We start from the raw sequence: 56636 nt of genomic DNA on the forward strand, positions 1-56636 counted from the left end.
CGCCCCCGGTGGCCAGGTACAGCACCAGATTGACGAGCGTCCATGTCGCCAGCAGCAGGACCGCGAACTTGTATCCCAGGGCCTCCGACCGCGTCCTGATCGACTTCTCCATCTCGTCCATGATCGGCTCCTTTCGGCCACAAAGTAAAGAACTCTTAACATTTCGCAGTATGCCGCCTCCGCGGCAGAATGTCAAGAGTTCTTTACTTTTTGCGATGACGGCAGCCTACTTCACCACGAAGTCGCCCGGCATGCGCGGGGCCGTGCGGGGATAGGACACGGCGGGGCAGCCCAGCAACAGGCACATCTGCAGGGGGCGCTCGTCCGCCCCAAGGAACGCGCGCACGGCGGGGAGCTCCTCGGAGGCGCGGCAGAGGTAGCCGTTGAACAGGACGCCGAGGCCCTGCGCGGCCGCCATGAGCTCTATGTTCTGAGCCGCCAGGCCCGCGTCGTCGGCGCGCTCGGCAGCCACGTACACGACAGCCGGTGCGTTGCGGAACAGGAAGTCCTGCCTGCCCGCGCACGCGTCGCGCAAAAACGGCTTGTAGAGCTTCACCCAACGCGGCTTCTCGTCTGCCGGCAGCGCAAGCAGCTCCTCGATGCCGTCCCACACGAGCCGTTTGAGCTCGGCGAGGCCGTCCTGCACTACGACGAAGCGGCAGCCTTGCGCATTCTTCGCCGTGGCCGTGTAGCGACCTGCCTGCAGCACGAACTCGAGCTCTTGGCGTCCCACCGGCTCCGGCTTGAACGAACGGACGCTGCGGCGCGACTTGATGGCGCGCAGGAGGTCGGCGGCGTCGATCGTCTCGCCCGCCGGCGCAGACGGCTCCACGTCGGCCATGTCGTAACCCGGAATGGACACCGCCGCCGTCGGGCAGACGGCCACGCAGTGCCCGCACAGGATGCAGCGGCCTTTCACGCGCGCCGTCCCATCCTCAACCAGCAGGTTCGACCCCACGCAGTCGGCAACGCACCGCCCGCACCCGATGCAGCGCTCGGCATCTATTTCGATCAGCATGAACATCCTCCTTGAAAACGGAAGCGCCCGACACGGGCGCTTCCCCACTGTCCCACGCCCCCTCTTTGGCGCGGGGGCGGCGTGCGGCCGGCTAACGCAAGCCGCGCCGATTCGCCAAGGACGCGTCAGGCCATCGGCGCGGCGCAGGACGCGCGCATCCCGAAGCCTTCCTCCGCGCCCGAAGGGCAAGTGGAGCTAGGACTGAAGAAAGGATTGGAAGCGGGCGTCGTAGGGGGTGCAACGCGGAATGCCTGGTGCAGGACAACTGGCACAGGATTGGGATGCGGGATGCACGACACGCATCCCAATCCTTCGCCGCGCCACTTCGCACTTACTCCGGCAGGTTCGCCAACCCCGCGCGCACGCTGTCCGCAGACGCGCGCAGCGCCGCGAGCTCCTCGTCGTCGAGGTCGAACTCCACGACCTCCTCCACGCCGTCGCGGCCCAAGCGCACGGGCACGTTCATGTAGAGGTCGTCGATGCCGTACTGGCCGTCGATGTGCGCGCACACGCTCATGATCTCGTGCGTGTCGCCCAGGATGGCCTCCACCATCTTGGCGATGGACGCGCCGGGCGCGTAGTAGGCGCTGCCGGTCTTGAGGTGCGCCACGACTTCGGCGCCGCCCTTCACGCAGCGCTGCACGACCTCGGCCACGGCCGCCTCGTCCATGAGCTCGGTGATGGGGGTGCCGTCCACCGTGGTGAAGCGCGGCCAGCACACCATGCCCTCGCCGTGCGCGCCCACGGCCCACGCCTCCACGGCCGCCGGCTCGCAGCCGAGCTTCTCGCACACCGCGAACGACAGGCGCGAGGAGTCCAGCACACCGCCCATGCCCATGAGGCGCTCCGCCGGCAGGCCGCTCTCGCGGAACGCCAGCGTGGTCATGACGTCGAGCGGGTTCGTCACGCAAATGAACACCGCGTTCGGGGACGCCTCCTTGGCCTGGCCGATCACCGACTTCATGATGCCGGCGTTCACGCCGAGCAGGTCCTCGCGGGTCATGCCGGGCTTGCGGGCGATGCCGGCGGTGATGACCACCACGTCGGAGTCGCGCGTGTCGGCGTAGTCGTTGGTGCCGGTCACGTGCACGGTGAACTTCTCCACACTGCGCATGTGCATCATGTCGAGCGCCTTGCCCTGGGGCAGGCCCTCGGCCACGTCGATGAGCACGACGTCGGCCAGGTTCTTGGACGCGATGATGTGGGCGGCGGTGGCACCGACGTTTCCGGCGCCGACGATGGTTACCTTGGGCATGTGATTGCTCTCCTTCGAAGTCAGGTTCTGCGCCCCGCATTGTAGCGCCCCACGCGCCAAGCTGCGACGACGAGTCCCGCATCTCCAGCGAAACGGCACGTCGCAGTTGGTGACGGTTGGCGACGCGGAGCCGCGCTGCACACTTTTCACCAGATTTCTGCACTCCGGCACTTGAGACCTCGCCGCAAGGAAACGCGATCAGGGGAAACGGTCATCGCTGATAGCCTGTTCGGCTTCACGGGTCGGAAAACCCGCCTTCCGACGTAAAAAACTGGTGAAAAGTGTGCAGTAAGAGCCCGAAGCCGTTGCCCGGCCGACCGGTCGATGCGTAGGTACGGGACAGCGCAGCCGCGGGGCTGCGCTGTCGAGGTAGGTCAGGGCCGACCAGACGATCGATCGGGAATTGGTCGCTAGGCTTTGTCGGAGGAAACCTTCTTGGCGGCCGGCTTCTTCGCGGGAGCCTTCTTCGCCGCGGGTTTCTTGGCGGGCGCCTTCTTGGCCGGGGCCTTCTTCGCGCCGCCCTTCGCGCCCGACGCGCCCTTCTTCTCCTCGTCCTGCTCCTTGCCGGGGCAGTCGAAGTTGGGGCAGAGCTTCCACGGGCCGCGCGCGGTGGTCACGATCACCATCGGCGCGCCGCAGTGCTCGCACACCTCTCCCGTGGCCGTGAGCGCGCCGTACTGCGGCAGCGGATAGCCCACCCCGCACTCCTCGTAGTTCTCGCAGTGGATGAAGCGCTTCAGCGTGCGCGGGTTCTTCTGCGCCACGAGGTTCGCCTGCTTGCCCTTCTCCTTGCACACGGGGCACTCGCCCACGATCACGTCCGGCTCCTTGTTGGTGGCGCAGTTCGGGTCGATGCAGATGGTGCGCGGCTTGGCTCGGAACGCCGTCACCTTCACCTGGGGCATGCCGCAGGTGGGGCACGGCTCGGGCACGGCCTCCACCTTGCCCTTGGGCAGCGGGTAGGTGACGTCGCAGTCAGGCCAGCCGGCGCAGCCGATGAACATGCCGCGCGTCTTCTGGCTCGCGCGTAGCTGCAGGTCCTTGCCGCACTTGGGGCACGGGCCCACGTAGGCGTCGGCGGCCACGGCGTCGGCGAGCGCGTCCTTCACCTCCTCGGAGTGCGGCAGGAGGCTGGCCAGCTGGTCGGCCAGGAGGTCGCGGCTCGTGTCCACCACCTTCACGCGCGTGGTGCGGCCCTCGGCGATGTTGTCCATCTCCTCTTCCAGCTCGGCCGTCATCTCGGGATGCGTGATGTGCGGCGCGAACTTGTCGAGCGCGTCGCACACGGCCATGCCCAGCTGCGAGGGCTCGATGGGGTCGTTCACGATGTACTTCACCGCGTACAGGCGCTCGATGATGGAGTGGCGCGTGGACTTCGTGCCCAGGCCCAGCTTCTCCATCTCCTGGATGAGCTTGCCCTGGCTGTAGCGCGCGGGCGGCTCGGTCTGCTTCTTCGTGCAGGTGGCGCCGTTGAACGCGATCGTCTCGCCCTCCGCGAGCGCGGGCAGCTGCTCGTCTTTCTTCAGGCCGTAGGGGTAGATGGCGCGGAAGCCCGGACGCACCAGCACGTCGCCCTTGGCCACGAACGGCTCGCCGTTCACGTCGAGCGATACCTTCGTGCCCTCGACGACGGCCGCCTCGGAGAGCGTGGCCAGGAAGCGCCGCGCGATGAGGTTGTACAGCTTGTAGTCGGCCGGCGCGAGGTCGTCGGGCGTGGCCTTGGCCGTGGGGTAGATGGGCGGGTGGTCCGTCGTCTCCTTCTTGCCGCGCGTGGCCTTGAGCTCGCCCTTCGCCAGCAGCTCCTTGCAGTACGGCGCGTAGGCGGGGTTGCCGGAGATGGCCTTCACCGTGTCGGCGAGGTCGAGCGACGAGGGGTACACGGTGTTGTCCACGCGGGGGTAGGAGATATAGCCGTCCATGTAGAGGCTCTCGGCGATGCGCATGGTGCGCGCGGGCGAGAGGCCTTCGGCTGACGCGGCGGCCATGAGCGAGGTCGTGTTGAACGGCGCAGGCGGTTGGACCGTGCGCTTCTTCTTCTCGACGCCCGACACGCGGGCGGTGGTCGCGCCCTCCACGTGCGCCATGACGGCGCTCGCCTCGGCCTCCGCCTTGAAGCGGGCCGTGGCGTGCGGAGCCTCGAACGCGTCGGGGTCGGCGCCGAACGCGCCGCGGATCACCCAGTAGTCCTCGGGCACGAACGCCAGGCGCTCGCGCTCCTTCGCCACGATGAGGGCGAGCGTGGGCGTCTGCACGCGGCCCGACGAGCGCACGTTGCCGTAGCCGGCGAACTTCACGAGCGTCAGGTAGCGCGTGAGCACCGCGCCCCAGATGAGGTCGATGTCCTGGCGCGACGCGCCGGCGGACGCCAGGTTCACGTCCAGCTCCACCAGGTTGTCGAACGCGTGCGTGATCTCCTCTTTCGTGAACGCCGAGTACCGCGCGCGCTGCACGGGCGCGTCGGGGTTCACCTCCTGGATGCAGGAGAGCGCGTCGCTTCCGATGAGCTCGCCCTCGCGGTCGAAGTCGGTGGCGATGATGATGGAGTCCGCCTTCTTCGCCAGGTTCTTCAGCGAGCGGATGATCTCCTTCTCCTTGGGGAGCTTCTTGATGGGCGCATACACCAGGTACGGCAGCGCGTCCATCTTCCAGGTCTTGAGCTCCACGCCGTCCTCGGTGAAGGGCTTCTTCTTTTTAAAGGGGGGCTTGGGCAGCGTCGCGGGCAGCTGCGCCGGGAAGGTCTCGCCTTCCTCCGTGACGCCCTGCCAGCCGCCGCGCTTCTTGTACACCATGGTCGGGGTGAAGTCGGGCTCCAGGATGTGGCCGCGCAGGCCGATGGTCACCCACTCCTCGCCGTCCACGTCGAAGCGGTACACCGGCGTGGAATACACCTTGTCCGCCTTGGGTTTCTTGACGCCGAGCAAGTCGGCGATCTTCTGAGCCGCGTCGTTCTTCTCGGTTACCACCAGCTTCACGCGGTTCCTCCTCTTCTTCCGGCCGCCTCCCGCGGCCTGATCGCGTTCACACGATGCCCCATTCGTTTATTAACGTGTGCGGGGATGGCGCGCTTGGGCGCGCAGCAGACGCTAGCATACACGATTTGCGGCGTTTGCGGCGAAAAATACGCACTTGAAGCGAGCGCGGAACCGGCGGGCCGCACCGCGGCGGAGGTGGCGCGGCGGTAGGACGCTCACACGAAGCCGATGCGCAGCTTCTTGCCGAGGCCCTTTGCCACCTGCTGCAACGTCTTGAGCGTGGGGTTTGCGTTGCCGGACTCGAGGCGCGCGAACGCGCTCTGCCTCATGCCGCAGCGCTCGGCCAGCTCGCGCTGGGTGAGGTTCTGCTCGGCGCGCGCCATCGTGATGGCGCTGATGATGTCGTACACCGGCTCCAGGCGCTCGTACTCGGCGGCGTACTCGGGGTCCTGCATGTACCTCTGATGGCTCCTGTCCAGATCATCCATTGACAAACCTCTCTTCCCAATCGGCCTTGAAGGCAAGCGCGCGGGCGAGTTCCCTGCGAGGCGTCTTCCGCGTCTTCTTCACGAACCCGTTCGTTACGACGATGCGGCTACCCGAGAAGAAGAAGTAGAACGACCGCGCAATGTCGTCGCCCTGCCTGCTGCGAAGCTCGGACAGCCCCTCCCCCATGCACTTCGATTGTGGCTCGCGCAGCTTATGGGCCTCCTCGCGCAAAGCACCGAGGTCGCGGTGAACCTTCGCGTTCAGCTTCGGGGGAAGCGACTCAAGGAACTCGTCCATGGGTACCGTTCCGTTCAACTTACGATAGAAAACAACCTCGAAGTCTTCCATTCCTCCCCCTTTGCGGGGTGCAAACAGTATATAACATATATGTTATATACACAAGCATCCGCCCATCTCATACCAGCAGGCTTCCGCCGATCATAGCGCCGCGACCTTGCATGGCAGTCGTCGGCCGACCGCTGCGAAACCGCAAAAACCTCGCGCGCCTCAAGCGTGTCGGCCGTGCGCTTATTGCGCGGCGACCGCCTGTTCCTTGCCGAATCCTTGCACGATTGCCGCATGAACCTAGCAGTTTTTCGCTTCGCACGAAAACCCCTGATGACGCATTGCCTGCCCTGGAATGAAGCCGAACCGCTTCGGGAAATGCGATGGGGATTTCGTTACCGCGCGTTGGAGAAGCTGCGGGCGTTTCGTGAACCGGGCGATTCTCGGGTAGGCTATCCTTCGGGTAGGCCGCCGAACCACGACACCCACCGCCGCGCGCATCGACCACGAAACGCACCAGCGGCGGAACCGCCCGCAGCCGCGCGACCGCGCAGCAGCGCCGCACGGCGCACCGCACGCCGCGCAGGCCATCCAAACTGCAAGGAGGCACCTCATGAAGAAAGTCCTCGGAGCGCTTCTCGCCCTGCTCGCCGTCGTCGTGCTCGTCGGCGTGGGCGTCGTCGTGTTCTCGAACACCTCGCTCGGCCCCGTGAGCGATGCGGCGCAGGGCGCCAAGGCGGCCGTCGCGAACGCCGCCATGGACGCAACCGACCTCAAGGGCCAGGTAAAGAACGCCATCGACGAGCGCAAGGACGACATAGCCGCCGCAACCGGCCTCACGGCCGACCAGGTGGACGCGCTCGTGGCCGAGCTGGACATCGACGGCTGGCAGGCCGCCGCGTTGCCTGCGGACGCCGTGGAGACCGGCACCGTGGACGGGTCGTACGCCGGCATCGACGGCACCATCACCACCTACGACGACCCGGGCTACGTCACCGTCTCGGCCTATGGCCAGAACGTCACCCTCGCCGTCCCCGAGAGCGCGCAGGCGTACCTGCCGTACCTGGCACTCGCGCAGTAGATGCCTCTGGGTGCCCGCGAGACAGGGGCGAGACAGGGGGACGGGGATGATGTCTCATTCCCAGGAGGTTCGCAAGGCCGTACCGCGTCGGGGAATGAGACATCATCCCCGTCCCCCTGTCTCGCCCCTACGCCGTGCGCGCCTCCTTCAGGCGGCGCTGGTAGGCGCGCACGATCTGCGAGAGCGTGAAGCACACGACGAAGTAGATGAGCGCCATGATGCCGAAGATGGCGAATATCTGCACCGTTGAGTTGTAGCTGTTCATGAGTATCATGCCGCGCCCCATGAGCTCCTGCAGCGCCATGGCGCCCCAGAGGTAGCTCGTGTCCTTGATGGTGGTCACGAACTGCGACAGCAGCGCGGGCACCATGTTGCGCAGCGCCTGCGGCAAGATGATCAGCAGGTACGTCTGCACGGTGGAGAAGCCCTGCGACTTCGCGGCCTCGTACTGGCCGAACGGCACGCTCGCCAGGCCGCCGCGCACGATTTCGGCTACGCTCGCGCTCGTGAACAGCGTGAACGCCAACACGGCTGCGCCGATGGGCGGCAGCTGCGCCACGAAGAACGTGAACATGATCCACAGGAGCAGCGGGGTGTTCTTGAATATCTCGATGTAGACCGTGGCCACGCCGCGCAGCACGCGGCTGCTCGACGTGCGCATGACCGAGATGACGGTGCCGAGCACCACCGAGCACAGGATGGCCAGCGCGGATATCAGCAGCGTCATACCCAGGCCCTGCAGCAGGAATCGTATGTTCACCCAGGTGAAAAGGGCGGTTATCTCGCTCATTTGCCCTCCCCTCGCTTGTCCTTGCCAAGGCCCTCGAGGCCCTCGCGCCGCAGGCGCTCCATGCGCGCGGCGGCATCGTCGGCCGCGCGCGCAGCCATGCCGGCAAGCGCCTCCATGTCCACGTCCTCGGGCACGACCGTTTCCGGCCCGCTGGACTCCCTTGCCTCCTCGTCGCCGCTGCGGCGTTCGCGGCGAGCTTGGCGCGCGGCCGCATCCTCGCTCTCGGCGTCGAAGTCGGCCTCGTCGTGCGGCGCGCGCACGTGGGCGGGCCGCTCTGCCGGCGCGTCCAGCTCGCCGGGCACGTAGTCGTTGTCGAGGAAGGCCTCCGCTCCCAGCTCGGCCTCGTCGTGCGCGTCGGCACGTTGGCGATGCACCGTGCGTCCGCCCTCCGCGCCGGCAGCCTCGACGGGAGCGCGTTGCGCATCGGCCTCCAACGCGGCGCCGCCGTCGACGCGCTTGCGCACGTCGCGGGTGATGCGGTCGCTCGTGGCCGTCTCGGCCCGCGAGGCCAAGGCCTCGTCGGCCTCCGGCGAGCGCCTCGCTCCCAGGTCGCGCACGCCCTCGGCCACGGCATCCGGCGACGCGGGCGCGGCGGCGCCGGCCTCGGCCTTGCCGGCAACCGTGCTCTCCACCCCGCGGCGGGCGGCCGCGCGGCGCTCCAGGCGGCGGTGAGCCTTCACGCGTCCGGCCTTCGTGCGCATCACGCGCGCTGCGCAGGCCTCGTCGTCGCCGCATTCCTCGGCTATCTCCTGCGCTATCTCGCGGCCTATCTCGTCGGCGATCTCGGCGGCCACACGGCCGGTGTACGCCTGCTCCATCGGCCCGCGCTCGCCCGGGCCGTCCGCCTCGTCCCCCAGCACGTGCAGCGGGTGGCGCGGAGAGGGGGCCTGGCGGGCCGGGGCTATGTCCACCGTCTCGAACATGGTGCCCACGCCGCCGGCAAGCGCGTCGGCCGCCGCGCGCCCGGTGATGTCGTGCGTGCCCGGCGTGACCTCGAGCGCGTCCTCGGCCAGCTCCTCGGTCGCGTCGCCCGTGGACAGATGCCGGTGCGCGCGGGTGCGGCGCTCGAGGTACAGCGCCAGGCGCGACAGCGGGAAGCAGATGACGAAGTACAGCAGCGCCGCCACCATGTACACGGGGCCGTAGTAGCTCGTGGCGCCGGCGAACGAGTTCGAGAAGTACATGAGCTCGCCGCCCGCGATAAGCGCCAGCACCGAGGTGTTCTTCACGAGGTTCGCCGCCTGCACGGCCAAAGGCGGCATGATGATGCGGATGGCCTGGGGCAGTATGATCACGAACATCGACTGCCAGTACGAGAAGCCCTGGCTCTTCGCCGCCTCGAACTGCCCGCGATGAATGGAGCCGATGCCGCTGCGCACCACCTCGGAGATATAGCCGCCGTGGTAGATGCCGATGGCCAGAACCCCGATCCAGAACGCGGCGAGGGAGAACCCCAGCAGCGGGAAGATGGCGTAGAACACGAACACCTGCAGAAGCAGCGGCACGTTCTGCACCACCTCCACGTACACGCGGGTCACCCAGCGCAAAGGCGCGATGCGCGACACCGACAGCACGCCGAACACGATGCCGAGCGCCAGCGCGATGACGAGCGCGAGCACGGAGATGCCCACCGTGGTGCCGAACGCGGCCAGGATGTCGGGCCAGCGCTGGAAGAGCGCCTCCCACTTGTAGGGCGCGAAGATGTCAAGCATCCTGCCCACCGTCCTTCCCGTCTCCGGCGGGCGCGTCGTCCACGAGCCCCCAGCGCTCCTGGAGCGAGCGCAGCGTGCCGTCGTCGGACATGGCGCCGATGGCGGCATCGATCTGGTCGGCTAGCTGGGTGTTCGACTTCTTCGTGGCCACGCCGTACTCCTGCGGCGCGAACTGCGCGTCCAGCAGCATGGTGGAGTCGTCCACGTAGCCGTTCAGGATGGAGCGGTCCACCGAGAAGGCGTCGACGCGCCCGGTGACGAGCGCGATCTTGATCTCGGGATACGTCGAGTACTCGGCGAACTTCATATGGATGCCGATCTCGTCGCCGGCGGCCGTCAGTTTGTCGCGCGTCGTGGCCGACAGCGCCACGCCCACGGTCTTCCCGTCGAGGTCCGCCAGGTCGGTTATGCCGGAGGACTTCTTCACCAGCACGCCGATGTGGTCGGTATAGTACGGGCGCGAGAAGTTGTAGCTTTTCTTGCGCGCCTCGGTGATGGTGAACGTGGCCAGCGTCGCGTCGAGCGTGCCGTTGTCGAGCATCGCTCCGCGCGTGGTGACGTTCACCCCGGTCACCTGGAGCGCGTTCGGGTCGCCCTTGATGCGCTTGGCCAGCTCGCGCGCGATGTCCACCTCCATGCCCTCGATGTTGCCCGTCTCGGGGTTCTGGAAGCCGAAGCCCGGCACGTCGATCTTCGTGCCCACGCGCAGCACGTCTCCGTCGGGCGCGCAGCCCGCGAGGGCGATCGGACCGCCGGCCAGCGCGAGGCCGGCCGCGGCCAGCGCCGACGTGCGGATGAAGGTTCGTCTCGTGATCATGGGCGGCCTCACAGGATCTTCGACAGGAAGCTCTTGACGCGAGCGTTGTCCGTCTCGTCGAACATATAGTGCGGGGTGCCCTGGTCGACGATCAGGCCGTTCTCCATGAACACCACCGTGTCGGCCGCCTCGCGCGCCAGGCCCATCTCGTGGGTGACCATGACGATGGTCATGCTGGTCTCGGCGAGCGACTTGATCACGTCGAGCACCTCCTGCACCATCTCGGGGTCGAGCGCGCTCGTGGGCTCGTCCAAGAGCATGATCTTGGGATGCATGTTGAGGGCGCGGGCGATGGCCACGCGCTGCTGCTGGCCGCCGGAGAGCTGGTCGGGGTACTTGTCCACCTTGTCGGACAGGCCCACGCGGTCCAGGTAGGCGCGCCCGTCGCGCTCGGCCTGATCGCGCGGCACCTTCAGCACCTTGATGGGGGCCAGCGTCACGTTCTCGAGCACCGTCTTGTGCGGGTAGAGGTTGTAGCTCTGGAACACCATGGCCACGTCGCGGGCGAGCGCGCGGGCGTTCACATGCCGGTCGGACAGGTCCATGCCCTCAACCGTGATGGAGCCGAAATCCGGCGTCTCCAGCCCGTTGATGCAGCGGATGAGCACGCTCTTGCCCGAGCCCGAGGGACCGATGACCACCACCTTCTGCCCCTCGTCGACCTCCAGCGACACGCCCCGGAGCGCCTCGACCGTGCCGAAGTTCTTGCGTATGTCCTTGACCGATATCGCGCTTCCCACCGTCGGAGCCTCCCGTTTCACGCGTGAAAGGCCGCGATCGTCAGTGCGCCGCGGTCTTGCAAGATTTCATGACGAAGTGCATCGACCAGTCTAGCATGCACGTCATCGCCCCAGATGGCAGGGAGGTTACGGGAGGCTGACGATAGCGAAATCGACGGAGATGGAAGCGAAACCGGCACACGCGGGGAGACACGGGGACGGGGATGACGTCTCATTCCGCGGGGCGACGCGCGGCCCGGTGCTCCGCCCCTGACGAGACGTCATCCCCGTCCCCGTGTCTCGCCCCTCCCCGCGTCTCGCCCCTCCCCGCTTAGCGTGCGAACATCAGCCGCTCGCTGTTGAACATGCGCTGCAGCACGAGCACGCCGGCCCCCGTGTAGGCCAGGTTGCCCAGCACGCACGCGGCCACGTTCAGAGGCTGGAAGTCGAACGTGAAGATGCCGATCATGCACTGCACCGAGTTGTAGAGCGGCACGAGGTAGAACCAGAGCTCCTCCTTCGCACCGCCGCCGAACATGCCGAGGATGCCCACGAGCATGACCACGATCATGAGCGGCGTCAGGTACATGCCCGCCTCCTTCGTGGTCTTGGCCAGGGCCGACACCACGGTGATGAGCATGACCACGAGCAGCGTGGTGGACACCACCACCAGCACCAGCAGCAGGTAGTCCGCCGGGCCGTACACGTTCATGTCCACCGCGCCCTGCATGATGCCGGGCAGCCCCGCGAAGATGCCCAGCATGCTGGACGCGGCGATGGCCAGGCCGATGAGCGTGACGGCCAGCACCTTGCCGAGCGCGATATCGCGTCGCTTGATGGGCGTGGACAGGAGCGTGGCCATGGTGCCGCGCTCCTTCTCGCCGGCCACCGACTCCGCCGCGATGTTCATGCAGCTGGTGAACAGCAGGATGAGCAGCAGCATGGGCACGATGGACACCACGAGCGAACCGGCTATGTCGCGTTCCGCGGCCACGTTGTAGGCACCCTGCCCCGCGTTCACATCGAAACGGTTCGCCAGCGACGACTCGTAGGCGTCGAGCAGGCCGGTGAGGGTCGCATACGCCTGCGACGAGTTGGGGTCGGTGGAGTCAAAGTAGACCTCCACCTGCGGAGCCGGCTCGCCCGATGCCGGGTCGTAGGCTGCCACGGCCTCGTCGAACCCGGCGGGGAACACGGCGAACGCCTGCACGCTGCCCTGACCGATGCGCTCCCGCATCTCCTCGGCCCCGGGCAGGGCCTCCTCGCCCACCATGTCGATGCCGCCCTCGGGCGCCAGCGCCCCGATGCTCGCCGGCTCGTTCACCACGGCCACCACGGGGCGCTTGCCCTCGTCGGGCGAGAACAGGGAGCCCATGGCGTCGCCCATGACGGTCCACATGAGGAAGATGAGCAGGCCGGGCAGCACGATGGAGACGATAGCCGACGCCTTGTTGCTGAAGAACCTCGCCAGCTCCTTCTTGGCTATCGTGAGCACGTTGCTTCTCATGAGGCCTCCCCCGCGCTCGCGGCGTACAGGTCGAAGAACGCGTCCTCGAGGGAGCGCCCTCCCGTGAGCTCCGGCAGGGTGCCGCCGGCCGCCATGCGCCCGCCGATAATGATGCCGGCACGGTCGCACACCTTCTCCACCAGGCTGAATATGTGCGTGGACAAGAGGATGGTCTTGCCCTGGCCCTTCAGCTCCACCAAGAAGTCGGTCACGACCTTCGCCGTGAGCACGTCGAGGCCGTTCGTGGGCTCGTCGAAGATGATGACGTCGGGGTCGTGCACGAGCGACACCGCAAGCGACGTCTTCTGCTTCATGCCGGTGGACAGGTCGGCCACTTTCGTCTGCGCGAAACGGTCGATGCCGAAGCGCCCGAACAACGCCCTTTTGCGCGCGTCGCGCACGGCCGGCTCCACGTGGTGCAGCTCGGAGAAGAAGTCGAAGAGGTAGTCCGGCGAGAACGTATCCTCCAGCTTGAGCTCGCTCGTCAGGAACCCGATGATGCCGCGCACCCTCATGGGGTCGTCCACCACCGAGACGCCCTCCACGAACGCGCTGCCCTCGTCCGGTTTCACAAGCGCCGCCAGCATGCGCAGCGTGGTGGTCTTGCCGGCGCCGTTCGGGCCCAAGAGGCCGTAGATCTCGCCGCACCGCACCTCGAACGAGAGGCCGTCGACGGCCGTCTTCGTCCTCGCGTCGGTGCGCTCGAGCTTGCGCTGCTTGGCGGAGAGCCTGAAGGTCTTCCGCAGGTTCGTAACGGTGATGGCTGGTTCCATCGGCAAGCCTTTCGGTGTCGCATCGGGAGACGGAGGCGGGAAGGGCGACGTCTCCTCCCGCAAGGCAGCACGAAGGCGCCTCGCACCGTGGAGCGAAAGCACCCCGCCCCCATCTCGCCCTCGCATCCGGATCAGTATAGCAGTCGAGGGGAAGGGATCGGCCAGCAACCCCGCAGGCTCCTTTTCATCTTAACCCGGTTCCGGGCCGGAAAGAAAACCCGGCAAAGCCTGGTCCAAGCTCTAGTGGGGCGAGCGTATTTCGACCGCCGCCGCGGCCGCCCCCTGGGCGGCCGCGGCGGGCGGCTCCCGACCGGTCTGCTATACTGGCCGCATAGGGAGGCTGTCAAGAAGGGCGGGATGGGCATGAAAGGTCGTAGGGCGGTATCGGTACTCGCATCGCTGCTGGTCGCAGCAGCCCTTGCCTGCGGAATACCGGGAGCCGGAGTCGGCGCCCTCGCCTCCGCGAACGCCGCCGAGGGCGGCCGCACGACGATACGCGTGGCCTGGCCCGACCAACCGGGCCTCACCGAAACCGCGGAGGACGGCACGCACTCGGGGTACACGTACGACTACCTCCAGCAGATCGCCCAGTACACCGGCTGGGACTACGAGTACGTTCATGTGGAAGGCGACCTCAACGAGCAGCTCACCATGCTGCTCGACATGGTGGCGAACGGCGAGGTCGACATCATCGGGGCCATGAACTACTCCGACCAGCTCGCCGAGCAGTACGATTTCGCCATCAACGCCTACGGGTCGGCGCACACGGCGCTGTTCGCCTCGAACGAGAACGAGGATCTGTCCTTCACCAACATCTACACGAAAGACAAGCTTCGTGCGGCGTTCAACGGGCCCTCCCCCAAAACGCGCGCCGCAGTGCAGACGTTCTGCGATATGAACGGCATCGAGCTCGAAGCCGTGACCTACGAGAGCGCGGACGAGTTTCTCAAGGCTCTGGAATCGGGCGATGTCGACGTCCTCACGGGCGTGGACATCAATCTCATCGGGGGCGCTCATGTCGTGGCCACGCTCACGCAGACGCCCTTCTACTTCGCCGCCACGAAGGGGAGCCCGGACGTAGTCGCCGCCCTCAACGAGGCCATCGTCCAGACGCGGAAGGCCGAGCCCACGCTCGAGCAGGATCTGTACGACAAGTACTTCAACAGCTACGAGGATTCCACCGGCCTTTCGAGGGACATGCGGGAGTACGCATCGCGCAAGGGCTCCGTCCGAATAGGCTACCTTCCCGGCGCCGCGCCCGTCCAGGATGTCGACGAGAAGACCGGGCAGCTCGTCGGGGCGTCGCAGGCCGTGATCGACTTCATCGCCGACTACACGGGACTCTCGGTAGAGCTCGTCCCCCTGACGGGGAACAGCAGCTGGGTCGACGACATGGCCCGCCTCGACCTCGATGCGGTGGCGGGCGTCCTCCACAACTTCGACTTCGCGCAGCGGCATGGACTGTCCTTGAGCACATCCTATCTCACGTCGCGGCGGTGGACGGTGGTCCGCGACGGCTTGGACGTCGCCGACCTATCGACAAAGCGGATCGCCGTGACGAAGGACGCCTACGTCCCCGAAATCGGGGACGCCGTCGTGTGCAACACGCTGCAGGACTGCATCGAGGCCGTCGACTCCGGCAGGGCCGACTATACGTACACCGACGGCTACTCGGCCCCCTACTACGCCAACGAGAACCGCTACCGCAACATCACCTCGCTCGCCAACTCGGACCAGGCAAACGACACCTGCTTCGCGTTCGCGCCGTCGAGCGACCTGGAGCTTATCCGCATGTTCAACGAGGCGGTGCGCGAGATGCCCCGCGGCGCCGTGAACGAGAGCATCTACGACGCCGTGCGGGAGGAAGACGAGCCGACCCTCGCCCGTTTCGTCGAGGCGTACGCCAAGGAGCTCGCCCTCGTCGGACTGGGCGTGATGCTGGTCGTCGTGGCGCTGTCGGTACTCTACGTGCGCAACAGCTCGAAGGCGCTCAAGATCATCCGCGCCGAGAAGGACCGCCTCAAGGCGGTGGCCGACCGGGACGGCCTGACGAACCTGCTCGCCATGGGCGCCTTCCGCAAGGCCGTGGAGACGCTGGCCTCGCGCGGCGAGGTGGGCGGGTTCGCGGTGATCGACGTGGACGACTTCAAGGGCGTGAACGACACTTATGGCCACCAGACCGGCGACAAGGCGCTGCGCACGCTGGCGGACGAGCTGCGCAAGACGTTCGGCGAAGACGACCTGATCTGCCGCTTCGGGGGCGACGAGTTCGCCGTGTGCCTCGTCGGCCCCGTGGATGCCGCACGGCTCGAGGAGCGCTGCGCAAAGCTCGTGCGCTCGGCAGCCGCCGCATCGCGCGCGGCGGGCTGCCCCTACACCGTGAGCGTCGGAGCGGTGAAGGCCGCGGGCAGCGAGCGCTACCAGGACCTATACGACCGCGCCGACCAGGTTATGTACCAGGCCAAGCGCTCCGGCAAGGGACGCTCGGTCGTGGCGTAGCAGGAGCATTCGGGCAGCCGTGCCGTCAGGCAGCCGACACCGCCGTGCCAGGATCGCCCTCCTCGCCCTTCCGGGCGTCGGCGGCACCCGCCGCCTCGGCCTCCTCGCGCTCCAGCACGCGCTGCATGGCCGCGATGGCGCATTCGATCTGGCCGTCGTCGGGCTCGTTAGTGGTGAGGTACTGCATCTGCATGCCGGGCCACAGCACCACCTTCACCAGCGGGTTCTCGGGGTGGCTGCCCGCCCAGCGCACGGTGATCTCGTAGGAGATGCCGGCGATGACCGGCATGAGCAGGATGCGCACGAGTATGACCAGCGCGAGCTTCGGCGCGCCGTCGGGCACGCCCCAGGCCGCGATGAGCCCGTTGATGGGCGTGACCGTGTACACCAGGATGGCGATGATCATGACCATGATGAGGAACGCCGTGCCGCAGCGCACGTGCAGGCGCGGGAAGCTGCGCGCGTTCTCGGGGGTGAGGGGCAGGCCGTGCTCGTAGCAGTGGATGGTCTTGTGCTCGGCGCCGTGATAGCCGAACATGCGCTTGATCTCGGCCATGCGCCCGATGAGCCACAGGTAGAACACGAACACCGCCACGCGAAGGAGGCCGTCCACGACGTTCCAGAGCACGGTGTTCTGGTCGTACTCCCCCACGATGAGGTTCGTGACGAAGGCGGGCGCCACGATGAACAGCACCACGCCCAGCACGAGCCCGAGCACCATGGACACCGCCATGGCCCCCTTGCCGAACTCCGCCTCCTCGTCGAGGAAGGACTTCTTCTCGGGCTCCGCGGCGCAGGGGCGTCCGCCGTCCAAGGCATCGGCATCGCCGCTGCCCTCAGCGTCAGGCCCGCCGACAACCTCGAGCGACGTCTGCGCCCCGAGGGCGTCCATCATCGTGCCCGGCCGCCCGAAGTCGTCCTTCCAAGAAAAGCCCTTCCCCTCATCGGCGAGGGAGCCGCCCGTGCCCCCTTCGACGTCCGATACCGCAGCATCCGCATCGGAAGGCTCGCCGCCAGCATGCACCCCCTCGACCGCCTCGGAGCGGAGGGAGCGGGAGGGGCCTGGGGCGAGTTCCGCACGAGCCGGACAGCCCAGCGGGCTGTCCGTGCGAGCAGGACTGCCCGAGCCACAGGCCCCTCCCGTTCCCTCCGCGGTCTCGCAGGTAGGAGCGGCCGCCTCGCCAGAATCATCTTCCGCAAACGCATGCTCCGCCGCGATCTCGAGCGCCTTGAACCCCAGCACGAGCGACTCGACGAGCGCCCTGCAGCCGCGCACGAGCGGCCAGTGCAGCCAGCCGTTCTTCGCGCGCCCGCTCGCCAGGTCATGCTCCTCCACGTAGATTCCGCCCGCCGGCTCGCGCACGGCCACCGACCAGTTGTACTTGCCGCGCATCATGATGCCCTCGATGAGGGCCTGCCCGCCCACGTGCGTCTTGCGCGCGCCGTCCTCGGAGAATGCGCGCGAGAGGTCGCTCTTCTCTTCGCCCATGCTAGCCCCTCTTCACGCGCGGATACGGGTTTCCGCAGGTCATCTTCCCCTCGGGGCAGGTGCCGCCCACACAGGGGGCGCCGGCGTCCAGGAAGATGAACGGCGCCGTGGGACGCGCCAGCTCAAGCATGCGGTGCGCCATGTCGCGGATCTCCCACTGGGCGCGGTTGCAGCAGCGCAGGGAGAAGAAGTGCAGCAGCTCGCGCACGTTCATGGTGATGACGATCTTCGTCTCGGCCGCGTTCGGCAAGAGGTAGCGCGCATCCTCGGCCGGCACGCCCGCATCCAGCAGCTTCCCGTACGCCTCGACGGCGGCGGCGATGGCCTGGTCGAACACCGAGCTCGCCTCCTCGCTCGCCGCGACGCTCTCGGGCTTCACCGTGGCCACGCCGTCCGCGAACCTCACATAGCGCTGGCTCTGCTGGTTGAAGCTGGCAATACGGTGCCGCACCAGCTGGTGCGTGAGCGCGCGCGACACGCCGTCCACCGCGAAGGTGTAGCTGGCGTGCTCGAGCGTGGAGAAGTGGCCGCTGCCCATGATGGTGGAGAGCACGCTGCGCACGCGCTCCTCGGGCATGGTCTCCATGAGCTCGGCGGCGCCCACGGGCGCGTAGCACAGGCGCGCCGCCGTGGCTATGGCGCGCTCGGGGTCGGGAGTGTGGTACAGAAGTTCGACGTGCATGGGTCGGATACTCCTCAATTCGGGATAATTTTGACGATACGGCTCGTTTCGGCGCTGTCTTTCGCTAGTATGGTAACCGATGCCGAGAACCCGCGATGCGAAAGGCTTCCCTATGGTCGAAAACTCCATCCACGAAACGCCCGACGGCTCCCACCCCGACAAGCCCGCAACCACCTTCACGCCGCTGCTCACCACGCACGACTGGAACGAGGAATGGAAGGAGCTGCAGAAGGCCCGCCGCGCCGCGGACGACGCCTCGCACTGGGACAAGCGCGCGGCCACGTTCGGCTCGAAGGACGCCCCCAACCCCTACGTAGAGCGGTTCCTGGACCTGGCGGGCATCCGACCGGGCGAGTCGGTGCTCGACATGGGCTGCGGGACCGGAGCGCTGTCGGTGCCGCTGGGCGCGGCAGGACACCCCGTGGTGGCCGCCGACTTCTCGCAGGGCATGCTGGGCGTCTTGGAGGGCGAGCTCGCTGAGCGCGGCATCGTGTCCGTTACGCCCAAGCTCATGAGCTGGGAGGACGACTGGGCCGCCCACGGCGTGCTCCCCGGCTCGGCCGACGTGGCCGTGGCCTCGCGCTCCATAGCCACCGCCGACCTGAAGGACTCGCTCATGCGCCTGACCGACGCGGCGCGCCGTCGCGTGTGCATCACGCTGCCCACCGGCGGCTCACCGCGGACCGACGAGCGCGTGCTCACCGCCCTCGGCCTGCAGAACCAGCTGGGCCGCGACTACCTCTACGCGTTCGCCATCCTTGCAGAGGAGGGCCTGAAGCCCGAGGTGTCCTACATAGAGAGCGCGCGCCCCGACACGTTCGACACGCCCGAGGAGGCCTACGAGACGTTCTCACGCATGGTGGACGACACCGTGGGATCCCTCGTCACCACCGCGGAGCGGGACGCCGCCCTCGCGCGCCTGCGCCCCTGGCTCGCCGACAACCTCGTGGAGAACCCCCGCGCCGGCCAGCCCGGCCGGAAGGGCGAGCCCGAGAAGCGCCTCGCCCTGCGCGAGCCCCGCAAAGTCACCTGGGCGTTCATCGCCTGGGACAAGTAGCGGAAACCTGCTCAGGAAAATCGCCGACCAGCCGCACGGCTTCCCCATCGGGCAGAAAGCAATGCGGCGAGCGAACGGTGCGCTCGCCGCATTGCCTCAACAGCGCCCTCCGCGCGGGCGATCCGCAATACGTCTCTGCAGGGGGTTCCTTACAGCTCCACCCGCTCGAACATATCCTTTCCCACACCGCACACGGGGCACACGAAATCGTCGGGCAGCTCCTCGACGTACTCCATATGGCCGCACACGGTGCAGCGCCAGGCTATCTTCGGCTGACCCGGTTCGGCGGCGGCCGCCTCGGCAGAGGCGTCGGCCGGCAGGGGGGCGCCTACGGCGTCGGGCAGGAAGCTCGAGGCCTTCGGCGGGGTCTTGCCGCCCTTCACCTGGTGGTAGTAGGCATAGGTCATGGGCTCGCAGGAAAGCAGCTTCTCAGCCTCCTCCACCTCGCCCACGAACAGGACATGCGTGCCCAGGTCGATCTCCTGCACCACGCGCGCCGAGTAGTGCGCGCACGCATGCTCGGCCACGTAGGGCAGGCCGGCGGCGTCGAAGGCGTGCTCGCAGGCGGCGAACTTGTCCAAGTCGTCACTGCAGTGGAAGCCGAACGTGCCGATGAGCTCCATGGGCGCATCCTGTGCCAGGCACGTGGCCGAGAAGCGGCCCGCAGCGCGGATGACGCCGGTGGTGGCGTTCCCCTTGTTCAGCGCCACGCTCACCTGCAGCGGCGACGAGGTTACCTGCTGGAACGTGTTGGCCACGCAGCCGGCCGCGCGGTCTGCGTCCTTCGACGAGATCACATAGAGCCCGTAGCTCAGGCTGAAGAACGCGGTTTGATCGATCATGGTGCGCCTTTCCGCCGCGGCGCGCTCGCGCCCGGCTTGCGATAAGACCTTCGGATGCCTCTCTGAAACCTAATGATACTAGTTATCGATAAGGGAAGCAAGGCCGAACGCGCGGCGGACGGCCTTGCGCGCCCCGTCGCCGGGCGCGAGCGCCTCGCAGCCGCCCCATGCCGCGGCGAAGCGCTCCTCGGCGCGATCGCGCAGCCGCGCGCGCACCACGACGAGCGCATGCGCGCACCCGGGGACCGGCCCCCGTTCCACCAGGTCCAGCGCGGCGGTCAGCCCGCATCCGCGCTCCAGCTCCAAGCGCCCGAGCTCGTCCACCACGAGCAGCCAAGGGCGCGCGGCAGCCACGGTTCTCCACGCCGCAGGAATGCATGCGTTTTCCCCTGCCGCGGGCGCAGCCGCGCCTCCCTCGCCTTCCTTACGAACAAATGTTTCACGTGAAACATGTGCCGCTTCCTCGAACGGCCGTCCATCCGGCGACCGTTTTTCGGAATACGGAAAATTCACGGCAGCGTCGGACGCCCGTTGTCCGGAGCACGTGGAAACCGCAGCGCCATCGGGCGTCCGCCGTTCGGGGAAGGTCGATTTCGCCAGCATCTCGAAGTGCGCGTTAACGCGCGCGAGAGATTCCCCGGATATCTCCCATGCCAGCTGCGCCGCCGCGCTCTGGCTGGCCGGGTTCAGCTGGCCGTCGCGCTCGGCGAGGTCGCGGCGACGGGCGAAGCGCAGGCGCTCGCCCTGGGGCAGCAGCACGTTGTCGATGCCCAGCTTCTCGTAGGCCCCCTCTCCCGATCCGAGCGGATGCGGGCCGCCATCGTCCCCGTCCTCGCGCGGGCGCCACACGCCGGGCGCCAGCACGCCGCGGCTCTCCACGCCGTCGGCCGCCAGCTCGGCAACCAGACGCTCGAGCCAGCGCGTCTTGCCCGACTGCACGTCCCCCGTCAAGATGAACAGCATCGCATCCCCTTCCTCGCGCCGCCCTCGCCCTGCATTTATTTCTCCTTGACTCTGTATTATACTCTATTGAAGATATGGATAGGGCCGCCGTGAACGGCCCCGAAGGAGGCGCCATCCGGCGGCTCCGCACGAGAGAGAGGAACGGTACGACCATGGGATGCCCCGAGAAAGACTGCTGCGCGAACAACCCCGGCAACGACGTTATCAGCTTCCCCGGCACGCACGGCCACGACACGCCGTGGAAGTTCTACAACCACCTGATAGGGCACGTTCCCGAGGACCTGGTCGTCCGCGACTACTGTTTGGGCACGCACTGGTCCTACGTGGAGGCGGACTGCGGCATGGGCATCAGCTTCACCTGCAAGGGTGGCGCCAAGCGCAAGCACACGATGGACCTGCGCGGCCTGCCGCTGCGCACCGTGGCGGAGCTGACGAAGTCGTGGTGCTTCGAGGAGGCCACGCTCGGCGTGGCGGCCCTCAACGCCTACTACGCGCAGAAGCCCCTGCTCGACCCGCTGGGCGCCGTGTACGATCCGCCCGTAGAGCGCTCCGAGCGCGGCTCGCGCGGAGGCGTGCCGCCGCGCGACGCCTTCGAGCAGTACCGCCCGCGCATCGAGGCCGCCGGGGCGGCCCGCGGCGGGGACGGCCGAGCCCGCGTCACCGTGGTCGGCCATTTCCCGCACGTCGACCGCATCGCCGAGTACGCCGACCTCACCGTGCTTGAGCGCAACTGCACGCAGGCCCTCGACACGCCCGACCCCGCCTGCGAGTACGTGCTGCCGAAAAGCGACTACACGTTCATCACCGGCGTCACCATCATCAACAAGACGGCCCCGCGCCTGCTCGACCTCACGAGGAACGGCACCACCGTCATGGTGGGCCCGAGCGTGGTCATGTCGCCGTTCCTGTTCGACTGGGGCGTGGAGATGCTGGCCGGCAGCGTGGTGGCCGACCCCGACAAGGCCCGCTTCGCCGTCCAGAACGGAGCCGGCCAGTTCTTCGGCGAGGCGCTGCAGATGATGTCCATCACCCGGCCAGGGGCGTAGGCGGGGCCCGCGCGCTCCCAGCGCGGGCGTACCGGCCTTGCAGGCCGCCCATCGGCGAACCCTCCCGCCGGACAAAGGAAAGTTCGTTCATTATTTCAAACGAATGCTCCGACTCCCCCTTTGACGCATAGTCGATGATCGCGGTCGTACCGCATGCGCAAAGCGCTTTGCTCGCGCATGCGGCGACTCAATATATGATCGAAAGGGTAATGGACAAAAAGGCTCGGTAATCTATAGATTCTGGGCGGGAATCAAGGAGTGGTGAATGCGGCGTTTGCGAAACACCTGGTAGCAAGCCCGGTGTTTTAACTATCTTTTATCCAGAATAACGAAAACTGCCCCTTTTTGTCCACGGCACCGCGTACCCCGCGCGTTAGGCAGCTGTTTCGAGGGCCACTGCGCGCGAAGGTCGGCAGATTGCGCTAATCACTGATTGTGCGTCAAAGGGGCAGTAAGAGCGGGTGTTTTGAATATAGCGCCCCTTTCGCATCGACCCCCTTCCCGCCATTTTCCATCGTCTTCCAATTCCCGATTTATATATTCCCAATTGATAATATTCATTTTTTAGGATATATTGGTTATGGTATTATTCTTATTTCAGTCTATAGGGGGCGGGGACGATCGGGGCTCTTGAGCATACCTTCAGGGGAGACGAGGGCGCCTCTGATGCTGGAAGCATCAGAGGCGCCGAGGGGGTACCCCCTCGGCGCGCGGACGAAACCGCCCGCCACGCCACGTGCGACGCATCTCGCGAAACCTCCCGCGACGATGCCCACGCAGCCCGATGCGCCTCGCGCAACCAGCGGCGGCGCGCGGCCATCGTCCTCGTGGCGCTCGGCGTGCTCGTGGTCGCGTCCACGCTCGCCTCGCTCATGCTCGGCCGCTTTCCCATCACGCCGGCCGAGGCCGGGGGCATGCTGGCGAACCTGGTAGTGCCCATCGAGCCGTTCTGGACCGCCCAGCAGGAAACGCTGTTCTTCCAGGTGCGCCTGCCGCGCATCGCGCTCGCGCTGCTCGTGGGCTGCTCGCTCGCGGCCGCCGGCGCGGCGTTCCAGGGCACGTTCCAGAACCCGCTCGTGTCACCGGACATCCTGGGCGCCTCGCAGGGCGCGGCGTTCGGCGCGGCCGTGGCCATCCTCCTGGGACTCGGGGCCTTCGGCATCTCCGCGTTCGCGTTCGCGGCGGCCATCGTCACCGTGATGCTGGTGCTCTTGGTAAGCAGCCGCGCCAAGGGCAACCACATGATGGTGGTGGTGCTGGCCGGCGTGATGATGAGCTCGCTTCTGCAGGCGGCCGTGTCCTACACCAAGCTCATCGCCGACCCCACCGATCAGCTGGCGGCCATCACCTACTGGCTCATGGGCAGCCTCACCGGCGCGAAGCCCGCCGACCTGGCCATGGCCGCAGCGCCCATGGCAGCCGGCCTCCTGGTCCTGTTCGCCCTCCGGTGGCGCATCAACATCCTCACCATGGGCGACGACGAGGCGTCCACCATGGGCGTGAACGCGCAGCGCGTGCGCATCGTGGTCATCTTCGCGGCCACCCTCGTGACGGCCGCCAGCGTGGCGGTCACGGGCATGATCGGCTGGGTGGGCCTCGTCATCCCCCATTTCGCCCGCATGGTCATCGGCTGCGACTACCGCAAGCTCCTGCCGGCCAGCATGCTCATGGGCGCCAGCTTCCTGCTCGTCGTGGACGATGTGGCGCGCCTTGCCACCACCTCCGAGATACCCATCGGCATCCTCACCGCCTTTATCGGCGCGCCGTTCTTCCTGTACCTCATCACGAGGAAGAAGCAGCTATGAGCATCGACGTCGAGCACTTGAGCTTCTCGTACGGGCGCCGCGAGGTGCTGCACGACCTGACGTTCTCCATCCCCGACAACACGCTGGTGAACGTGCTGGGTCCGAACGGCGTGGGCAAGTCCACCCTGTTCCGCTGCATCCTGTGCCTGAACAGGAACTGGGAGGGCGGCATCACGGTGAACGGCAAGGACCTGCGCGCCCTGTCCATCCGCGACCGCGCCTCCGAGATAGCCTACATCCCCCAGTCGCACGCCCCCGTGTACAACTACGAGGTGCTCGACGTGGTGCTCATGAGCGCCGGCGGCCGCGTGGGCCTGTTCGGCACGCCGAAGCGCGGCCAGGTGGACCAGGCGTGGAACGCGCTCGAGCGCATCGGCATCGCGCACCTGGGCCACCGCCCCTACACGCAGATCTCCGGCGGCGAGCAGCAGCTCGTGCTCATCGCACGCGCCATCGCGCAGAACGCGCGCACCATCATCATGGACGAGCCCACGAGCGCGCTCGACTACGGCAACACCGTGCGGGTGCTGTCGTGCGTGCGGCAGCTGGCCCGCGAGGGCCTGAGCATCGTGCAGTCCACGCACCAGCCCGACCAGGCGTTCCTCTACGCCGACCAAACCCTCGTCATCCACGAGGGCCGCGTCTTCGCGCACGGCGACCCGAAGGACGTCATCACGCGCGAGCTGGTGAGCACCATCTACGGCGTGGACGTGGAGGTCAACTCCCTCTATGGCGACAAGGTGCGCGTCTGCGTGCCCGTGCGCGAGATACAACGATAGATTCCAGGAAAAGGGAACGAAAGGGAAAGGAAGGCACATGGAAGGAACGAGGATATCCAAACACGCACGGCTCGTGCGGCTGCTGGCCGCTTGCGCGCTCTGCCTGGGGCTGGCGTTCGCATTCGCCGGCTGTTCCAGCGGCGGCAATGGGAGCACATCGGGAGGCGGCGACGCCAAGAGCGACCAGGCGGCTGTGGACGCCACGCGCACGTTCACCGACTCGGCCGGACGCACGGTCGAGGTGCCTGCGCAGCTCGACCGCATCGCCCCGGCCGGCCACACCGCCACGCAGGTCCTGCTGACGATGGCCCCCGAGAAGCTGGTCACGCTCTCGCAGGAGCTCACCGACGACCAGGTGAAGTACCTGGGCAGCAACTACGCCGACCTGCCCGTCACCGGGGCCGCGTTCGGCGCCAAGGGCGACCTCAACAAGGAGGCCGTGGCCGCGGCCGGCGCGCAGATCCTCATCGACACCGGCGAGGCCAAGGACGGCATCAAGGAGGACCTCGACACGCTGCAGGAGCAGCTGGGCATCCCCGTCGTGTTCGTGGAGACCACCATGGACACCTACGGCGATGCCTACGAGATGCTCGGCGAGCTCCTGGGCATGGAGGATCGCGGCGCGGAGCTGTCCGATTATTGCAAGAAGGCGTACGACGAGACCGTGTCCGTGATGGCGGGCATCCCCGACGACCAGCGGGTGCGCGTGGCCTACCTGCTGGGCGACAAGGGCACGAACACCATCGCCAAGGACTCCTACCAGGGCCAGGTCGTCGACCTTGTGGCGAGCAACGTGGCCGACCTCGGCAAGGTGTCGGGCAGCGGCAGCGGCACCGAGATCAGCCTCGAGCAGCTCTCCCTCTGGGACCCCGAGCTCATCCTGTTCCAGGAGGGCAGCATCTACGACACCGTGGGCAGCGACCCGGCCTGGGCCGACCTCACGGCGGTAAAGGACGGGAACTACTACGAGGTGCCCGGCGCGCCGTGGTGCTGGCTCAACAACCCGCCGACCGTGAACCAGGTGCTGGGCATGCAGTGGCTGCCCCGCCTGCTGTATCCCGACCAGTACGACGACGATATGTACGACACCGTGGCGGGCTACTTCAAGACGTTCTACGGCTACGACCTCTCGCAGGCCGAGTTCGACGAGATCGCCGCGCACGCGCAGACGAAGTAAACGGCTTCCCTCCCCTCCTTCGGAAGCAGAAGCGCCCGGCCGATGGCCGGGCGCTTCCGTTCGGTGCGATGTCTCGTGCGGAGGCGCGCGCTACTCGGCAGCCTTCTCCTCGGCCGGAGCCTCCACGAGCGCGTCCACGGCGGCGACTTCCTCGGCCGTGGCCTCGGGGGCGGCATCCTCGGCAGGGGCGGCAGCCTCGGCCTCGGCGGCCTTGGCGGCATCGCGCTCGGCCTTCTTGGCGAACTCCTCGGCGCGCTTGGCCTTCTCGGCAGCCTTCGCCTCGCGCTCGGCCTTGCGCTTTGCCTCGGCCTCGGCGACGGCTGCGGCCTTGGCGGCCTTCTTCGCAGCCTCGCGCTCGGCCACGGTCTCCTTGGCGGCACCGAACTTGTCGGCGAAGCGCTGCACGCGTCCGCCGGTGTCAACGAAGCGCTGCTGGCCGGTGTAGAACGGGTGGCACACGTTGCAGATGTCGATCTTCAGCTCCGGCTTCGTCGACATGGTGGTGAACGTGTTGCCGCAGCTGCACTTCACCGTGCACTCGACGTATTCCGGATGAATTCCCTGTTTCATTTGGTTCTCCTTAGACAGGCCTTGGTTTCCGACCAAGGCGAAGACAAGCCTTTGCATGATAGCACAGTCGGAACGCTCACGCGAGGGAAAACAGGCAACGCGCACAGCGGAATCCTACCCCTCCAGGAACTCCCCGTTGATCGGCAGGTGGTACGTTTCCGCAATGGCGCGCAGGCCGGCGTCGGGGATCGTGTTCGGGAAGGCATCGCTGCCGCCGTTGAGCAGGCGCGCCTGCGCGTACACGGCGGCGGCCTTCTCCACCGTGTGCATGAGGCCGAACGTGGCGTCGAAGTCCGCGCCCGAGCAGAACAGGCCGTGCTGCGCCCACACGCAGGCCGGGTAGCGCCCCATGAGCTCGGCGGTGGCCTGCGCTATGTCCGCGCCGCCCGGCACCATCCACGGCACGACGCCCAGGCCCTCGGGGCAGGCGATCACGCACTCGGTCATGGCCTTCCAGAGCGCGCGCGTGAACGTGCGCGCGTCGAGCGGCATCACAGCCGACAAGGCCACCACGTTCACCGGGTGCGCATGGTAGAGCACCCGGGCCGCGCCCGCCGTGGCGGCGGCGCGCTTCTCGTGGATGAGCACATGGCTGGCCAGCTCGCTCGTGGGCATGCCGCCCTCCTTGAAGCCCCACACGATGCGCCAGGCGTCGCCCTCGTCGTTCAGCTCCACGATGCCGAGCGTGGCGTCCGGGTCGAGCGCCACGTTGCGCATGAACGCGCCGGCGCGTGTGACCAGGAAGAACGAGCGGCGCATGCCCGGCGCGGCAAGCCCCAGCGGCACCCACGAGCTGGCCGTGTCGTAGAAGAACGAGCGGCAGGACGCCACGTCCTCCGGCGTGAGGCGGTACGTCGCGTTGCCGCCGTTGCGCTCGTGCCAGCCTTGCTCCCAGCCGTCGTTGCACAGCCGCACGAAGCCCTTCACGAAGCCCTGCTGCTCCACGGCCACGCCCGACACGGCGCCCTTCGCCACCGAGACGCCGCGGTCGATCACTTCTTGCGCATTGTCGAAAAAGCCCATGTCCTGCTCCTTGTCCGGCCGCCCGCGGCGGCCCTCGTCTGCAGGCGCGCCCGCAGCCCGCGCCCTCGGCGCGAACCGGGCCGCCCGCGCGTCCTAGTCCTCCCGGATCTGCACCACGTACATGGCATTCGTGGCCGCCACGTCGGTGCGCCCGCAGCCCACGTCCTCCAGCGGGCTCGTGGCGCGGTCGCCCGCCGTGAACACGGCGATGTCGCCGGGCGCCACCAGGCCGCGCTCCAGCACCTTGGCCCGCGCGTTCTCCACCACATGCTGCATGTCGCCCTGCACGTCGCCCAGCATGGGCGTGACGCCCCAGCTCAGCTGCTGCTGGCGCATGACGCGCGGAAACGGCGTGACCGCGTAGATGGGCACGCGCGGGCGCAGGTTCGACATGAGCCGCGCCGTGCGCCCCGACATCGTGGGCGCCACGATGCACGAGGCTCCCAGCGTCTCGGCGGCCTGCACGGCCGCCATGCCCACGGCCAAGGCCACGCGCGCATGCTCGCGGCTGCGGTCGGGCGCGGCCTCGTCGTGCAGGTACGGCTCGCTCGCCTCCGCCACCTGCGCCATCATGCGCACGGCCTCCACCGGGTAGCATCCCGACGCCGTCTCGCCCGACAGCATGACGGCATCGGTGCCGTCATACACGGCGTTGGCCACGTCGCCCACCTCGGCGCGCGTGGGGCGCGGGTTACGCACCATGGACTCCAGCATCTGGGTGGCCGTGATCACGGGCTTCGACGCGCGGTTGCACGCGCGGATGATGTTCTTCTGGATATGGGGCACGCGCCAGGCGGGCACTTCCACGCCCAGGTCGCCGCGCGCCACCATGACGCCGTCGGCGGCCTCCAGAATGGCGTCGAAGTTCTCCACGGCCTCAGAGCATTCGATCTTCGCGACGATCCTGATGCCCTCGCCGCCGTGCCCGTCCAAGAACCGGCGCACGGCCCGCACGCCGTCGGCGTCGCGCACGAACGACGCGGCCACGAAGTCGATGTCCTGCCCGATGCCGAACAGCAGGTCGGCGCGGTCCTGGTCAGTGAGCGCCGGCAGGGGAAGCGCCGCGCCCGGCACGTTCACGGACTTGCGCTCGCCGAGCATGCCCGCGTTCCTCACGATGCAGCGGATGTCGGTGCCGTCCACGTCCTCCACCTCGAGCTCCAAGAGCCCGTCGTCCACGAGGATGGACGTGCCCGCCCCCACGGCCGCGGCCAAGCCCGGGCAGCTCTGCGAGACCAGCTGGGGCGTGCCCTCCACCGCGCGCTCGGTGAGCACGATCCGGCTGCCGGCCGCAAGCTCCACCGGGCGGCCTCCCGCCAGGCGGCCGGTGCGGATCTCCGGCCCGCGCGTGTCCAGCAGCATGGCGCAGGGCGAGTCCAGCTCGCCGCGCACCTTGCGCAAACGCTCCATGCGCGCGCGGTGCTCGTCGTGCGATCCGTGCGAGAAGTTGAAGCGCGCGACGTCCATGCCCGCCCCCATCAGGGCGCGCAGCGACGCCTCGTCGTCCACCGACGGACCCAGCGTGCAAACGATCTTCGTGCGCCTTGCCATGCTGCTCCTTCCGCCATGCGGTGCCCGGACCGGACCCTGCACGTTGCATGATACCGCGAACCCCGCCGCGCGTCCGGGCGGCGGCCGAATCGGAAGCGGAGTTTCACAAAGGGAAAGCGCGAGCGCCCGCCCCGCGCGGTGCGGGACGGGCGCTCGATGCGGCTTGGGAAGCGGGGCCTAGACCTCGGCCACCCACAGGCCGTGGATGTTGCAGTACTCGTACACCTTCACCGGCTCGTCGCCCTCGGCCACGGCGAAATCGGCCACGGGAGCGTCCTCGGGCGTGAGCTGCACGAACTGGTAGCCGTTCTTCGTCTGCAGGCACACGAACGTGATGTAGTGCTCCGGCGTCATGGGATGCAGCGTGCTGCCCACCTGCACGTGGACGTTCGAGCCGTCCACCTTCACGTCGGGCACGTGCTTCTCGAGCGCGGCGTCGGTCGTGTTGGCGACAAGCTCCTCCATCTGCTCGCCGCAGCATACCAGCGGCACGCCGGAGTCGAACGGCTTGACGGCGATGTTGCCGCAGTGGCGGCAATGGTAGAATTTGAGCTCCATGGTTCCCCCTTCGAGGTCGTTCCCGACCGCAACCACCGCCTGCGCGGGGCCCGACCGGGCTTCAGGTTCGTTCCTTGATGGCACGCCTTATATGTTACTCGCCTTGTGGCAATTCAGGAAGACCCTGTTGCGGCTTCTTCATCCGAAGCGCATAAACGAGCACGCCGATTCCCACGAGCACGAGCGGGACGGACAAAAGCTGGCCCATGGTCAGCCAACCGCCCCACAGGTATCCTAGCTGCACATCGGGCTGGCGCACGAATTCGATGGCGAACCGACAACAACCGTACATAATAAGGAACACGCCCAGGAACGTGCCGCGCGGACGCGGCGGGAGCCTGCGCGAGAGCAGGAACAGCACGGCGAAGATGAGCACTCCCTCCAGCAGCGCCTCGTAGAGCTGGGAGGGGTGGCGCGGCATGGGGCCCGCGGCCCCGCCGAACACGACGCCCCATGGCAGGTCGGTGGGGCCGCCCCACAGCTCGCCGTTCACGAAGTTCGCCAGGCGGCCGAAGAAGAGCCCGATGGGAGCCGCCACGCAGCCCAGGTCGGCCAACGTGAGGTACGGGATGCCCGTCATCTTCGCGGCCGCTATGCCGGCGAGGAGCGCTCCCACGAGCCCGCCGTGGAAGCTCATGCCGCCATGGTTGAACGCGAGCACCTCGAGGGGGTTCTGCAGGTAGAACTCCAGGCCGTTGCCGTAGAACAGCACGTATCCCAGCCTACCGCCCGCCACGACGCCGATGATGACGCAGAACATGATGGTGAGCAGCGCGTCGGCGTCCACGCGAATGCGCCAGCGCTTGGCCAGCCGCCAGATGAGCAGGGCGGCGCACACGAACCCCGCCACGTAGGCGATGCCGTACCACCGCACGGTGAACGGCCCCGCCGAGAACAGGACGGGGTCGAGATTCCAGTAAAGGTCGTTGAGCATAGGATTCCTTTGCCTTGCCGATCGCCGGCCCTGCGGCGCCGGCGGAAGGCTCCGCCGCGTGCGGGCCCGCCCCGACGCGCAGCCGGGCGCGTGACGTTACTCGCGGCCCATGCCCGCGCCCACCTCGATGGCGGCGAACCGCACCTCTTCGCGCAGCTGGGAGGGGATGGTCTGCATGCTGGACACCTTGGCGCCGCACGAGGGGCAGCGCAACGTGAACATGGCGAGGTCCGCGCGCACGACCATCATGGAGTCGTAGCAGCACACGTCCAGATCGGACGCGCCGCACGCCGGGCAGGTAATCGTCTGACTCATGCGCCTCACGCTCCTTCGCCTTGCCGGGTCCGCCAATGAAACCCATTGTAGCAGACTTCCCCGAGGCCGAACGTCACGCGCCGACCACGCTTTCGAGGAAATAGGCATGCACGCGGTCGTCGTCGGTGAGCTCGGGGTGGAACGCCACGGCCAGCGCGCGACCTTCGCGCACGGCAAGCGGCTCGCCGTCGTCGCCGGCGGCGAGCACCTGCACGCCCGGCCCCAAATCGGCGAAGCGGGGTGCGCGGATGAAAACGGCCTTCACCGGGCCTCCCGCCACCCCGTCGAACGGCACCGCCGTCTCGAACGAGTCGATCTGCCGGCCGTAGGCGTTGCGCCGGATGCGCACGTCCATGAGGGCGAGCGGCTCCTGGTCGGGGCGCGCGCCTTCTATGTCGCGCGCCATGAGGATGGCGCCGGCGCACGTGCCGAACACGGCCATGCCGGCCGCATGCGCGGCGCGCAGCGGCTCGTACAAGCCGTGGATGGCCAGGAGCTTCGCGATGGCCGTGGACTCGCCCCCCGGTATCACGAGGCCGTCCAGCCCATCCAGCTCGGCCGGCCAGCGCACGAGGCGCGTGTCGGCCCCCAGCCCTTCGAGCATGCGCCGATGCTCGCGGAAGGCGCCCTGCAGAGCCAGGACGCCGATGCGCTTCGTCGTCATGCGAGCCTTACCAGCCGCGTCCGGCCATGAGCTCGTTCTCGGGGATGTCCGAGATCTCGATGCCCACCATGGCCTCGCCCAGGTTGCGCGAGACGCGCGCGATGGTGTCGGGGTCGTCGTAGTTCGTCGTGGCCTCCACGATGGCGCGGGCGCGCTTGGCCGGGTCGCCCGACTTGAAGATGCCGCTGCCCACGAACACGCCGTCGCAGCCCAGCTGCATCATGAGCGCCGCGTCGGCGGGCGTGGCGATGCCGCCGGCGGAGAAGTTCACCACGGGAAGGCACCCGTGCTCGGCCACCCACTTCACCAGCTCGTAGGGCGCCTGCAAGTCCTTTGCGGCGGTGAACAGCTGCTCGTCGCGCAGGCCCTTGATGCGGGCGATGTCGGTGGTCACGGTGCGCATGTGGCGCACGGCCTCCACCACGTTGCCCGTGCCCGGCTCGCCCTTCGTGCGGATCATGGCCGCGCCCTCGGCGATGCGGCGCAGGGCCTCGCCCAGGTTGCGGGCGCCGCACACGAACGGCACGTCGAAGTCCCACTTGTTCACATGGTACTCGTCGTCGGCCGGCGTGAGCACCTCGCTCTCGTCGATGAAGTCGACGCCGAGGCTCTGCAGCACCTGGGCTTCCACGAAGTGCCCGATGCGGCACTTCGCCATGACGGGGATGGACACGGCTTCCACGATGCCCTCGATCATGGTGGGGTCGCTCATGCGCGCCACGCCGCCGTGGGCGCGGATGTCGGCCGGGACGCGCTCGAGGGCCATAACGGCCACCGCTCCCGCATCCTCGGCGATCTTCGCCTGCTCGGGGTTCACGACGTCCATGATGACGCCGCCCTTCATCATCTCCGCGAACCCGGTCTTAACCTTCAGCGTGCCCTGCACCTGCTCGGTCATGCTTCCTCCTGTTTCCATCGTTGGCCCTGCGTGCAACGCGGCCGCCCTCCCGGGCGGCCGCGCGTTCCTGCCTTGCTCATGATACCCCAAACGCCGCATGCGGACAGCGGGAACGGCGTCCCGCCGTGCAAGCGGCAGCCGCGGCCCGCCTTACAGCAGGAAGCGGTTCGGGTTGCCGGCGCGCGGCCCGTCCTCGGGCGCGTCGGCGATGTCCGGGCCGTGCTCCAGGAAGTGCTCGCAGAAGCGGCACACCTCCTTCACGGCCGCATCGTAGTACCGCTCGGGGTTGAGCAGCACCGCGAAGTCGGTCGCCACCACGTGCGTCGGCCGGTCGCAGGCGGCGTAGTGGCAGTCGGCCGGGCACGGCTCGCCGGGCGTGTTGTGCGGGCAGCGCGACATCATCTCTTCGTCGCACCCGCGCCGCTCCCAACAGTTCGCCATGGCCCCGGTCCCTCCGTTCTAGCCTTCGTGGACGGCGACGACCTTCGTCACGCCGGGCACGCGCTCCTTCAGGATGCGCTCCACGCCGTTCGCCAGCGTCATCTCGGACATGGGGCAGCCCTTGCAGGCACCCTGCAGCTCCACCGACACCACGCCGTCCTCGTCCACATCGACGAACCTCACGTCGCCGCCGTCGGCCTGCAGGCTGGGGCGGATGAGCTCGAGCACCGCCGCCACGTCGTTCTTGTCTACCATGAAAAGCTCCTTCGTCGAAATGATGTTTCTCGGGTGCCGATTCTACCATAGCGCGGCGGGCGCGACGCGCTCGGTGCCGTAAATGCACGCGGGCGACACCGACCGGCCGGCCGCGTTCCGGGACGGGTGGCTGCAAGGCATGCGGGAGCAACGCATCGAGCGGCCCGAAAGGCGGCGGGGCCGTCGCTGGGAGCAAGTCGCAGGCACCGGAGCCAGCCGCGTCGCGCCCCGCCTACGCCACGGGCTTCCAGTCCCTGCCGATGATCACGAGCACATCGGTCTCGTACTCGTAATAGCCCGCGCCCACGATAGCCCGGCCTGTGCCCAGAGCGCGCACCACTTCCTCGGCCTGCTCCTTGTGCTCCTCGCCGTCATACACCACGAGCGTCTCGGGGAACTCGGAGCTGTCGGCGTTGCCCGTGCCGGCCACGTTGAACCCGTCGGCCGCCAGGATCTCTCCCACCTGGGCCGCCCCGCCCGTTATGCCCGCGCCGTTGCGAACTTCCAGCTTGAAGCTGCCGCGGTCGACCTGCGCATACGCGCCCTCGTCCACAACGGGCGGCTGACCTGCGTCAACCAGCTCCATCATGCCCGCCCACGCGTCGCTCGAAGCCACGTAGCGGGTCGCGCCGTCGCGTGTGGCCTCGTAACCGGGCACGAGCGCCCCCTGCACGCTCGCGGCATCGATGCCGCCCAGCGCGCCAGCCAGCTTGAGGGCGTCCACAGCCGCAACGTCGGTATGGAACGAGCCGCCCACAGCGTCCAGCTGCGTGGCGAACGCCAAAGCGCCGCCGTCCTCGAGCATGCGCGCGGCCAAGGACGCCAGGAACTCACGCTGGTTCCGCGCCTGATCGTCGATCCCGTTCGAGAAGTTCCGCGCACGCAGGAACGTGACGGCCGCATTGCCGTCGAGCGTCTGCACGCCGGGGGCCAGGTAGACGTCGCCTGCCGCAGGGTCGTCCACCTCCTGCGCCACGTCGACCTCTATGCCCCCCAAATGATCCACCAGGGAGGCGATGCCCGCCGCATCGGTCTTCGCGTAGTGCGCGATGTCCACTCCCGCGAAACCGGCCACCGCCGACACGAGCGCCGCATCGCCCTGCGCCGCGGCCTCTCGCAGGGGATGCACCTTGCCGTCCTTGAGCGTGACCTGCAAGTTCGCCGGAATCGAGACGAGCGTGACCGCACGGGAGGAAGCGTCCACGCGCGCGAGCACGAGCGCGTCGGGGCCCTCCTGCTCCTGCGTGGCCGTGGCGGCGCCCAGGTCGGCCGCGAGCAGGGCGTACCAGGCGCCCTCTTTCGGCGCCGTGAGGGCGGCCTTCGCGTCGGAGTCGCCCAGCCCCATCTTCCCGTCCACCGAGCCGAAGAACGTGGCCAGCCCCACGCCGCCGGCGACTGCGGCCACCACCGCGACGGCGATGACGGCGGCCACGATGCGGCGGACGCGCGCCTTGCGCTGCAGCTCTTGGGCGATGTCGCGGCGCCCCACGCGGCGGCTGTAGTCCGACGAGGTCTCGCGCGTGGCCGTGGAGGGCAGCAACGTGTCCACCACGCCGCGCGCGGCGCGCTTCTTCTTGCGCGTGCTGGAGAAGCCCACGGCATCGGCGTTCATGCGGGCCGATGCCGGGCGGATGCGCCGCGGCACGTGCGTGCCGAGCATCGCCGACCTCATGCGGTGCGACGTGAGCTTCGATTGGGCTGCGGTGAAGCCCTTCTTGCGCCTAGCCATGCAACGGCCCCGCTAGCACGCCGGCAGCGCGTCGTCTATCGTCACGCGCTCGATGTCGGCGCCGAGCAGGCCCAGCTTGCCCACGTAGTCCTCGTAGCCGCGGTCGATATGGCGGATGTCGTGCACGCGCGTCTCCCCCTCGGCCGAGACGCCCGCCAGCACGAGCGCCGCGCCGGCACGCAGGTCGGTGGAGGACACGTCGGCACCCTGCAGCCCATCCACGCCGCGCACGAGGGCATGATGGTCCTCGATGACGATGTCGGCGCCCATGCGCATGAGCTCGCTGGCGAACATGAAGCGGTTCTCGAACACGTTCTCCGTGATGACGGATGTCCCCACGGCGCGGGCCGCCAGCAGCATGAACTGCGCCTGCAGGTCGGTCGGGAAGCCGGGGTGCGGCAGCGTCTGCAAATCGATGGGCGCGAGCGGCCCCTCGCGCCGCACGGTGATCCAGTCGGCGCCGGCCTGCACGTCGCAGCCCATGGCCTCCAGCTTCATGAGCGCCATGCGCAGGTACGACGGGTCGATGCCGCGCACCGTCACCGGGCCGCCCATGAGCGCGCCGCCGGTGAGGAACGTGCCGGCCTCTATGCGGTCGCCCACCGTGGTGTGCTCGCAGGGATGCAGGCTCTCGACGGGCACGCCCTCCACCTCGATGAGCGACGAGCCGCCGCCGGACACGCGCGCCCCCATGGCGTTCAGCATGTTCGCCAAGTCGACGATCTCCGGTTCGCGCGCCGCGTTCTCCACGGTGGTGGTGCCCTCGGCTGCCACGGCGGCCATGAGCAGGTTCTCCGTGGCGCCCACGCTGGGGAAGTCCAGCACGACGTGCGCGCCGGTCAGGCCGTGCGGCGTGGTGGCCTCCAGGAAGCCGTGGTCCACCACGAATTCCACGCCCAGCGCCTCCAGCCCCACGAGGTGCATGTCGATCTTGCGGGCGCCGATCTGGCAGCCGCCCGGCATGGCGACGCGCGCCTGGCCGAACCGCCCGATGAGCGGGCCCAGCACGGCGATGCTCGCGCGCATCTTCGACACCAGCTCGTAGGGGGTCTCCCACTTGTCCACGGGGCCGGTGTCCACCACGAGCGTGTGGCCCTCGCGCTCAACGCGCGCGTTCAGGCATCGCAGCACCTCGGACATGATGGCGATGTCCGAGATGAGCGGCACGTTGTGGATGGCGGTGGTTCCACCCCCCAGCAAGGCGGCGGCCATGAGCTTGAGCGCCGAGTTCTTTGCGCCCGACACGGGAACCTCGCCGGTCAGCACGCCCGTGCCCTGCACGATGATGATTTCTTCAGCCATGGATTGTCCTTCGCACCCGGCTCGAAGGCGGCCGGGCATCGCTCGTCTATCGTCCACGCGCCGTTGCCCCGGCGCCGTTTGCAGCACCCTGCCATTATAGAAAGCGAAGGCCCGCACGAAGCGGGCCTTCACAGCGAAAGCAGAAGAGCAGATGGGCCGCGGTCGATGCGGGGCCTTACGCCTCTTCGCCCAGCACGAAGCGCTTGAAGTCGACGATGCCGATCGTGCCGCCGAGGTTCTTTGCGACCTCGTCGGTGTACTCGGACACGCTCTGATCCGGGTTCTTCACGAAGGCCTGCTCGGTGAGGGTGCTCTCCTTGAAGAACTTCTCCAGGCGGCCGGTGGCCATCTTCTCCTGGATAGCCTCGGGCTTGCCGGACTCGGCGGCCTGGGCCATGTAGATGGCCTTCTCGTGCTCGACGATGGCCGGGTCGACGGCATCGCGGTTCGCGGCGACCGGGGACGCGGCGGCCACCTGCATGGCGATGTCGCGGCCGTAGGCCTTGAAGCCGTCGGACGCGGGGTCGATGCCCTCCACGTCGAACTGCACGAGCACGCCGATCTTGCCGCCGCCGTGGATGTAGGACGACACGGCGCCGCCCTCGACGAGCGCGAAGCGGGACAGCTGGATGTTCTCGCCCAGCGTGTGGATGGCGTCGGTCACCACGGCCTCCACCGTCTCGCCCTCGGCGTCGGCGGCCTTGAGGGCCTCCAGGTCGGCGGGCTTGGCGGCCAGGGCGGCCTTGGCGATCTTCTCGGCGTAGGCCTTGAACTTGTCGTTCATGCCCACGAAGTCGGTCTCGCAGTTGAGCTCCACGACGGCGCCCGTCGTGGCGTCGTCGGAGACGATGGCCATGACCGTGCCCTCGTTGGTGGCGCGGCCGGCCTTCTTGGCAACGGCGGCCAGGCCGCGGGTGCGCAGGACGTCGACGGCCTTTTCCAGGTCGGCCTCGGCCTCGACGAGCGCCTTCTTGCACTCCATCATGCCGGCGCCGGTCATCTCGCGGAGTTCCTTGACCAGGGAAGCGGTGATCTCAGCCACGTTGTTCCTTTCTCTCTACGGCACCGCATGCGCGGTGCCGGGGTGGAAGCGCCCTCGGGCCGCATAGGCGGGGAGGGCGCGACTCTTCTCTCATAAAGCCCGCTCCCGCGGTAGCGGGGCGGGTTCGCCGCGCGCAGCCTACTCGGCGGCAGGGGCGGCCGCAGCCTCGGGGGCAGCCTCGGCAGGGGCGGCCTCCACGGCAGCCGGGGCCTCGGCGGCAGGGGCGGCCTCGGCGTCGGCCGGAGCGATCTCGGCGGCCGTCACCGGCACGCCCACGCCGGCGATCACGGCGTCGGCCACGAAGTCGGCGAGCAGGCGCACGGAGCGGATGGCGTCGTCGTTGGCCGGGATGCCGAAATCGACGTCGTCCGGGTCGCAGTTCGTGTCGAGCGTGCCCACGACGGGAATGTCCAGGCGGCAGGCCTCATGGATGGCGATGGCCTCGCGGTTCGTGTCGATGACGAAGATGGCGTCGGGCACGCGCTTCATGTTGCGGATGCCGTTGAGGTTCGTCTGCAGCTTGCCGAGCTCCTTGCGCAGCAGGATCTGCTCCTTCTTCGGCAGCACCGCCATGCGGCCGTCGGCCTCCATGGCCTCCAGCTCCTCCATGCGGGTCACGCGGGAGCGGATGGTAACGAAGTTCGTGAGCATGCCGCCGAGCCAGCGGGCGTTCACGTAGGGCATGCCGCACTTGTTGGCAGCGTCGGCCACGGCCTCCTGGGCCTGCTTCTTCGTGCCCACGAACAGCACGGTGCCGCCCTTGCGGGCGATCTCGGACACGAACGTGTAGGCCGCGTCCAGGCCGTAGAGCGTCTGCTTGAGGTCGATGATGTAGATGTCGCCGCGGCTGCCGAAGATGTAGGGCTTCATCTTGGGGTTCCAACGGCGCGTCTGATGGCCGAAGTGGCTGCCCGCGTCGAGCAGCGTCTGAATGCTGACTTTCGTCATTGCTCTCTCCATTCGTTAGTCCTCTGCCCGAGGTCATCCCCTGCCTCCGCAGCCTTTTCCGGTTGGCCACTGGCGGAGCGGGTCGCACGAGCATGCGTAATTAGAAACTTCGAAAGTTTACCACAGCGCCTTCTGATTGCAACCCCCCGTTCACGGTGTTGCGAAAAAACTGCATGCCGGCCGGCCCCTCCTCCTCCGAGACAGCGGGGGCGAGCAGCTGGCGGGGCGCTCGGCCAGCCAGGTGACGCCTACGACACGCGGCCGTGCTCGACGGAGAACGTGCGGTCGGCGATGGCGGCGGCCGAGGCGCGATGGCTGACGATGAGCACGGTCTTGCCGTCGCGGTTCTCGGCGAGTGCGCGCAGCACGGCGGCCTCGTTCAGGCTGTCGAGGTTGCTCGTGGGCTCGTCGAGCAGCACGAGCGGGGCGTCGTGCAAAAAGACGCGGGCAAGCCCGATGCGCTGGCGCTCGCCGCCCGAGAGCGTGTCGCCAAGCTCCCCCACCGGCGTGTCGAGGCCCTGCGGCAGGCGCTCCACCAGATCTGCGAGCGATGCCTTGCGCACGGCGTCGGCAAGCTCGGCCTCGGCGGCATCGGGGCGCGCGAGCACGAGGTTGTCGCGGATGGTGCCCTCGAACAGGTGCGTGTCCTGCGTCATGAACCCTTCCACCTCGCGCAGGCTGGCGGTATTGACGCGACGCACGTCGCGGCCCGACACCTCCACGACGCCCTTCTCGGCATCCCAGAAGCGCATGAACAGCTTGAGCAGCGTGGACTTGCCCGCGCCGCTGCGGCCCGCCACGCGCACGATCTCGCCCGGCTCGATGCGCACGTCCACCTGCTCGAGCACGCGCGCGCCACCGTAGGAGAAGTCCACGCGCCGTGCGGCCGCGCCCTCGAAGCCGTCCAGGTCCACCCCGTCGGCCACCTCCTCGGTCTGCGGGCGCTCGTCCAGAAGGTCGAGCACGCGCGCGCCCGACGCCAGGGTCTGCTGCAAGGTGGAGCCCAGGTTCGCCACGGCGATGACCGGGCCGAACGACGACATGAGCGCCGTGGTGGCCAGCACGGCGGCACCCACGCCGATATCCCCCTGCATCGCAAGCGCGGCGGAAACGAGCAGCATCGCCACGTCGCAGACAATCACGACGGCGCCGACGAGCGCCATGAACAGCGCCGTGCGGCCTTTGAGGCGGCGCTCGACGCCGGCCAGGTTCGCCATGCGCGCCGAGAGCTCGTGCGCACGGTCGGCCGCCCGGCCGTACTGCAGCGTCTCGGCGAGGCCCCGCAGGCTGTCGAGCACGAACGCGTTCATGTCGCCGATGCGGTCGCGCACGGCACGCCCCGCACTTCCGCTGGCCCTGGAGGACACGAGCGGCACCGCCACGCCCACGAGCACGTACGAGGCGAGCGCAAGCGCGCCGAGCACCGGCGACTGGAAGCCGACGAACGCCGTCATGCCTACCGACACGATGAGCGCGATGAGCGCCGGGGAGAGGGTGTGGGCGTAGAACACCTCCAACAGCTCCACGTCGGAGGTGACGAGCGACACGAGGTCGCCCTTGTCGCGGCCCTCCAACTTGGCGGGCGCCAGGCGCCTCAGCGCCGCAAACACCCGGTCGCGCACGAGCGCGAGGATGCGGAAGGCCAGGTAGTGGTTGCACAGCTGCTCGCCGTAGCGCAGGGGGCCACGCACTACGCCGCATACGCCGAGCGCCACGATAGCGGCACCGGCGGCGACAGGCTGCGGCAGCCCCGCAAGGCCGAGCAGCGCGTAGGCGGCGAACACGGTGAGGAAGATGGCCGCCGCAAAGCCCATGACGCCCAGCACCACGGCAAGCGCCATGACCGGCAAAAGCGGCCGCGTGAGCTTCACGAGGCGCAGCATGACGGAGAGATGAGAGCGATGGGGAGCGGAGGCTGTGGCGTTTGCGGAGTCTGCGCAAGAGGATGACCCGGCGAGACCTCCCGGGACCGCCGACTCGTCGAAAGCGCTCCCGGAGTCAACGGCGGCGGAATGGCAGGGGGCGGAGTCGTGGGAGGCCATGGGGGCGGAGCCGCTCAATGGAGCTTCGGGTGCAGGGTTGCCGCAAGGGGTCGCGGCGGCGGCGACATTGGCAGGTTCCTTTGTTTCGCCGCGGGCGAAGGCTTCCAGTTCGGCTTGTTGTTCCCAGAGGCGGGCGTAGGCGCCTGAAGCTGCGACAAGGACATCATGTGGGCCCGATTCAGCCACGCGGCCATCCTCGAGCACGTAGATGCAATCGGCATTGCGCAGGGCCGCGAGGCGGTGCGAGATCATGATGACCGTCTTCGTGCGCGCCAGCTCGTGCACAAGCTCGATGATGGCGCTCTCGCTCTCGGCATCGATGTTCGAGGTGGCCTCGTCCAGCAGGTACACCGGGGCGTCGTGCAGCAGCGCTCGGGCCATGGCCAGGCGCTGGCGCTGGCCGCCCGAAAGGTTGCGGCCGGCCTCGGCCACGGGGGCATCCAAGCCCCCGGCCTCGCGCGCGAAGCCATCAAGGCGGCAGCGGATCAGCACGTGCCACAGCTCGTCGTCGGTCGCCGTGGGTTTCGCCAGCGCGAGATTCGAGCGCAGCGTTCCCTTGAACAGGTAGCTTTGGAACGATACGGCCGTGATCGTCTCGCGCAACGAGGCGCGCGAGACGTCGCGCAGGTCGATCCCGCCCACTTCAACCGTGCCACTATAGGAGGCATTCGCCCCGGTCAGAATGCCGGCAAGCGTGGACTTGCCCGATCCGCTCTCCCCCGCCACACCGATGAAGCTGCCGGCAGGAGCCTCGAAGTCGACATCTTGGAGCACCGTTCGCTCGCCGTCGAACGAGTAGCCCACGCCGCGGCACGAAATATCAGCGCCCGCCGTGTCCACCGAACGCGTGCCGTCGCGGTCCTCCGGTGTGTCCAAAATGGTGAACATCTTCTCGGCGGCAGCCATACCGTTCATGGCCGTATGGAAAAACGATCCCAGCGTACGCAGCGGCAGGAAGAACTCGGCCGACAAGAACACGATGGCGAACGCGGCGCCGAACGCCACGGCGCCTTCCGCATACTGCCCGAGCACCACGGCAATGCCTACCGCGGCGCCGCCGAACGCGAACAAGTCCATGATGGTGATGGAGTTGAGCTGCATGCGCAGAAGGCGCATGGTCTGGCGGCGGAAGCCCTCGGCCTGGCCGTTCATCTGCTCGTGCGCCTGCTCGTCGGCGCGGTATATCTTGAGCGTGGTCAAGCCTTGGATATTCTCGAGGAACATGCCGCCGAGATCGGTGTAGGAGCCCCAGTAGTTGCGCATGGTGCGTTTGGCGAATTTCTGCACCGCCATGATGGATGCGGGGATGAACGGCACGCACACGACGAGCGCTGCAGCCGACGGCAACGAGATCGGCGCCAGGCAGGCGAACAGCGTGAGCGGGGGCAGCACCGCGTAGAACAGCTGCGGCAGGTACGAGCCGAAGTAGCTTTCCAGCTGCTCGGTGCCCTCCACGCTGATCTGAACGGCCTCGCTCGTGGAGACACGCTCGCGATACGACGGCCCCAGGCGCACGAGCTTGTCGTACACCTCTTGGCGCACAGCGCGCTTCGCGGCCTCGCTCGCGGCAAGACCCATGCGCTGCGCGAGCGTCTGGCACGCCATGCGCACGACCACGGCCAGCGCGGCGAAAACAGCGAGGTTCGCCGCCGCCTGCACGGTGACCGCATCGGCGAGCAGCGTCTGCGAAAACGAGCCGATCATGAAGAACAGGACGATATTGGCGAGAAGAGCAATCCACTGGAACACGACGTCGGCAGCGATAAACTTCCGCGCCGACGGGACGAGGGCGAGCAGGCGTTTGTCAAACACGGCGGTTAGGCCCCTTCCCCATCGGCGCGCAGGCGCGCTGCAACCGGCGCGTGGCGCAGGGCCTCGCTTGCAGTTGCGGACTTGCGGACGGGCTCCGCAACGGCGCTGCCAGCGCCGGCAGCGCTCGCGACACCCGCAGCCTCGACGGCAGCAACCAGCACAGCACCCTCACCCGCACCTGCGCCGTTGCCATGAGCCGCACCTGCGCGCTCGGTCTTCACCACGAAGCCGAAGTACACCACGTGGGCCACCCAGATAACGGCGACCACCACGCGGCCGACCGGTATAGAGCCCATGAGCGCGAACGACAGGGAAAGCATGATCGTGGTGGGTATAAGCAGCGTGACCTTGGCCTTCACGGTCATCGATCGCTTGGCCACGTAGCCCTCAAGCACCGTGCGGTACAGTTTCGTGGAGCGAAACCAGGCGTTGAGGCGCTCGGAGCTGCGGGCAAAGCAGAAGGCGGCCACCAGCAAAAAGGGCGTCGTCGGCAAAACAGGCATCACAGCACCGAGGGCGCCGAGCCCAAATGCGGCGAACCCGGCCGCCGCCCAAGCGTAGTGCACGGCCCTCCGGCCGCTGCGTGCTCGCTGCTCCCCTTCGGCTTCCTGCATCTGGTTTTCCATCTCCTTGACTCCGTTCACAGTTTGCTATAGCTAACTTATTTCACTTGCATGATAGCGAAGTCGCGATAAAAAGTAAACCATGGGTAATTATTGAGTGAAAGCCGCGGCCCCCTTCCCAAACGCCCCCATTCGACACCACCCGTCGAGCGGTCGCAGCGGACGCATGGAAATACCGGGCAGGGACGCGGTTCCCGCGGTTTCCCCGTCAACGCTGCGCTACCATGGACGGGCGAGCCGCTTCCCGCCGACGCTCGCATCCGATGGGAAGGAGCGCAGCATGAACTTCAACAACGTGCGATTCGAGCGGTCGTTCGGCACGTCGGCGCAGCTTACGCCTTCGACGGCTCCCGAGGTCGCGTTCTCGGGGCGGTCCAACGTGGGCAAGTCGTCGTTGCTGAACAAGCTGTTCAACCGCAAGGGCCTGGCGAAGGTGTCGCAGACGCCCGGCAAGACGGCCACCATCAACTTCTTCGACGGCGACGGCGTGACGTTCGTGGACCTGCCGGGATACGGCTACGCCAAGGTGTCGAAGTCCGAGAAGGCGCGCTGGTCGGAGCTCATCGAGGGCTACTTCAACCAAGACCGCTCCTTCGCGCTCGTGGTGGCCCTCGTTGACATCCGTCACGAGGCGTCCGAGCTGGACGAGAACATGATCCACTTCCTGCGCGAGGCCGACCTCCCCTTCGTCGTGGCGCTCACGAAGGCCGACAAGCTGTCCCGCCAGCAGCAGATGAAGCAGAAGGCCGCCCTCAAGCGCCAGCTCGCGCTGGGCGACGACGCCTCTATGGTGGTAACGTCATCCGCGAAGGGCGACGGCATCGAGGAGCTGCGGAAGATCATCAGGGATGCGGTGGCGTAGGCGCGGCCATCGACCGGCGCGCGTTCGCTCGCGCCAATCGCAAACGCAAGGAGGGGCGGCCAACTGAACGGCCGCCCCTCCTTGCGTTTGTATTCAGATAGCGTTACGGACGGACGATCTTCATGCCCGCCTGCACGGGGCCGATGACGACGCCCACGCCGTAGGTGGCCGCGTGGATCATCTGGTTGTTGCCGATATAGATGCCGCAGTGGCCCGAATTGACGCACACGTCGCCCGGCTGGGGGTCGCTTACGGTGGGCCATCCCATGAACGTCGAGGTGCTGCCCATGCGCGAGTAGCTGCCCGACAGGCAGAACGACACGAAACCGGAGCAGTCGTACTCGTTCGGACCTGCGCCGTAGCTCGGGTCGCCGTATCCGTACGCCTTCCCGATCTGGCTGTACGCGCGTCCGACCACGGTATCGGCGATAGCCTCGTCATAGGAGGGTGCAGGCGACGGCGAGGGCGTGTAGCCCGAATTGTTGCCCGCGTTGCCCGCGTTGCCGCCCGTCGCCTGCTGGATCGAGGCGTCCACCACATCCTGGGCCTTGGCGGCCTCGGCGGCCTGCTGGGCGGCGCGCTCCTGCTCGAGCAGGGCGGCGGCCTCGGCGCTCAGGCTGTCGTAGGTGGCCTGCATGGAGGCTATGGTTCCCGCCGTCTCGTCTTTGCTGCGCTTCGCCTCGTCGGCCTTCTCCTTGGCGATGCGCTCCTGCTCGGCGAGCACGGCCTCCTGCTCCTGCACCTCGGCACGCAGGTCCTTCGTCTGCTGCACGAGGTCGGCGTCGTTCTGATTCAGGGTATTGAGCAGATCCCAGTTCGTGGCGAACGCCGCGAACGTGGTGGAGCCGAACAGCAGGTCGAGCAGGGTGCTGTTGCCGGTGCGGTACATGCTGCGGGCACGGGTCCCCAGGTGATCCTGCAAGTCGGCTATCTGGCCGGTGGCCTCGTCGATGCGCGCCTGCGCTTCGTTGCGGTTGGCCTCGGCTTCTTCCTGGGCTGCCACCGCCTCGTCGTAGGCGATGGCCGTCTGCTCCAGCTTCTCCTGCATCGCGTTCAGCGAGGCGAGGGCGGACTGGGCCTCGGCCTGTTTCTCGGCAGACGTCGGCTCGGCGAAGGCGAGCGAGGGGATCATGAGGGATGCGGCGAGCGATGCCGCGACGAATCCGGCCAGCGCGCCCTTGGCGCGCGCCTTCGTTGCACTGTGCTGCATGTGGGGCCTCCACCTGCTTCGTTAGCTCTGATACGTTGAGCAACAGTCTAACAGACCCTGCCCCTCCGTTCCCAAGGCACAACCGTATCGATACAGGAACATCACAGCGCAAGCGGGTACAGGATAGGTCGAGGCGCGCGCCTATGAACGAACAGGGCCCCTACCCGGCGAACCCCTCGTCAGCGATGCGCCCTTCCCCGTCGGCGGCTGCGGTGGCCAGCTCGTCGCAGCGCTCGTTCTCGGGATGGCCGGCGTGGCCCTTCACCCATACGAACTCCACCCGATGGGGCTTCTTGGCGGCCAGCAGGCGTTTCCACAGATCGTCGTTCTTCACGGGCTGCTTCTGCGAGTTCTTCCAACCCCGCTTGAGCCAGCCGTCCACCCAATGCTGGTTGAACGCGTTCACCACGTACTGCGAGTCGGAATACAACGTGACATCGCACGGGCGCTTCAGCGCCTCGAGACCTGCTATCACGGCCATGAGCTCCATGCGGTTGTTCGTGGTGTGCTCGAATCCCTGCGAGAGCTCCTTCTCGTGCACCTTGCCGGAGCTGTCCACGAAGCGCATCACCGCGCCGTACCCTCCCGGCCCCGGATTGCCCCGCGCCGAGCCGTCGGTGAAGATCTCTACCTGCATGAATGCCCTTTCGCGATGGAAGGCGCCGCATGAGCGGCGCCTTCGGGTTACTTGTATTGGGACGGGTGCTTCTCGAAGAAGTCGAAGCGGGGCGGCAGCTCGCGGATGCGGTGGCGGCCCTCGTCGATCTCGCCGGCGCTGCACAACTCGCCCATGTCCTCCAGGTCGTAGTTCCAGCTGAAGAAGTCGTCGAACTCGAAGCTCAGGTAGTCGCAGATCTTCTCGGTGCCCGCGGGCACGATGGGGTGCATGAGCAGCGTGGCCACGCGCAGCAGGTAGAACGAGTCCACGAGCACCTGGCGGCGCGCCTCGTCGTCTCCCTCCAGCTCGGCGGCCCTGATGCCGTCCGACCAGTGCTTGTTCGCGAACCGGATGAAGTCGTCCATCAGCGACATGACGGAGTGCAGCTCCACCTTCAGCATGAGCCGGTCGTAGGCCGCAAGCGTCTCGTTCGCGCGCGCGAGCGCGGCGTCCGTGGGGCGGCCGAGCGGCAGATAGCCCTCGAAGTTCTTCTGCGCCTCGTAGAAGCAGCTGCGGGCCAGGCGGTTGAACACGTTCGTGAGCAGCGCGCCCTCCTTGAGCACCGGGTCTGCCACGCGCGGGTCGGCAAGCTCCTCCTCGGTGGCCAGGAACGGCTTGGGCTTGAAGCCCACCGACTTCTGGTCGAGCCCGAGTGCCAGGAAGTGCGCGCGCAGCTGCTCCACCGTGTAGAAGTCCAGAAGCTCGTCGGCCGTGGGAGGCTTCACCGACCCCGACGACGACGCCTTCTTGTCGCCGAACAGGATGTGGTGGTTCGCCACAAGCCGCGTCTGGTGCAGCGGATGCTCGGCCACGCCCGGCATGATGAGGTCGCCCGGGCGGATGGCCTCGATGAGCGCAGGTTGGGCCACGCCGTAGAAGTACAGGTTGTCCTGGCCGATGAACTGGTAGACCTCGGCATCGTCCGAGCACCACCAATCGCGCCAGCTGCCGCGCGGCAGGCCCATCTGGTCGTTCACTGCCATGGTGAACGACATCGGCGCCCACAGGCTCTCGGGCCAGCACCACACGGTGAGCCCCTCAAGCCCGTCGATGACCGGGGCTTTCACGCCCCATTCGATGTTGCCCGTGATACGGAACGGCACGAGCGCCTTGCCGGTGCGGAAGCGGATGCCCGCCCGCCCCAGCACATCGCGCGCCGCGTCGCGGGCGTCGATGTCCTTGAACTCTATCTCGAAGCTCTGCTTGCCGCGCTCGGGCTCTCGCAGCTCGTGGGCGGGAAGCTCGGCGGCCACGGCCTCGTAGGCCTCGCGCGCGTCGTTCTTGATGTAGACGACCGGCGGCGCCAGGAACTCCTTTACAGCCTGGGGCACGATGGCGCGGATGTTCGGGTCGGCCTCCATCGCGGCCACCCGCTCGCGCAGGAAGTCGCCGAAGGCGGGCAGGTCGAAGTACCAGTTCTCCACCGGGCGCATCTCGGGGACGGTGCCGGTGAGGGACGACTTCGGCGCGATGAGGTCCTCGGGCGCGTAGCTGTGCCCCAGGTCGCACTCGTCGGCGTAGGCGTGCTCCGACTTGCAGCCCTGCACGGGGCAGCGGCCCGTCACCTGGCGGCCGTTCAGGAACGTGTGCGCCTCGGCGTCGTAGAACTGCAGCGTGGCACGCTTGTGCAAGTGCCCGTTCTCGTGCAGCTTCTCGATGAACTTCTCGCTGATGAGCTGGTGAACGTCGCCCGAGTGGCCCATGCCGGACCCCTCGTAGATGGACAGGCTGATGCCGTAGGCGTCGAGCGTGGCCTTCTGGGCGTCGTGGTTTCTCTGCACGTACTCCTCGATGGTGCCGTCGAACTCGCCGGCCTCCACCAGCTTCCGGTAGCCCTCGTTGATGGGCGAGCCGAAGCAGTCCGTGCCGCTGATGAAGCGCACGTTCTCGGGCCCTATGCGGTCGCGCAGGAAGCGCGCGAAGGCGTCGGCGGGCACGAACACGCCGGCGATATGCCCGAAGTGCAGCGGCTTGTTGCCATAGGGCATGCCCGCCGTGACCACGGCGCGCTTCGGCCACACGACGCGCTCCTCGGCGGGAGCGGCGCTCAAAGTTGGTGCGTTATCGGGCAAGGCTGCCATCGTTTTCCAGCTCCTTCAAGGCCTGGGCCAGGTCGTCGGCCGAAAGGCGGCTCTCCGACATCAGGTTCAGCAGTTCGGACAGGCTCGAGCTCGGATTGTCGAGCATCACGGTCTTGGCCGTGGACGAGCCGGCCAGCTCGGCTGCCTTGGCCACGGCGTCCTCGCGCGTGCCTATCTCGTCGGCCAAGCCGTTCTCCACGGCCTCCATACCGGTGAACGTGAGGCCGGTGGCCAGCGCGCGCACCTCCTCGACCGTCATGTCGCGGCCCTCGGCGACCGTCTGGATGAACGTCTCGTTGATTTGGTTCACCATGTTCTGGTAATAGGCGCGCTCCTCCTCGGTCAGCGGGCGCGTGCCGTAGCTGGAGTCCTTGGAGTCGGACGACGTGACGTTCTCGATGGAGATGCCCAGCTTGTCGAGCAGGCCCGACAAGTCCGTGACCTGCAGCGCCGTGCCGATGGCGCCGATGGCCGTGGTCTTGGCCGTGTAGATGTAGTCGGCCTGGCTCGAGATCTCGTAGGCGGCGCTCGCGTTCATGGACGCGCTCGAAACCACGACGGGCTTGCCGGAATCCTCGGAGAACTCGCGCACGTAGGCGGCCATCTCCTCGCCGGCCGTCGCCGTGCCACCGCCGGAGTTCACGCGCAGGACCACGGCCTTGATATGTTTGTTCTCCGCGGCCACGTCGAGCTGCGCCTTCAAGCCCTCGGGACTGCATGTCGTGCCATCGTACTGGATGGTGCCGTCGATGTCGATGACGCCCACCGCGTCCGAGGTCAGGTAGTCCACGTCCGACGTGGCCGCCGTGGACCCCAGCGCGCCCAGCGTGCCGAACGACGAGGACACGGCCGACGTGCACGACCACATTCCCAGCGCTATGACGCCGAACACGCACAGCACCGCCACGAGCGCTACGATCCAGCCGCGGCTCTTCTTCGGCGGCTCGGGCTGGTAGTACGGCGGGAAGCCTTGCGGCTGGGGAGCCGGGGCGCCCTGTGGGGCGGCGGGCTGCTGCCACACCTGCTGCTGCCAGTTGTTGTCCTGGGGCATAGTGGTCCTCCGTTGCTATATCTCGATGGCGTCGCCCTTGGTGTGCTGGGCCTTCTTGGCCGTGCGCAGCAGGAACTCCTGGTTGGTCTCGGTCTGCTTGAGCGACTTGATGAGCATGTCCATGGCGCGCTCGGTGCTGTTCGTGTTCGACAGGATGCGGCGCACGGCCCAGATGAGCGGCGCCTCCTGCGGGTCGAGCAGCAGCTCCTCCTTGCGGGTGCCCGAGGCGACAGGGTCGATGGCCGGGAAGATGCGACGGTCGGCCAGGTTGCGGTCGAGCTTGAGCTCCATGTTGCCCGTGCCCTTGAACTCCTCGAAGATGACCTCGTCCATCTTGGAGCCGGTGTCGATGAGCGCCGAGGCCAGGATGGTGAGGCTGCCGCCCCCCTCGATGTTGCGGGCGGCGCCCAGGAAGCGCTTGGGCGGATAGAGCGCCGTGGAATCCACGCCGCCGGAGAGGATGCGGCCCGATGCCGGCTGCGCCAGGTTGTAGGCGCGCGCGAGGCGCGTGAGCGAGTCCAGCAGAACGACGACGTCCTTGCCGCACTCCACGAGGCGCTTGGCGCGCTCGATGACCAGCTCGGACACGGCGATATGGTTCTCCGTGGGCATGTCGAACGTGGAGGACACGACCTCGCCCTTGATGGAGCGTTCCATGTCGGTGACTTCCTCGGGACGCTCGTCCACGAGCAGGCACATGAGGTGCACGTCGGGATTGTTCGCGGTGATGGCGGCCGCGATGTTCTTCAGCACCGTGGTCTTGCCGGCCTTCGGCGGGCTGACGATCAGGCCGCGCTGGCCCTTGCCGATGGGGCTCACGAGGTCGATGACGCGGGCCGTGACGGTGTTCTTGCCGTGCTCCATATGGAAGCACTCGTCGGGGTAGACCGGCGTGAGGTCGCCGAAGCGCACGCGGTTGCCGCACTCCTCGATGGGCGTTCCGTTGATGGCCGTGACCTTCTGGATGGCGGCGTACTTCTCGTTCTCGCGCGCCGGGCGCGTCTGGCCGGACACCATATCGCCCTTGCGCAGGCCGTTGCGGCGGATGGTGGAGAGGCCCACGTAGCAGTCCGTCTCGCTGGGCAGGTAGCCCTGCGTGCGCAAGAAGCCGTAGCCGTCGGCCAGGATATCCAAGATGCCGGACACTTCGATGAAGCCCTCGGCCTTCACGCTGGCTCCGAACACGGCCTCCACGAGCTCTGCCTTCTTGAGGCCGGTGGCGTCCACTCCCAGCTCGGCGGCCTTCTCGCGCAGCTCGGCCACCTTGAGCTTCGCCAGATCGTCGCGCGACACGCTGGGCTGCACCTCGCGCGGGCCGCGGTTGTTGTCGTGCGGGCGGCGCTGGCGGCGGTTGTTATTGTTGCCCTGCTTGCCCCCCGAGGCGTTTTGGCGCTGGTTGTTCTGCTTCGGACGGTTGCCCTGGTTCTGGCCTTGGCCGCCCTTGTTGCCGCTGGAGTTCTGACCCGGGCGCTTGGCGGTGCCGGAACCCTGCTGGGACGTGGCCTGGCCGCCGGCCTTCACGGACTTGCGCGGCGTCTTGGCCGCGCGCGGTGCGGGGGCTGCGGCCTCGGCCTGCGGCTCCGCAGCCTTGGCGGCCGGCGCCTTCGCGGCGGCGGCTCCGGCGTTCACGCTCGTGGAACGGCGGCGCGTGGGCTTGGCTGCCGGGGCGGGCGCCTCGGGCGCCACGGTTGCTGATTCGTTCTCGCTCATGCGTTCTGCACTTTCTCCCAGTCCTTGAGGAACGCCTCGAGGCCTCGGTCGGTCAGCGGATGCTGCACGCACTTCTTGAGCGCGGCGAAGGGCACGGTGGCGATGTCGGCGCCCATGAGGGCCGCCTGCGCCACGTGGTTCGCACTGCGCACGGACGCGGCGATGATCTCCACATCGTGGCCGAAGTCGTAGTTGTTCACGGCGGCCACCACGTCCTCGAGCTGCGCGAGGCCGTTCTCGGAGATGTCGTCGAAGCGGCCCACGAACGGGCTGATGTAGCGAGCGCCGGCGCGGGCGGCCATGATGGCCTGCGGCACGGTGAAGCACAGCGTCATGTTCACCGGGATGCCCTCGGCGGCCAGCTGCTTCGTGGCGGCCAGGCCCTCGATCATCGTGGGCAGCTTCACCACCACGTTGTCGGCGAGCGCAGCGAGCTCGCGACCGTCGCGGATCATCTCGTCGCGCGTCATGGCCACGCTCTCGGCGGACACGGGGCCGTCCACGATCTCGCAGATGCGCTTGATGTGGTTGTGGAAATCGGCGAGCTTGCCGCCCGTGCGCGCGTAGAGCGTCGGGTTCGTGGTCACGCCCGCGAGCACGCCCCAGCTGGCCGCCTCCTCGATCTCCGCGAGATCGGCGGTGTCCAGAAAGAATTTCACCTAGTCCTCCTTATGCTTATGGGTATATCTGCTTGGAAACGCGCGCAAGCGCACGCGTGCATGCCTGAAGTGGAATATTGGATGTTAGATGGCTTTCCAACGGTGGGATATTCAGAACTTCGATCATGTTAGCGCATGATCCGCGATCGTTCAAGCACATCAGGCCGCATATCGTGGAATTGCGATGGAGGTTGGGGCACGCTTCGTCATCAAGCAAGGCGGTGCGGGAAAGCCCCTCGGCGCGAGGCGGGCCTAGCCCATCGTGCGGAAGAAGCAGCTCCTCTCCCCCGTGTGGCAGGCGGAACCCGCCGGACGCACGAGCGCAAGCAGCGTGTCGGCGTCGCAGTCATAGCGCAGCTCCACAAGCTTCTGGGTGTTTCCGCTGGTAGCTCCCTTGTGCCACAGCTCACGCCTGCTGCGGCTCCAGAACACCGTCTCGCCGCACTCCATCGTGAGCGCGAGCGACTCCTCGTTCATCCACGCCATCATGAGTACCTCGCGCGTGTCCGCGTCCTGCACGATGCAGGGGATCAGCCCGTCGGTGTTGTAAGTCAGTTCGGGGACGTCCATGATTCTTTCTCCTCGCTCGCAAATTGTGCAACAGCTGTTGCACAATCGCCTTCTCACATCCGCTTCTCGATATCCTCCGTCGACGGCAGCAACTCGGCGAACCCCTCCGGCAGCACCTCGGCAAGTCGATACTCGCTCACGCCCATCGGCTTGCCGATGTCGCGCAGCGCGTACTCGGCCACCACGTTGTCCTTCGTCTTGCATAGTAACAGCCCAATGCTGTGGTTGTCATGCTCGGTGCGCAGCAGGTCGTCCACCGCCGAGAGATAGAAGTTCAGCTTGCCGGCGAACTCGGGCTTGAATGCGGCGTTCTTCAATTCCACGACCACGTAGCTGCGTAATCGGATGTTGTAAAAGAGCAGGTCGACGTAAAAGTCCTGTTCACCCACCGAGAGGTGGTACTGCCTCCCCACGAACGCAAACCCCGTGCCAAGCTCGAGCAAGAGCCGGGTGATGTTCTCCATCATGCGGTCTTCCACCTCATGCTCGACCGCCCCCTGCCTCGCCGTGATGAAGTCGAAGATATAAGGGTCTTTGAGCGCCTGCTGGGCAAGCTCGCTTTCAGGAGCTGGAAGCGTCCGCTCGAAATTGCTTACTTTTCCAGCCAGCGCCTGGCGTTCGTACAGCTTGGTCTCTATTTCATGCAGGAGCGCCGCACGACTCCACCCGTTCTCGATGGTGGCCTGCACGTACCACTCGCGCCCAGCCCCTGGCTCCGTCTTATCGAGAAGGTGGGTTATATGGCCCCAAGGAATTCTGCAACAGCTGTTGCAGAATTCAGAATCCACCTCCGAGGCAAACTTCTGCATGTACCACATGCTGCGAGCCGAAAAGCCCTTGATCTTCGGAAATGCGAGGCGGATGTCCTTTGCGAGCGATTCGATGAACACCTTCCCGTAACGCGAATTGTCGTTTAGAACCGAACCCACGCGCCAATACAGCCGGATCACCTCCGCGTTGGCGCTTTGGACGGCGCGGTTCTGCGCCTCGGCTATCTCGCTCTTGATCCGACCGAGAGCGTTCAAGTAGTCATCGTTGTTGGCGAGCATGGCGCAGCCTCCTCTTTCCCCTGATTCGAGTATTCAGCAGGCTGTCCCGAGAGCCACAGCCAGAACGCCGGGCTTGGGTTAGGCGGCTTGCCAACCAAAAAGCAGTATAGCAAACACTTGTTCTTATTTCAAGTGGAATGCGCTACAATCTCACCGGGATTCCCTGGGCGCGCATGTGCTCTTTCACCTGGCGCACGGTGAGCTCGCCGAAGTGGAAGACGCTCGCGGCCAGCACGGCGTCGGCCTCGCCCTCGATGACGCCCTGGGCGAAGTGCTCGAGCTTCCCCACCCCGCCCGAGGCGATGACCGGGATGTCCACGGCGCGCGCCACGGCGCGGGTGAGCGCGCAGTCGAAGCCGTCGCGGCTGCCGTCGCGGTCCATGCTGGTGAGCAGGATCTCCCCCGCCCCGCGCCGCGCCGCCTCCTGCGCCCACTCCACAGCGTCGATGCCCGTAGCCTTGCGCCCTCCGTGCACGTAGACCTCCCACTTGTCTCCCGCGCCCGCGACGTGCTTCGCGTCGATGGCGCAGAGGATGGCCTGCGAGCCGAACGCCGCGGCGGCGCTCGTGATGAGCGACGGATCCGCCACCGCGGCCGAGTTCACCGACACCTTGTCGGCGCCGGCCGCGATCATCGCGCGGATGTCGGCCACGCTGCGGAAGCCGCCGCCCACGCAGTACGGCAGGTGGAGCTGCTCGCTCGCGCGGCTGGCGAGGTCGACGGTGGTGGCGCGGTCGTCGCTCGTGGCCGTGATGTCGAGGAAGATCACCTCGTCGGCGCGCTCCTCGTCGTAGCGCTGCGCGAGCTCGATGGGGTCGCCCGCGTCGCGCAGGTTCACGAAGTTGACGCCCTTCACCACGCGCCCGTCCTTCACGTCCATGCAGGGGATCACGCGCTTCGCTAGCATCGCGCACCTCCCATCCCGCACGGGTCGGACGCGATGGCGGCGGCCTCGGCGCGGCGCGTGGCCTCGGCGCAGGCGCGCACGCCGTCGGCCACCGACAGCGCGCCCTCGTACACGGCGCGCCCTGCGATGACCCCCTCGATGCTGCCGGCCACCTCGCCCAGGCGCACGAGGTCGTCCACGCCGGCCACGCCGCCCGACGCGATCACCGGATGGCCGAACGCCTCGGCCATCGCCGCGTACGCCGCCGCCTCGACGCCGGTTTGCATGCCGTCGCGCGCGATATCGGTGTACACGAGATGCCTAAAGCCGAGCGCCGCCACGTCGCGCGCCAGCTCCTCGGCCGCCACGCCCGCGCCTTCGCGCCAGCCGGCCACGGCCACCTCGCCGCCCTTCGCGTCGATGCCCGCGCACAAGAGCCTCCCGTACTGCGCGATGGCGGCCTCGGCGAAGGCGGGATCGGCCACGAGCGACGTGCCCAGCACCACGCGCGACACGCCCGCGTCGGCCAGGCGCGCGATGGTGCCGAGCGAGCGCACGCCCCCGCCCACCTCCACCTTGAGCAGGGTCTTCTTCATGATGCGCTCGATGATGGCGATATTCTCGGGGGTCCCCGACCGCGCGCCGTCGAGGTCCACCACGTGCAGCCACGTCGCGCCCTGCTCCTCGAACAGCTGCGCCTGGGCGGCGGGGTCGTCGTGGTACACGGTCACGCGGTCGTAATCGCCCTTGGCGAGGCGGACGGCCTTGCCGCCCAGGATGTCGATGGCCGGAAGCAGGTACACGGCGTTCACGCCCCTTTCACGATGGACACGAAATTGCGCAGCAGACGCGCGCCGGCGTCCGAGCTCTTCTCGGGATGGAACTGCACGCCGAACGCGACGTCACCGTACTGGACGGCGCTCGGGAACGTCACGCTGTGCGTCGTCTCCCCGACGACGAACGGGCCCGACGGCGCCACGAAGCCGTGCGTGAAGTAGAAGTAGGTGCCCGACGGTATGCCGTCGAACAGGGGGCAGGTTTCGGAACCGTCCGCAGACGGGCGGGGCAACGCCCAGTCGCTCGGCAGTCCTGACTCGCACGAACGGTCCACTGGACCGTTCGGCTCGTGCGGAACTCGCTTGGCGGGCGCCGCCCCGTCCGTCTGCTGCGTGCATCGCAAGTGCACCGTGTTCCAACCCACATGGGGTACCTTGTAGAAGAGGCCTTGCTCGTCCTGCTTGGGCATCTTCGCCACAACGCCGGGCAGCACGGCGAGGCCGCGGGCGTTGTGGGTGGAGGCCTCGTCATCCTCCTGCGGGGCGCCTTCGACGCCCTCCTCGAACATGAGGTGCATCCCCAAGCAGATGCCGAGGAACGGCACGCCGGCGGCGATGCGCTCGCGCACTACGCCGACCTGCCCGAGCTCCTCCATCGTGGCGGCCGCGTCGGCGAACGCGCCCACGCCCGGCAGCACGACGGCGTCGGCGCGGACGATGGCCGCGGGGTCGGACGCGATGAACGCGTCGCCGCCCGCCGCGTCGATGCCGCGCTCGACGCTCTTCAGGTTGCCCTTGCGGTAGTCGACGACCGCGATGCGCGGGGCCGTCACAGCGCGCCCTTCGTGGAAGGCAGCGCGTCGCCGATGCGCGGGTCGCGCTCGACAGCCTGGCGCAACGCGCGCGCGGCGGCCTTGAACGACGCCTCCACCAGATGGTGCGCGTTCTCGCCCGCCAGGCTGCGCACGTGCAGCGTGAGACCCGCGTTCGCCGCGAAGGCGATGAAGAACTCCTTGGCGAGCGACGCGTCGAACGTACCCAGCATGACAGGGGGCACGTCCACGGCCCAGTGCAGCTGGCCGCGACCGGAGAGGTCCACGGCCGCCAGCACGAGCGCCTCGTCCATCGGCAGCGCGAGCGAGCCGAACCGCGCGATCCCGCGCTTGTCGCCGAGCGCGCGGTCGACGGCCTGGCCCAGCACGATGCCCGTGTCCTCAACCGTGTGGTGCGCGTCCACCTCGATGTCGCCCTTCGCGCGCACGGCCAGGTCTATCAGGCTGTGCCGCCCGAACGCCGTGAGCATGTGGTCGAAGAACGGAACGCCCGTCTCGACGTCGACGGCGCCCGTGCCGTCGAGGTTCACGACGATGCGGATGTCCGTCTCGTTCGTCGTGCGCTCGACGGTGGCGGTTCGTTGGTTCATGTTCGTCTCTTTCTCTAAGCTCGCTGGTCCAGCCGTCAGGCCGAAGGAACCCTCAAGTCGCACTTCCCCATCACGGCATCGCGCAGGGCGCGCAAAAACGCGTCGTTCTCCCCGGGCGAGCCGATGCTCACGCGCAGGCAGTCCTCGAGGCCCGGCGCACGCGAGAAATCGCGTACGAGCACGCCGCGGCCGTAGAGCATCTCCCAAACAGTGCCGGCGTTCTCCAGGCGGAACAGCACGTAGTTCGCGTCCGACGGGTACGGCTTCACGCCGGGTATGCGCTTGAGTCCGTCGACGACGCGGGCGCGCTCCTCGATGATGGCGCGGATGCCCGGCTCGAACTTCGCACGGTTCGCGTACACGACGCGCGCGATGGCCTGCGACACGGCGTCCACCGAATACGGCTGGCGCACCTTCACGAACTCGCGGATGACCTCGGCATCGCCCAGAAGGTAGCCCATGCGCACGCCGGCCAGGGAGAACGCCTTCGAGAACGTGCGCAGGATCACGAGGTTCTTGTGCTGTGCCAGGTAGGGGCGCATCGTCTGGCGCGAGAACTCGAAGTACGCCTCGTCCACCATGACGAGCGCGTCGGTGGCGTCGAGCAGCCGGCAGACGAACGTTTCGCTTGCCAGCTCGCCCGTGGGGTTGTTCGGGCTCGTGACCACGAGATAATCGATGCCGCCCTCGGCGACGCGCGCGAGCACGGCCTCCTCGTCGATGGAGAAGTCGGCGCGCCGCGGCACGTTCGCCACCGTCGTGTTCGTGAGGCGCGCGTTGGCGTCGTACACCGAGAACGTGGGCGGCAGGTTGAGGAACGTGCGCCCCGGACCTCCCCACGCGAGCGCCAGGTTGAACAGCAGCTCGTCGCCGCCGTTGCCCACGAGCACCTGGTCGCGGTCGAGCCCGTTCGCCTCGGCGATCATGTCGCGCAGGTCGTTGGCCAACGGGTCCGGATAGCGGTTCAGGGCCACGCGCTTCACCTCGCGCATGATCTCGTGGCGCACCTCCTGCTCCACGTCATGCGGGTTCTCGTTCGCCGAGAGGACGGCCTCGGCGGGCAGGTACTTCGGATCGTAGGGCTCGAGCCCTGCGAGCTGCGGGGCCGAGCAGCACACGCTACGCATCGGCGCCCCCGCTTCCCACGGCGCCGGCACCCGAGGCCGCGCCCATGGGGCCGCCCTCCTCGCCGAACACGTTGCCCGTGCGCAGCAGGTTCTGGCGCATCTCCACGCTC

The 56636-nt window shown here is 67.7% G+C and carries 54 protein-coding genes (2 of these 54 only partly in view); 8 read left to right on the forward strand and 46 right to left on the reverse strand.

The window, feature by feature from the left end; all coding sequences use genetic code 11:
- The 6 genes from K9U15_RS04980 to K9U15_RS05005 all read right to left on the reverse strand — a co-directional run.
- Positions 1-121, reverse strand: partial view of a hypothetical protein gene (locus tag K9U15_RS04980; RefSeq protein ID WP_301155697.1) — the 5' end (the start) only. 200 nt of this gene lie to the left of the window's left edge; 121 of the gene's 321 nt are visible here — the first part of the coding sequence; it begins with the start codon at positions 119-121; its stop codon lies beyond the left edge, outside the window.
- Positions 122-226: 105 nt separating this feature from the next.
- Positions 227-1018 (reverse strand): nitroreductase family protein, encoded by a 792-nt coding sequence (locus K9U15_RS04985; protein ID WP_041240626.1) that lies wholly within the window; start codon positions 1016-1018, stop codon positions 227-229.
- A 331-nt stretch (positions 1019-1349) separates the two neighbouring features.
- A complete protein-coding gene (gene mdh, locus K9U15_RS04990) occupies positions 1350-2273 on the reverse strand; it encodes a malate dehydrogenase (protein WP_015540343.1) in 924 nt (307 codons plus the stop codon).
- 410 nt (positions 2274-2683) lie between these two features.
- Positions 2684-5245, reverse strand: a complete 2562-nt coding sequence (locus tag K9U15_RS04995) for a DNA topoisomerase I (RefSeq protein ID WP_301155698.1) — start codon at positions 5243-5245, stop codon at positions 2684-2686.
- Positions 5246-5460: 215 nt separating this feature from the next.
- The gene (locus K9U15_RS05000; protein WP_301155699.1) at positions 5461-5733 is read right to left on the reverse strand and encodes a helix-turn-helix domain-containing protein; all 273 of its coding nucleotides are present in this window, start codon (positions 5731-5733) and stop codon (positions 5461-5463) included.
- On the reverse strand, positions 5726-6082 hold the full coding sequence (locus tag K9U15_RS05005) for a type II toxin-antitoxin system RelE/ParE family toxin (protein WP_096228171.1): 357 nt from the start codon (positions 6080-6082) through the stop codon (positions 5726-5728). Before K9U15_RS05005 ends, K9U15_RS05000 begins: the two co-directional genes overlap by 8 nt.
- 550 nt (positions 6083-6632) lie before the next feature.
- Between K9U15_RS05005 and K9U15_RS05010 the strand changes: the two genes are divergently transcribed.
- Positions 6633-7100: a hypothetical protein gene (locus tag K9U15_RS05010; protein ID WP_096228170.1), complete on the forward strand. Its 468-nt coding sequence runs from the start codon at positions 6633-6635 to the stop codon at positions 7098-7100.
- Positions 7101-7227: 127 nt separating this feature from the next.
- Here the strand turns inward: K9U15_RS05010 and K9U15_RS05015 are convergent, their stop codons facing one another.
- From K9U15_RS05015 to K9U15_RS05040, 6 genes are all read right to left on the reverse strand, one after another.
- Positions 7228-7890: an amino acid ABC transporter permease gene (locus K9U15_RS05015; protein WP_087190989.1), complete on the reverse strand. Its 663-nt coding sequence runs from the start codon at positions 7888-7890 to the stop codon at positions 7228-7230.
- On the reverse strand, positions 7887-9602 hold the full coding sequence (locus K9U15_RS05020; RefSeq protein WP_301155700.1) for an amino acid ABC transporter permease: 1716 nt from the start codon (positions 9600-9602) through the stop codon (positions 7887-7889). Before K9U15_RS05020 ends, K9U15_RS05015 begins: the two co-directional genes overlap by 4 nt.
- A complete protein-coding gene (locus K9U15_RS05025) occupies positions 9595-10419 on the reverse strand; it encodes a transporter substrate-binding domain-containing protein (RefSeq protein WP_096228168.1) in 825 nt (274 codons plus the stop codon). Before K9U15_RS05025 ends, K9U15_RS05020 begins: the two co-directional genes overlap by 8 nt.
- 8 nt (positions 10420-10427) lie before the next feature.
- Complete coding sequence (locus tag K9U15_RS05030; protein ID WP_096228167.1) at positions 10428-11159, reverse strand: amino acid ABC transporter ATP-binding protein; 732 nt, start codon at positions 11157-11159, stop codon at positions 10428-10430.
- Between the two features lie 310 nt (positions 11160-11469).
- Positions 11470-12645 (reverse strand): ABC transporter permease, encoded by a 1176-nt coding sequence (locus K9U15_RS05035; protein WP_301155701.1) that lies wholly within the window; start codon positions 12643-12645, stop codon positions 11470-11472.
- Positions 12642-13418 carry an ABC transporter ATP-binding protein gene (locus K9U15_RS05040; RefSeq protein WP_301155702.1) on the reverse strand — a complete coding sequence of 259 codons (777 nt, stop codon included), beginning with the start codon at positions 13416-13418 and terminating at the stop codon, positions 12642-12644. Before K9U15_RS05040 ends, K9U15_RS05035 begins: the two co-directional genes overlap by 4 nt.
- A gap of 363 nt (positions 13419-13781) precedes the next feature.
- On the opposite strand from K9U15_RS05040, the gene K9U15_RS05045 reads away from it, so the two are divergent.
- A complete protein-coding gene (locus K9U15_RS05045) occupies positions 13782-15917 on the forward strand; it encodes a GGDEF domain-containing protein (RefSeq protein WP_161959451.1) in 2136 nt (711 codons plus the stop codon).
- Between the two features lie 25 nt (positions 15918-15942).
- Here the strand turns inward: K9U15_RS05045 and K9U15_RS05050 are convergent, their stop codons facing one another.
- Positions 15943-17406, reverse strand: a complete 1464-nt coding sequence (locus K9U15_RS05050) for a DUF1385 domain-containing protein (protein WP_123673578.1) — start codon at positions 17404-17406, stop codon at positions 15943-15945.
- A 1-nt stretch (position 17407) separates the two neighbouring features.
- The gene (gene thyX, locus K9U15_RS05055; protein WP_096228162.1) at positions 17408-18088 is read right to left on the reverse strand and encodes an FAD-dependent thymidylate synthase; all 681 of its coding nucleotides are present in this window, start codon (positions 18086-18088) and stop codon (positions 17408-17410) included.
- A gap of 112 nt (positions 18089-18200) precedes the next feature.
- Here thyX and K9U15_RS05060 point away from each other — a divergent pair, with 112 nt between their 5' ends.
- A complete protein-coding gene (locus tag K9U15_RS05060; protein WP_123673580.1) occupies positions 18201-19145 on the forward strand; it encodes a class I SAM-dependent methyltransferase in 945 nt (314 codons plus the stop codon).
- A gap of 149 nt (positions 19146-19294) precedes the next feature.
- Here K9U15_RS05060 and K9U15_RS05065 read toward each other — a convergent pair whose 3' ends face one another.
- Together K9U15_RS05065 and K9U15_RS05070 are read right to left on the reverse strand one after the other, a co-directional pair.
- Positions 19295-19987, reverse strand: a complete 693-nt coding sequence (locus K9U15_RS05065) for a flavin reductase (protein ID WP_087191006.1) — start codon at positions 19985-19987, stop codon at positions 19295-19297.
- 78 nt (positions 19988-20065) lie between these two features.
- The gene (locus K9U15_RS05070) at positions 20066-20950 is read right to left on the reverse strand and encodes a hypothetical protein (RefSeq protein WP_301155703.1); all 885 of its coding nucleotides are present in this window, start codon (positions 20948-20950) and stop codon (positions 20066-20068) included.
- A gap of 152 nt (positions 20951-21102) precedes the next feature.
- Here K9U15_RS05070 and K9U15_RS05075 point away from each other — a divergent pair, with 152 nt between their 5' ends.
- From K9U15_RS05075 to K9U15_RS05090, 4 genes are all read left to right on the forward strand, one after another.
- Positions 21103-21996 carry a DUF364 domain-containing protein gene (locus K9U15_RS05075; RefSeq protein ID WP_301155704.1) on the forward strand — a complete coding sequence of 298 codons (894 nt, stop codon included), beginning with the start codon at positions 21103-21105 and terminating at the stop codon, positions 21994-21996.
- A gap of 839 nt (positions 21997-22835) precedes the next feature.
- Positions 22836-23801, forward strand: a complete 966-nt coding sequence (locus K9U15_RS05080) for an iron ABC transporter permease (protein ID WP_227115518.1) — start codon at positions 22836-22838, stop codon at positions 23799-23801.
- Complete coding sequence (locus tag K9U15_RS05085) at positions 23798-24580, forward strand: ABC transporter ATP-binding protein (protein ID WP_096228157.1); 783 nt, start codon at positions 23798-23800, stop codon at positions 24578-24580. The genes K9U15_RS05080 and K9U15_RS05085 overlap by 4 nt, the downstream gene beginning before the upstream one ends.
- 37 nt (positions 24581-24617) lie before the next feature.
- On the forward strand, positions 24618-25757 hold the full coding sequence (locus tag K9U15_RS05090) for an ABC transporter substrate-binding protein (protein WP_096228156.1): 1140 nt from the start codon (positions 24618-24620) through the stop codon (positions 25755-25757).
- A 90-nt stretch (positions 25758-25847) separates the two neighbouring features.
- Here K9U15_RS05090 and rpmE read toward each other — a convergent pair whose 3' ends face one another.
- The 16 genes from rpmE to K9U15_RS05170 form a co-directional block, all read right to left on the reverse strand.
- Complete coding sequence (gene rpmE, locus K9U15_RS05095; protein WP_096228155.1) at positions 25848-26327, reverse strand: 50S ribosomal protein L31; 480 nt, start codon at positions 26325-26327, stop codon at positions 25848-25850.
- 114 nt (positions 26328-26441) lie between these two features.
- The gene (gene rhaD, locus K9U15_RS05100; protein ID WP_096228154.1) at positions 26442-27350 is read right to left on the reverse strand and encodes a rhamnulose-1-phosphate aldolase; all 909 of its coding nucleotides are present in this window, start codon (positions 27348-27350) and stop codon (positions 26442-26444) included.
- A gap of 93 nt (positions 27351-27443) precedes the next feature.
- A complete protein-coding gene (pyk, locus tag K9U15_RS05105; protein WP_227115517.1) occupies positions 27444-28901 on the reverse strand; it encodes a pyruvate kinase in 1458 nt (485 codons plus the stop codon).
- Positions 28902-29078: 177 nt separating this feature from the next.
- Positions 29079-29459 (reverse strand): desulfoferrodoxin family protein, encoded by a 381-nt coding sequence (locus K9U15_RS05110; protein WP_087191057.1) that lies wholly within the window; start codon positions 29457-29459, stop codon positions 29079-29081.
- A 94-nt stretch (positions 29460-29553) separates the two neighbouring features.
- Complete coding sequence (gene lgt / locus K9U15_RS05115) at positions 29554-30393, reverse strand: prolipoprotein diacylglyceryl transferase (RefSeq protein WP_096228152.1); 840 nt, start codon at positions 30391-30393, stop codon at positions 29554-29556.
- Between the two features lie 96 nt (positions 30394-30489).
- Entirely contained in the window at positions 30490-30708 is a 219-nt protein-coding gene (locus K9U15_RS05120) for a UDP-N-acetylmuramoylalanyl-D-glutamate--2,6-diaminopimelate ligase (RefSeq protein WP_087191016.1), read from the reverse strand.
- A gap of 73 nt (positions 30709-30781) precedes the next feature.
- The gene (gene pdxT / locus K9U15_RS05125) at positions 30782-31372 is read right to left on the reverse strand and encodes a pyridoxal 5'-phosphate synthase glutaminase subunit PdxT (protein WP_096228151.1); all 591 of its coding nucleotides are present in this window, start codon (positions 31370-31372) and stop codon (positions 30782-30784) included.
- 7 nt (positions 31373-31379) lie between these two features.
- Positions 31380-32270: a pyridoxal 5'-phosphate synthase lyase subunit PdxS gene (pdxS, locus tag K9U15_RS05130; RefSeq protein ID WP_087191018.1), complete on the reverse strand. Its 891-nt coding sequence runs from the start codon at positions 32268-32270 to the stop codon at positions 31380-31382.
- 150 nt (positions 32271-32420) lie between these two features.
- Positions 32421-32711 carry a hypothetical protein gene (locus K9U15_RS05135; protein WP_087191019.1) on the reverse strand — a complete coding sequence of 97 codons (291 nt, stop codon included), beginning with the start codon at positions 32709-32711 and terminating at the stop codon, positions 32421-32423.
- Positions 32712-32729: 18 nt separating this feature from the next.
- Positions 32730-32966: a NifU family protein gene (locus tag K9U15_RS05140; RefSeq protein ID WP_015540363.1), complete on the reverse strand. Its 237-nt coding sequence runs from the start codon at positions 32964-32966 to the stop codon at positions 32730-32732.
- 232 nt (positions 32967-33198) lie between these two features.
- A complete protein-coding gene (locus K9U15_RS05145) occupies positions 33199-34695 on the reverse strand; it encodes an LCP family protein (protein ID WP_157005737.1) in 1497 nt (498 codons plus the stop codon).
- A gap of 12 nt (positions 34696-34707) precedes the next feature.
- Positions 34708-35997 (reverse strand): UDP-N-acetylglucosamine 1-carboxyvinyltransferase, encoded by a 1290-nt coding sequence (gene murA / locus K9U15_RS05150; RefSeq protein ID WP_096228149.1) that lies wholly within the window; start codon positions 35995-35997, stop codon positions 34708-34710.
- Positions 35998-36172: 175 nt separating this feature from the next.
- Entirely contained in the window at positions 36173-37039 is an 867-nt protein-coding gene (tsf, locus tag K9U15_RS05155) for a translation elongation factor Ts (RefSeq protein ID WP_041239727.1), read from the reverse strand.
- 138 nt (positions 37040-37177) lie between these two features.
- Entirely contained in the window at positions 37178-37987 is an 810-nt protein-coding gene (rpsB, locus tag K9U15_RS05160; RefSeq protein ID WP_301155705.1) for a 30S ribosomal protein S2, read from the reverse strand.
- A gap of 248 nt (positions 37988-38235) precedes the next feature.
- Positions 38236-41841: a thiol reductant ABC exporter subunit CydC gene (gene cydC, locus K9U15_RS05165; RefSeq protein ID WP_301155706.1), complete on the reverse strand. Its 3606-nt coding sequence runs from the start codon at positions 41839-41841 to the stop codon at positions 38236-38238.
- Between the two features lie 5 nt (positions 41842-41846).
- On the reverse strand, positions 41847-42467 hold the full coding sequence (locus K9U15_RS05170; RefSeq protein ID WP_224767839.1) for a YbaN family protein: 621 nt from the start codon (positions 42465-42467) through the stop codon (positions 41847-41849).
- A 277-nt stretch (positions 42468-42744) separates the two neighbouring features.
- Between K9U15_RS05170 and yihA the strand changes: the two genes are divergently transcribed.
- Positions 42745-43326 (forward strand): ribosome biogenesis GTP-binding protein YihA/YsxC, encoded by a 582-nt coding sequence (gene yihA, locus K9U15_RS05175; RefSeq protein ID WP_301155707.1) that lies wholly within the window; start codon positions 42745-42747, stop codon positions 43324-43326.
- A 103-nt stretch (positions 43327-43429) separates the two neighbouring features.
- On the opposite strand, the gene K9U15_RS05180 is transcribed toward yihA, so the two are convergent.
- From K9U15_RS05180 to hisD, 14 genes are all read right to left on the reverse strand, one after another.
- Positions 43430-44536, reverse strand: coding sequence for an NlpC/P60 family protein (locus K9U15_RS05180; RefSeq protein ID WP_301155708.1), 1107 nt, complete (start codon positions 44534-44536; stop codon positions 43430-43432).
- A gap of 160 nt (positions 44537-44696) precedes the next feature.
- Positions 44697-45173, reverse strand: a complete 477-nt coding sequence (gene rnhA / locus K9U15_RS05185; RefSeq protein ID WP_087191026.1) for a ribonuclease HI — start codon at positions 45171-45173, stop codon at positions 44697-44699.
- Positions 45174-45220: 47 nt separating this feature from the next.
- Positions 45221-47275 carry a methionine--tRNA ligase gene (locus K9U15_RS05190; protein WP_224767840.1) on the reverse strand — a complete coding sequence of 685 codons (2055 nt, stop codon included), beginning with the start codon at positions 47273-47275 and terminating at the stop codon, positions 45221-45223.
- Positions 47256-48326 carry a signal peptide peptidase SppA gene (gene sppA, locus K9U15_RS05195; protein ID WP_227115506.1) on the reverse strand — a complete coding sequence of 357 codons (1071 nt, stop codon included), beginning with the start codon at positions 48324-48326 and terminating at the stop codon, positions 47256-47258. Before sppA ends, K9U15_RS05190 begins: the two co-directional genes overlap by 20 nt.
- Positions 48327-48341: 15 nt before the next feature.
- Positions 48342-50036, reverse strand: coding sequence for a transcription termination factor Rho (gene rho / locus K9U15_RS05200; RefSeq protein ID WP_096228141.1), 1695 nt, complete (start codon positions 50034-50036; stop codon positions 48342-48344).
- Positions 50033-50695: a fructose-6-phosphate aldolase gene (gene fsa, locus K9U15_RS05205; RefSeq protein WP_087191030.1), complete on the reverse strand. Its 663-nt coding sequence runs from the start codon at positions 50693-50695 to the stop codon at positions 50033-50035. The genes rho and fsa overlap by 4 nt, the downstream gene beginning before the upstream one ends.
- Positions 50696-50947: 252 nt before the next feature.
- The gene (gene hisI / locus K9U15_RS05210; protein ID WP_301155709.1) at positions 50948-51265 is read right to left on the reverse strand and encodes a phosphoribosyl-AMP cyclohydrolase; all 318 of its coding nucleotides are present in this window, start codon (positions 51263-51265) and stop codon (positions 50948-50950) included.
- Positions 51266-51318: 53 nt separating this feature from the next.
- Positions 51319-52314: a YhcG family protein gene (locus tag K9U15_RS05215; RefSeq protein ID WP_301155710.1), complete on the reverse strand. Its 996-nt coding sequence runs from the start codon at positions 52312-52314 to the stop codon at positions 51319-51321.
- A gap of 142 nt (positions 52315-52456) precedes the next feature.
- Positions 52457-53221 (reverse strand): imidazole glycerol phosphate synthase subunit HisF, encoded by a 765-nt coding sequence (hisF, locus tag K9U15_RS05220; protein WP_087191033.1) that lies wholly within the window; start codon positions 53219-53221, stop codon positions 52457-52459.
- Positions 53215-54003: a 1-(5-phosphoribosyl)-5-[(5-phosphoribosylamino)methylideneamino]imidazole-4-carboxamide isomerase gene (hisA, locus tag K9U15_RS05225; protein ID WP_301155711.1), complete on the reverse strand. Its 789-nt coding sequence runs from the start codon at positions 54001-54003 to the stop codon at positions 53215-53217. Before hisA ends, hisF begins: the two co-directional genes overlap by 7 nt.
- 5 nt (positions 54004-54008) lie before the next feature.
- Positions 54009-54809, reverse strand: coding sequence for an imidazole glycerol phosphate synthase subunit HisH (locus K9U15_RS05230; RefSeq protein ID WP_301155712.1), 801 nt, complete (start codon positions 54807-54809; stop codon positions 54009-54011).
- Positions 54806-55399, reverse strand: coding sequence for an imidazoleglycerol-phosphate dehydratase HisB (gene hisB / locus K9U15_RS05235; RefSeq protein ID WP_301155713.1), 594 nt, complete (start codon positions 55397-55399; stop codon positions 54806-54808). Before hisB ends, K9U15_RS05230 begins: the two co-directional genes overlap by 4 nt.
- Before the next feature lie 35 nt (positions 55400-55434).
- The gene (hisC, locus tag K9U15_RS05240; RefSeq protein WP_087191061.1) at positions 55435-56526 is read right to left on the reverse strand and encodes a histidinol-phosphate transaminase; all 1092 of its coding nucleotides are present in this window, start codon (positions 56524-56526) and stop codon (positions 55435-55437) included.
- A protein-coding gene (gene hisD / locus K9U15_RS05245; protein WP_096228136.1) for a histidinol dehydrogenase crosses the window boundary here: on the reverse strand, positions 56519-56636 show its final stretch. The gene runs 1253 nt beyond the window's last position; only the last 118 of its 1371 coding nucleotides appear in the window; its start codon lies off the right edge, out of view; its stop codon occupies positions 56519-56521. The genes hisC and hisD overlap by 8 nt, the downstream gene beginning before the upstream one ends.

It is taken from the genome of Gordonibacter sp. RACS_AR68, from assembly GCF_030418485.1.
GTDB lineage: Bacteria > Actinomycetota > Coriobacteriia > Coriobacteriales > Eggerthellaceae > Gordonibacter > Gordonibacter urolithinfaciens.

Excerpts from the sequence above, each read along its gene's own strand:
- lgt (WP_096228152.1), bottom strand. The coding sequence starts at position 30,393 with ATGCTCAACGACCTTTACTGGAATCTCGACCCCGTCCTGTTCTCGGCG.
- K9U15_RS05050 (WP_123673578.1), bottom strand. The coding sequence starts at position 17,406 with ATGGGCGAAGAGAAGAGCGACCTCTCGCGCGCATTCTCCGAGGACGGC.
- K9U15_RS05085 (WP_096228157.1), top strand. The coding sequence starts at position 23,798 with ATGAGCATCGACGTCGAGCACTTGAGCTTCTCGTACGGGCGCCGCGAG.
- K9U15_RS04985 (WP_041240626.1), bottom strand. The coding sequence starts at position 1,018 with ATGCTGATCGAAATAGATGCCGAGCGCTGCATCGGGTGCGGGCGGTGC.
- K9U15_RS05070 (WP_301155703.1), bottom strand. The coding sequence starts at position 20,950 with ATGCTGTTCATCTTGACGGGGGACGTGCAGTCGGGCAAGACGCGCTGG.
- hisF (WP_087191033.1), bottom strand. The coding sequence starts at position 53,221 with ATGCTAGCGAAGCGCGTGATCCCCTGCATGGACGTGAAGGACGGGCGC.
- rhaD (WP_096228154.1), bottom strand. The coding sequence starts at position 27,350 with ATGGGCTTTTTCGACAATGCGCAAGAAGTGATCGACCGCGGCGTCTCG.
- K9U15_RS05010 (WP_096228170.1), top strand. The coding sequence starts at position 6,633 with ATGAAGAAAGTCCTCGGAGCGCTTCTCGCCCTGCTCGCCGTCGTCGTG.
- K9U15_RS05135 (WP_087191019.1), bottom strand. The coding sequence starts at position 32,711 with ATGGCGAACTGTTGGGAGCGGCGCGGGTGCGACGAAGAGATGATGTCG.
- K9U15_RS05000 (WP_301155699.1), bottom strand. The coding sequence starts at position 5,733 with ATGGATGATCTGGACAGGAGCCATCAGAGGTACATGCAGGACCCCGAG.
- K9U15_RS05040 (WP_301155702.1), bottom strand. The coding sequence starts at position 13,418 with ATGGAACCAGCCATCACCGTTACGAACCTGCGGAAGACCTTCAGGCTC.
- K9U15_RS05060 (WP_123673580.1), top strand. The coding sequence starts at position 18,201 with ATGGTCGAAAACTCCATCCACGAAACGCCCGACGGCTCCCACCCCGAC.
- sppA (WP_227115506.1), bottom strand. The coding sequence starts at position 48,326 with ATGCCCCAGGACAACAACTGGCAGCAGCAGGTGTGGCAGCAGCCCGCC.
- rpmE (WP_096228155.1), bottom strand. The coding sequence starts at position 26,327 with ATGAAACAGGGAATTCATCCGGAATACGTCGAGTGCACGGTGAAGTGC.
- K9U15_RS05140 (WP_015540363.1), bottom strand. The coding sequence starts at position 32,966 with ATGGTAGACAAGAACGACGTGGCGGCGGTGCTCGAGCTCATCCGCCCC.
- K9U15_RS05020 (WP_301155700.1), bottom strand. The coding sequence starts at position 9,602 with ATGCTTGACATCTTCGCGCCCTACAAGTGGGAGGCGCTCTTCCAGCGC.
- K9U15_RS05190 (WP_224767840.1), bottom strand. The coding sequence starts at position 47,275 with ATGGCAGCCTTGCCCGATAACGCACCAACTTTGAGCGCCGCTCCCGCC.
- K9U15_RS05045 (WP_161959451.1), top strand. The coding sequence starts at position 13,782 with ATGAAAGGTCGTAGGGCGGTATCGGTACTCGCATCGCTGCTGGTCGCA.
- K9U15_RS05065 (WP_087191006.1), bottom strand. The coding sequence starts at position 19,987 with ATGATCGATCAAACCGCGTTCTTCAGCCTGAGCTACGGGCTCTATGTG.
- pdxS (WP_087191018.1), bottom strand. The coding sequence starts at position 32,270 with ATGACCGAGCAGGTGCAGGGCACGCTGAAGGTTAAGACCGGGTTCGCG.
- K9U15_RS05025 (WP_096228168.1), bottom strand. The coding sequence starts at position 10,419 with ATGATCACGAGACGAACCTTCATCCGCACGTCGGCGCTGGCCGCGGCC.
- K9U15_RS05075 (WP_301155704.1), top strand. The coding sequence starts at position 21,103 with ATGGGATGCCCCGAGAAAGACTGCTGCGCGAACAACCCCGGCAACGAC.
- pyk (WP_227115517.1), bottom strand. The coding sequence starts at position 28,901 with ATGGCAAGGCGCACGAAGATCGTTTGCACGCTGGGTCCGTCGGTGGAC.
- murA (WP_096228149.1), bottom strand. The coding sequence starts at position 35,997 with ATGGCTGAAGAAATCATCATCGTGCAGGGCACGGGCGTGCTGACCGGC.
- rho (WP_096228141.1), bottom strand. The coding sequence starts at position 50,036 with ATGAGCGAGAACGAATCAGCAACCGTGGCGCCCGAGGCGCCCGCCCCG.
- thyX (WP_096228162.1), bottom strand. The coding sequence starts at position 18,088 with ATGCACGTCGAACTTCTGTACCACACTCCCGACCCCGAGCGCGCCATA.
- hisI (WP_301155709.1), bottom strand. The coding sequence starts at position 51,265 with ATGGACGTCCCCGAACTGACTTACAACACCGACGGGCTGATCCCCTGC.
- yihA (WP_301155707.1), top strand. The coding sequence starts at position 42,745 with ATGAACTTCAACAACGTGCGATTCGAGCGGTCGTTCGGCACGTCGGCG.
- rpsB (WP_301155705.1), bottom strand. The coding sequence starts at position 37,987 with ATGACGAAAGTCAGCATTCAGACGCTGCTCGACGCGGGCAGCCACTTC.
- hisB (WP_301155713.1), bottom strand. The coding sequence starts at position 55,399 with ATGAACCAACGAACCGCCACCGTCGAGCGCACGACGAACGAGACGGAC.
- K9U15_RS05035 (WP_301155701.1), bottom strand. The coding sequence starts at position 12,645 with ATGAGAAGCAACGTGCTCACGATAGCCAAGAAGGAGCTGGCGAGGTTC.
- K9U15_RS05120 (WP_087191016.1), bottom strand. The coding sequence starts at position 30,708 with ATGAGTCAGACGATTACCTGCCCGGCGTGCGGCGCGTCCGATCTGGAC.
- mdh (WP_015540343.1), bottom strand. The coding sequence starts at position 2,273 with ATGCCCAAGGTAACCATCGTCGGCGCCGGAAACGTCGGTGCCACCGCC.
- rnhA (WP_087191026.1), bottom strand. The coding sequence starts at position 45,173 with ATGCAGGTAGAGATCTTCACCGACGGCTCGGCGCGGGGCAATCCGGGG.
- K9U15_RS05180 (WP_301155708.1), bottom strand. The coding sequence starts at position 44,536 with ATGCAGCACAGTGCAACGAAGGCGCGCGCCAAGGGCGCGCTGGCCGGA.
- K9U15_RS05170 (WP_224767839.1), bottom strand. The coding sequence starts at position 42,467 with ATGGAAAACCAGATGCAGGAAGCCGAAGGGGAGCAGCGAGCACGCAGC.
- pdxT (WP_096228151.1), bottom strand. The coding sequence starts at position 31,372 with ATGACGACGAAGCGCATCGGCGTCCTGGCTCTGCAGGGCGCCTTCCGC.
- K9U15_RS05005 (WP_096228171.1), bottom strand. The coding sequence starts at position 6,082 with ATGGAAGACTTCGAGGTTGTTTTCTATCGTAAGTTGAACGGAACGGTA.
- K9U15_RS05015 (WP_087190989.1), bottom strand. The coding sequence starts at position 7,890 with ATGAGCGAGATAACCGCCCTTTTCACCTGGGTGAACATACGATTCCTG.
- K9U15_RS05090 (WP_096228156.1), top strand. The coding sequence starts at position 24,618 with ATGGAAGGAACGAGGATATCCAAACACGCACGGCTCGTGCGGCTGCTG.
- K9U15_RS05110 (WP_087191057.1), bottom strand. The coding sequence starts at position 29,459 with ATGGAGCTCAAATTCTACCATTGCCGCCACTGCGGCAACATCGCCGTC.
- K9U15_RS05145 (WP_157005737.1), bottom strand. The coding sequence starts at position 34,695 with ATGGCTAGGCGCAAGAAGGGCTTCACCGCAGCCCAATCGAAGCTCACG.
- hisC (WP_087191061.1), bottom strand. The coding sequence starts at position 56,526 with ATGCGTAGCGTGTGCTGCTCGGCCCCGCAGCTCGCAGGGCTCGAGCCC.
- K9U15_RS05215 (WP_301155710.1), bottom strand. The coding sequence starts at position 52,314 with ATGCTCGCCAACAACGATGACTACTTGAACGCTCTCGGTCGGATCAAG.